The sequence below is a fragment of the Primorskyibacter flagellatus genome (assembly GCF_014638275.1).
Taxonomy (GTDB): Bacteria; Pseudomonadota; Alphaproteobacteria; order Rhodobacterales; family Rhodobacteraceae; genus Pseudooceanicola; species Pseudooceanicola flagellatus_A.
Window position 1 is genome coordinate 1 of the sequence record NZ_BMFJ01000002.1, and the last position, 56512, is coordinate 56512.

Annotated in this window: 52 protein-coding genes and 4 pseudogenes (1 of these 56 cut by a window edge); 17 read left to right on the forward strand and 39 right to left on the reverse strand. The window is 65.4% G+C overall.

Annotation, left to right across the window (positions count from 1 at the left end; translation table 11 throughout):
• Window positions 1-80: 80 nt before the first annotated feature.
• Window positions 81-455, reverse strand: coding sequence for a DNA (cytosine-5-)-methyltransferase (dcm, locus tag IEV87_RS14230; RefSeq protein WP_188478467.1), 375 nt, complete (start codon window positions 453-455; stop codon window positions 81-83).
• A gap of 795 nt (window positions 456-1250) precedes the next feature.
• On the opposite strand from dcm, the gene IEV87_RS14235 reads away from it, so the two are divergent.
• From IEV87_RS14235 to IEV87_RS14275, 9 genes are all read left to right on the forward strand, one after another.
• Complete coding sequence (locus IEV87_RS14235; RefSeq protein ID WP_188478468.1) at window positions 1251-1454, forward strand: helix-turn-helix transcriptional regulator; 204 nt, start codon at window positions 1251-1253, stop codon at window positions 1452-1454.
• A gap of 157 nt (window positions 1455-1611) precedes the next feature.
• Window positions 1612-2502, forward strand: a complete 891-nt coding sequence (locus IEV87_RS14240) for a WYL domain-containing protein (RefSeq protein WP_188478469.1) — start codon at window positions 1612-1614, stop codon at window positions 2500-2502.
• 2 nt (window positions 2503-2504) lie between these two features.
• Window positions 2505-2963 (forward strand): BREX-3 system P-loop-containing protein BrxF, encoded by a 459-nt coding sequence (gene brxF / locus IEV87_RS14245; protein ID WP_188478470.1) that lies wholly within the window; start codon window positions 2505-2507, stop codon window positions 2961-2963.
• Window positions 2964-2977: 14 nt separating this feature from the next.
• On the forward strand, window positions 2978-6709 hold the full coding sequence (locus IEV87_RS14250) for a DUF6079 family protein (RefSeq protein ID WP_229737642.1): 3732 nt from the start codon (window positions 2978-2980) through the stop codon (window positions 6707-6709).
• Window positions 6710-6743: 34 nt separating this feature from the next.
• The gene (locus IEV87_RS14255) at window positions 6744-7166 is read left to right on the forward strand and encodes a hypothetical protein (RefSeq protein WP_188478471.1); all 423 of its coding nucleotides are present in this window, start codon (window positions 6744-6746) and stop codon (window positions 7164-7166) included.
• A gap of 47 nt (window positions 7167-7213) precedes the next feature.
• Window positions 7214-9979 (forward strand): DNA methylase, encoded by a 2766-nt coding sequence (locus IEV87_RS14260; protein WP_188478472.1) that lies wholly within the window; start codon window positions 7214-7216, stop codon window positions 9977-9979.
• The gene (locus IEV87_RS14265; protein WP_188478473.1) at window positions 9976-12789 is read left to right on the forward strand and encodes a DEAD/DEAH box helicase; all 2814 of its coding nucleotides are present in this window, start codon (window positions 9976-9978) and stop codon (window positions 12787-12789) included. Before IEV87_RS14260 ends, IEV87_RS14265 begins: the two co-directional genes overlap by 4 nt.
• Window positions 12786-14783 carry a BREX-3 system phosphatase PglZ gene (gene pglZ, locus IEV87_RS14270; RefSeq protein ID WP_188478474.1) on the forward strand — a complete coding sequence of 666 codons (1998 nt, stop codon included), beginning with the start codon at window positions 12786-12788 and terminating at the stop codon, window positions 14781-14783. Before IEV87_RS14265 ends, pglZ begins: the two co-directional genes overlap by 4 nt.
• Window positions 14780-15496 (forward strand): hypothetical protein, encoded by a 717-nt coding sequence (locus IEV87_RS14275; protein ID WP_188478475.1) that lies wholly within the window; start codon window positions 14780-14782, stop codon window positions 15494-15496. The genes pglZ and IEV87_RS14275 overlap by 4 nt, the downstream gene beginning before the upstream one ends.
• Before the next feature lie 11 nt (window positions 15497-15507).
• Here the strand turns inward: IEV87_RS14275 and IEV87_RS14280 are convergent, their stop codons facing one another.
• The 9 genes and pseudogenes from IEV87_RS14280 to IEV87_RS14320 form a co-directional block, all read right to left on the reverse strand.
• On the reverse strand, window positions 15508-16584 hold the full coding sequence (locus IEV87_RS14280) for a DUF2793 domain-containing protein (protein ID WP_188478476.1): 1077 nt from the start codon (window positions 16582-16584) through the stop codon (window positions 15508-15510).
• A gap of 10 nt (window positions 16585-16594) precedes the next feature.
• Complete coding sequence (locus IEV87_RS14285; protein WP_188478477.1) at window positions 16595-20560, reverse strand: baseplate multidomain protein megatron; 3966 nt, start codon at window positions 20558-20560, stop codon at window positions 16595-16597.
• Window positions 20561-20569: 9 nt separating this feature from the next.
• A complete protein-coding gene (locus tag IEV87_RS14290) occupies window positions 20570-21016 on the reverse strand; it encodes an NlpC/P60 family protein (RefSeq protein WP_188478478.1) in 447 nt (148 codons plus the stop codon).
• Window positions 21013-21897 carry a DUF2163 domain-containing protein gene (locus IEV87_RS14295; RefSeq protein WP_188478479.1) on the reverse strand — a complete coding sequence of 295 codons (885 nt, stop codon included), beginning with the start codon at window positions 21895-21897 and terminating at the stop codon, window positions 21013-21015. Before IEV87_RS14295 ends, IEV87_RS14290 begins: the two co-directional genes overlap by 4 nt.
• 126 nt (window positions 21898-22023) lie before the next feature.
• Complete coding sequence (locus tag IEV87_RS14300) at window positions 22024-22254, reverse strand: hypothetical protein (protein ID WP_188478480.1); 231 nt, start codon at window positions 22252-22254, stop codon at window positions 22024-22026.
• Window positions 22255-22325: 71 nt separating this feature from the next.
• Window positions 22326-22556, reverse strand: a complete 231-nt coding sequence (locus tag IEV87_RS14305) for a hypothetical protein (protein ID WP_188478481.1) — start codon at window positions 22554-22556, stop codon at window positions 22326-22328.
• 5 nt (window positions 22557-22561) lie between these two features.
• Window positions 22562-23218, reverse strand: coding sequence for a lysozyme (locus IEV87_RS14310; RefSeq protein ID WP_188478482.1), 657 nt, complete (start codon window positions 23216-23218; stop codon window positions 22562-22564).
• A 128-nt stretch (window positions 23219-23346) separates the two neighbouring features.
• Complete coding sequence (locus IEV87_RS14315; RefSeq protein ID WP_188478483.1) at window positions 23347-23697, reverse strand: hypothetical protein; 351 nt, start codon at window positions 23695-23697, stop codon at window positions 23347-23349.
• Window positions 23694-24319 (reverse strand): annotated as a pseudogene (locus tag IEV87_RS14320) (phage distal tail protein, Rcc01695 family). The gene IEV87_RS14315 and the pseudogene IEV87_RS14320 overlap by 4 nt, the downstream one beginning before the upstream one ends.
• Window positions 24320-24501: 182 nt before the next feature.
• Between IEV87_RS14320 and IEV87_RS14325 the strand changes: the two are divergent.
• On the forward strand, window positions 24502-25098 hold the full coding sequence (locus IEV87_RS14325; protein ID WP_188478484.1) for a LysE family translocator: 597 nt from the start codon (window positions 24502-24504) through the stop codon (window positions 25096-25098).
• A 7-nt stretch (window positions 25099-25105) separates the two neighbouring features.
• On the opposite strand, the gene IEV87_RS14330 is transcribed toward IEV87_RS14325, so the two are convergent.
• Window positions 25106-27523: a phage tail tape measure C-terminal domain-containing protein gene (locus IEV87_RS14330; protein ID WP_188478485.1), complete on the reverse strand. Its 2418-nt coding sequence runs from the start codon at window positions 27521-27523 to the stop codon at window positions 25106-25108.
• A gap of 70 nt (window positions 27524-27593) precedes the next feature.
• On the opposite strand from IEV87_RS14330, the gene IEV87_RS14335 reads away from it, so the two are divergent.
• Both IEV87_RS14335 and IEV87_RS14340 read left to right on the forward strand, forming a co-directional pair.
• Window positions 27594-27806 (forward strand): AbrB/MazE/SpoVT family DNA-binding domain-containing protein, encoded by a 213-nt coding sequence (locus IEV87_RS14335; RefSeq protein WP_036179405.1) that lies wholly within the window; start codon window positions 27594-27596, stop codon window positions 27804-27806.
• Window positions 27806-28186, forward strand: a complete 381-nt coding sequence (locus tag IEV87_RS14340) for a type II toxin-antitoxin system VapC family toxin (RefSeq protein WP_188478486.1) — start codon at window positions 27806-27808, stop codon at window positions 28184-28186. Before IEV87_RS14335 ends, IEV87_RS14340 begins: the two co-directional genes overlap by 1 nt.
• On the opposite strand, the gene IEV87_RS14345 is transcribed toward IEV87_RS14340, so the two are convergent.
• The 13 genes from IEV87_RS14345 to IEV87_RS14405 all read right to left on the reverse strand — a co-directional run bounded on the left by IEV87_RS14345 (window position 28176) and on the right by IEV87_RS14405 (window position 39109).
• Window positions 28176-28349 carry a DUF7697 family protein gene (locus IEV87_RS14345; protein WP_229737643.1) on the reverse strand — a complete coding sequence of 58 codons (174 nt, stop codon included), beginning with the start codon at window positions 28347-28349 and terminating at the stop codon, window positions 28176-28178. The two genes, IEV87_RS14340 and IEV87_RS14345, sit on opposite strands and share 11 nt — an antisense overlap.
• Before the next feature lie 68 nt (window positions 28350-28417).
• The gene (locus IEV87_RS14350) at window positions 28418-28855 is read right to left on the reverse strand and encodes a hypothetical protein (protein WP_188478487.1); all 438 of its coding nucleotides are present in this window, start codon (window positions 28853-28855) and stop codon (window positions 28418-28420) included.
• Between the two features lie 2 nt (window positions 28856-28857).
• Entirely contained in the window at window positions 28858-29799 is a 942-nt protein-coding gene (locus IEV87_RS14355) for a phage tail tube protein (protein ID WP_188478488.1), read from the reverse strand.
• A gap of 24 nt (window positions 29800-29823) precedes the next feature.
• Complete coding sequence (locus tag IEV87_RS14360) at window positions 29824-30243, reverse strand: acyl-CoA transferase (protein ID WP_188478489.1); 420 nt, start codon at window positions 30241-30243, stop codon at window positions 29824-29826.
• 10 nt (window positions 30244-30253) lie between these two features.
• On the reverse strand, window positions 30254-31225 hold the full coding sequence (locus IEV87_RS14365; protein ID WP_188478490.1) for a GIY-YIG nuclease family protein: 972 nt from the start codon (window positions 31223-31225) through the stop codon (window positions 30254-30256).
• Between the two features lie 88 nt (window positions 31226-31313).
• Window positions 31314-31940 carry a DUF6441 family protein gene (locus IEV87_RS14370; RefSeq protein ID WP_188478491.1) on the reverse strand — a complete coding sequence of 209 codons (627 nt, stop codon included), beginning with the start codon at window positions 31938-31940 and terminating at the stop codon, window positions 31314-31316.
• 5 nt (window positions 31941-31945) lie between these two features.
• Window positions 31946-32257 carry a head-tail joining protein gene (locus tag IEV87_RS14375; RefSeq protein ID WP_188478492.1) on the reverse strand — a complete coding sequence of 104 codons (312 nt, stop codon included), beginning with the start codon at window positions 32255-32257 and terminating at the stop codon, window positions 31946-31948.
• Window positions 32257-32592: a DUF2190 family protein gene (locus IEV87_RS14380; RefSeq protein WP_188478493.1), complete on the reverse strand. Its 336-nt coding sequence runs from the start codon at window positions 32590-32592 to the stop codon at window positions 32257-32259. Before IEV87_RS14380 ends, IEV87_RS14375 begins: the two co-directional genes overlap by 1 nt.
• A gap of 77 nt (window positions 32593-32669) precedes the next feature.
• Window positions 32670-33590, reverse strand: a complete 921-nt coding sequence (locus IEV87_RS22895; protein ID WP_229737644.1) for a phage major capsid protein — start codon at window positions 33588-33590, stop codon at window positions 32670-32672.
• Window positions 33591-34727: 1137 nt separating this feature from the next.
• The gene (locus tag IEV87_RS14390) at window positions 34728-36257 is read right to left on the reverse strand and encodes a phage portal protein (RefSeq protein WP_188478494.1); all 1530 of its coding nucleotides are present in this window, start codon (window positions 36255-36257) and stop codon (window positions 34728-34730) included.
• Complete coding sequence (locus tag IEV87_RS14395) at window positions 36257-36463, reverse strand: phage head-tail joining protein (protein ID WP_101498967.1); 207 nt, start codon at window positions 36461-36463, stop codon at window positions 36257-36259. The genes IEV87_RS14390 and IEV87_RS14395 overlap by 1 nt, the downstream gene beginning before the upstream one ends.
• Before the next feature lie 86 nt (window positions 36464-36549).
• Window positions 36550-38565, reverse strand: a complete 2016-nt coding sequence (locus IEV87_RS14400; protein WP_188478495.1) for a phage terminase large subunit family protein — start codon at window positions 38563-38565, stop codon at window positions 36550-36552.
• Window positions 38513-39109 carry a hypothetical protein gene (locus IEV87_RS14405; RefSeq protein WP_188478496.1) on the reverse strand — a complete coding sequence of 199 codons (597 nt, stop codon included), beginning with the start codon at window positions 39107-39109 and terminating at the stop codon, window positions 38513-38515. The genes IEV87_RS14400 and IEV87_RS14405 overlap by 53 nt, the downstream gene beginning before the upstream one ends.
• Window positions 39110-39221: 112 nt before the next feature.
• Here IEV87_RS14405 and IEV87_RS14410 point away from each other — a divergent pair.
• Window positions 39222-39488, forward strand: a pseudogene (locus tag IEV87_RS14410) (hypothetical protein); the annotation flags it as partial.
• Between the two features lie 100 nt (window positions 39489-39588).
• A pseudogene (locus IEV87_RS14415) lies at window positions 39589-40110 on the forward strand (DUF3489 domain-containing protein); the annotation flags it as partial.
• 62 nt (window positions 40111-40172) lie between these two features.
• Here IEV87_RS14415 and IEV87_RS14420 read toward each other — a convergent pair.
• From IEV87_RS14420 to IEV87_RS14490, 15 genes and pseudogenes are all read right to left on the reverse strand, one after another.
• Entirely contained in the window at window positions 40173-40397 is a 225-nt protein-coding gene (locus tag IEV87_RS14420; protein WP_188478498.1) for a DUF7220 family protein, read from the reverse strand.
• A complete protein-coding gene (locus IEV87_RS14425) occupies window positions 40394-41383 on the reverse strand; it encodes a DNA cytosine methyltransferase (protein WP_188478499.1) in 990 nt (329 codons plus the stop codon). The genes IEV87_RS14420 and IEV87_RS14425 overlap by 4 nt, the downstream gene beginning before the upstream one ends.
• Window positions 41383-42699 (reverse strand): site-specific DNA-methyltransferase, encoded by a 1317-nt coding sequence (locus IEV87_RS14430; protein WP_188478500.1) that lies wholly within the window; start codon window positions 42697-42699, stop codon window positions 41383-41385. The genes IEV87_RS14425 and IEV87_RS14430 overlap by 1 nt, the downstream gene beginning before the upstream one ends.
• A gap of 443 nt (window positions 42700-43142) precedes the next feature.
• On the reverse strand, window positions 43143-43571 hold the full coding sequence (locus IEV87_RS14435) for a DUF6362 family protein (protein ID WP_036719356.1): 429 nt from the start codon (window positions 43569-43571) through the stop codon (window positions 43143-43145).
• 190 nt (window positions 43572-43761) lie between these two features.
• Window positions 43762-44298: a crossover junction endodeoxyribonuclease RuvC gene (locus tag IEV87_RS14440; protein WP_373284059.1), complete on the reverse strand. Its 537-nt coding sequence runs from the start codon at window positions 44296-44298 to the stop codon at window positions 43762-43764.
• Between the two features lie 466 nt (window positions 44299-44764).
• Window positions 44765-47056 (reverse strand): AAA family ATPase, encoded by a 2292-nt coding sequence (locus tag IEV87_RS14445; RefSeq protein ID WP_188478501.1) that lies wholly within the window; start codon window positions 47054-47056, stop codon window positions 44765-44767.
• Window positions 47053-47811, reverse strand: a complete 759-nt coding sequence (locus IEV87_RS14450) for a PD-(D/E)XK nuclease family protein (RefSeq protein ID WP_188478502.1) — start codon at window positions 47809-47811, stop codon at window positions 47053-47055. The genes IEV87_RS14445 and IEV87_RS14450 overlap by 4 nt, the downstream gene beginning before the upstream one ends.
• Window positions 47811-48011, reverse strand: coding sequence for a DUF6511 domain-containing protein (locus IEV87_RS14455; RefSeq protein ID WP_188478503.1), 201 nt, complete (start codon window positions 48009-48011; stop codon window positions 47811-47813). Before IEV87_RS14455 ends, IEV87_RS14450 begins: the two co-directional genes overlap by 1 nt.
• Window positions 48012-48235: 224 nt before the next feature.
• Window positions 48236-49903 (reverse strand): DEAD/DEAH box helicase, encoded by a 1668-nt coding sequence (locus IEV87_RS14460; RefSeq protein WP_188478504.1) that lies wholly within the window; start codon window positions 49901-49903, stop codon window positions 48236-48238.
• Between the two features lie 7 nt (window positions 49904-49910).
• Window positions 49911-50516: a hypothetical protein gene (locus tag IEV87_RS14465; RefSeq protein WP_188478505.1), complete on the reverse strand. Its 606-nt coding sequence runs from the start codon at window positions 50514-50516 to the stop codon at window positions 49911-49913.
• Window positions 50517-50529: 13 nt separating this feature from the next.
• Window positions 50530-51420: pseudogene (locus IEV87_RS14470) on the reverse strand (ATP-binding protein).
• Complete coding sequence (locus IEV87_RS14475) at window positions 51417-51905, reverse strand: hypothetical protein (RefSeq protein ID WP_188478506.1); 489 nt, start codon at window positions 51903-51905, stop codon at window positions 51417-51419. The pseudogene IEV87_RS14470 and the gene IEV87_RS14475 overlap by 4 nt, the downstream one beginning before the upstream one ends.
• Window positions 51906-51932: 27 nt before the next feature.
• A complete protein-coding gene (locus IEV87_RS14480; RefSeq protein ID WP_229737645.1) occupies window positions 51933-52298 on the reverse strand; it encodes a hypothetical protein in 366 nt (121 codons plus the stop codon).
• Window positions 52295-52501 (reverse strand): helix-turn-helix transcriptional regulator, encoded by a 207-nt coding sequence (locus IEV87_RS14485; protein WP_007425318.1) that lies wholly within the window; start codon window positions 52499-52501, stop codon window positions 52295-52297. The genes IEV87_RS14480 and IEV87_RS14485 overlap by 4 nt, the downstream gene beginning before the upstream one ends.
• A gap of 201 nt (window positions 52502-52702) precedes the next feature.
• Entirely contained in the window at window positions 52703-53386 is a 684-nt protein-coding gene (locus IEV87_RS14490; RefSeq protein WP_188478507.1) for a hypothetical protein, read from the reverse strand.
• 109 nt (window positions 53387-53495) lie between these two features.
• Here IEV87_RS14490 and IEV87_RS14495 point away from each other — a divergent pair, with 109 nt between their 5' ends.
• From IEV87_RS14495 to IEV87_RS14505, 3 genes are all read left to right on the forward strand, one after another.
• Complete coding sequence (locus IEV87_RS14495; RefSeq protein WP_188478508.1) at window positions 53496-54173, forward strand: XRE family transcriptional regulator; 678 nt, start codon at window positions 53496-53498, stop codon at window positions 54171-54173.
• A 1-nt stretch (window position 54174) separates the two neighbouring features.
• Window positions 54175-54906 (forward strand): hypothetical protein, encoded by a 732-nt coding sequence (locus tag IEV87_RS14500; RefSeq protein ID WP_188478509.1) that lies wholly within the window; start codon window positions 54175-54177, stop codon window positions 54904-54906.
• A 167-nt stretch (window positions 54907-55073) separates the two neighbouring features.
• Window positions 55074-56512 carry the start of a hypothetical protein gene (locus IEV87_RS14505; RefSeq protein WP_188478510.1) on the forward strand. The gene runs 2326 nt beyond the window's last position, so the window shows 1439 of its 3765 coding nt (coding positions 1-1439); it begins with the start codon at window positions 55074-55076; its stop codon lies beyond the right edge, outside the window.

Sequence of the window (56512 nt, forward strand, 5' to 3'; positions counted from 1 at the left end):
GGCTATCGCCCTCCGGTTCCCGAAACCATCGTCCCGATGGACCGAAAGCCGGTCATGCACTAACACTACAACTGGACCACTCAGGTGGGGCTGATCAAGATGAAATTGAGTGGCCGCTTGACGCGCAAAATGTCGTGCACCTTGAAGAAGAGATTACCCTGATTTGTGTCTTTAAAGCCCAGCTGGTCTCCTGCTTTAGAGAACGGTTGGCAAGGAAAGCCTGCAGTAAGTACGTGGTGATCGGGCACATTGAGGGCTATGATTTCGTCGCTGCTCAACTCATTGAGGTCACCCCAAGCATCGACACCGAAATTGACCTTATAGAGGGCCTTCAGTTTAGGCTCCCTCTCTGCAGCGAACACACCACGCCCGTCCAACTCCTCGAGCGCGACGTGAAAGCCACCCAGCCCAGCGAAGAGGTCGACAAAATGAAATGCCTCTTCACTGGTTCCCATATTTTTGCCTCCTCCGTCTCTGCCTGATTGGGCGAGATTTCTCATGATTTGCTCAATTATTTACATAGCCCCACTTCATGTGGTATGTCCAACGGTCTGTTGATCACTACGCGGACTTTGCTGTGCCTCCCGGAATCTCTCTTCCACGAGGAACTAGAGTCTGGCCCAATCCGCCCTTTCTTCTGGTGCGGTGGAATACAAAATAACTCCGAAACTTGATCGCTTCGGCCTGGTCAGCAAGAAGCGAAGGTTCGATTTCTGTTCCTTCTCGCCGAACGCCACCTGCGTCGAAGTGCTCAGGTCTCGGCTCCAGAAAATGCTTCTTTTTCAACGCCCTATAAGAAATTCACCAAATGGCAGAAGTCATGAGGTTCAGAGAAAAGCTCGCCGAGAGAACGGATTTTGTGCCGATTGCTGGCACGTTGGTGTTCAGCCGGTTCTGCAAACCCCTTTGAAAACGCGGAAAAATCCGGCCGCAGCCGGATCGAGAGAACGCTTTCGCGGGGGCAAGTGGCGGAGGGAATGAGTCATCGAAAATCTCGGCTCGGAGTCCCGCAGTCATGCGCTGGCAGAACTGCACGAGATCGCTCGTCTCCAAGCGATTATTGATCGTTTTCTCTCGGTTGCGTCCATTCGGAACTTCCCAAAACCGGGGCGCTGATCCCCGCTCGAATTCCCCGCTGTCGCCAAACCAGACGCAATGCGCGGACTTGCGCAACTAACTGACTTGCCTCGCATTTTTTTCACGCCTTCGTTCGAACGCAACCAAACCGAGTTGCTCGAATGGAGGACGACATGAAACGGAACTGCATGACTCAAAAGGAACTCGCCGATCGCTGGACCATCTCGCATCGCACCCTGGAGCGGTGGCGGTGGGCTGGTGAAGGCCCGGCATACATGAAGCTCGGCGGACGCGTCGTGTACCGCGTCAGCGACGTCGAGGCGTTCGAACAAGAGGTCATTCACTCCACGGCTGACCAGCGGATCGCCGCGTCCTGACGCCATTCCCGACCTCTCGAATGCGCGTAACGCTCCAACGCTCTGATTTACGACGCATTTCGATTGCGCCACCTTCCCGGCTCGGCTAGCCTCAGATCAGGCCCAGTAAATGGGCGCGCATAGTTAACGTGCGCATCGCCCGAGCCGGGAGAGCGTGATGGAGAACGACAGGTCGGAACTTCGCTGGGGCGTCGAGCAGCGCCTCGAGTTCATAGAGTTCCGCCTGTTCTGGGAGGGGCATGTGAACCGCAGCGATTTGATGGACCAGTTCGGGGTCTCGGTGAACCAAGCGTCCACCGACCTGAACCGCTACATCGGCTTCGCCCCGGACAACATGGTCTACGACAAGAGCGCGCGGACCTATGTCCGCGGCTCAGGCTTCAAGCCGCACTTCCTCGAGCCCGACGCCAGCCGCTATCTCGCCCAGCTGCGCTCGGTCGCGGACGGGATCCTCGACCGCGAGGACTCCTGGATCGCCGATCTCCCGCCCTATGCGGCCGCCCCGACGCCGTTGCGCGGCGTCAATCCGGTGACGCTCCGCTCTGTGGTCGGCGCCATCCGTCGGTCAGAGGCGATCGAGGTGAAGTACCAGTCCCTGTCCAGCCCGGACCCGCGCTGGCGCTGGATCGAGCCCCACGCCACCGCCTTCGACGGCTTCCGCTGGCACACGCGGGCGTTCTGCCTGATCGACAACGCGTTCAAGGACTTCCTGCTCTCACGGATCCTCGACATCCGCGGATCGCGGGAGAGCGAAACGTCGGCCGACGAAGATCGCGACTGGCACTCCGAAGTCACTCTGGAAGTCGGCCCCCACCCCGACCTCGCCGACACGCAGGCGAAAGTCATCGCGCTCGACTACGGGATGCGGGCCGGCAAGGCGAAGATCAAAGTCCGGAAGGCGTTGCTGTACTACGCGCTCAGGCGTCTCGGGCTTGATACGGACCCAGCCGCCAGGAAGCCGCAGGATCAGCAGATCGTTCTTCTGAATGCAGCTGAACTGGGTGAAGGCACTGTCCCGACTGCGGGCGCGATGGCGCAGGAGGGTTGAGGATGATCGACAGGCTCGACCGCGTCGTCGAAGACATTTCGACAGTGCACAGCAAGTTGGTCCTGCTGATCGGGGAGCCAGGAGCCGGAAAGAGCAAGCTGCTCTGTCAGCTTGCAGAGCGAAGAGCGGCTCCTATCCTAAACGTTGGAGCGGCCCTCGGTCGCGAATTGCTTACGGTGCCGCGTGCGCGACGGCATCTTCACGTTGCCGAAATATTCAGACGCCTTGCGGATGATCTTTCGAGCCAAAGGATTCTGACAGTCGACAACATCGAGCTGCTCTTCGACCGGACGCTAAAGCTCAGTCCGCTCGACCTGCTCAGGCGACAAGCTCAGTCACGTCGGATCATCGCTGTGTGGCCTGGAGGAATGCGGGACAATCGCCTCACGTATGCCGAGACGGGACACCCAGAACATCAGGACTACGCCATCGACGGCCTGGTCCCATTCATTGTGCATTGAAAGGGGGACGAGGGATGTCGATGCGTTATGGCGATCTCATTCAGTTCGAGCCGATTGAATCGGTTATCCAGCTTCTGGACGCCAATCGCCCAGATGAGGCCAAGAAGCTGGTTTCGACCTACGTGATTTCTGACGATATGGCTGAGCGGATTGCCAAGCTCATGATCCCTCAGCTTTCGTTCGACGAGGGCGTGGACCACAAGGGCGTACTGGTCGTCGGCAACTACGGGACAGGTAAGTCGCACCTGATGTCCGTTCTTTCGCTGGTGGCGGAGGATGCAGACTACGTCCAGATGATCCATCACCCAAAGGTGGCTGAGGCCGCTAAAGCGATCGCGGGGAAGTTCAAAGTCCATCGGATCGAGATCTCAAGCCAGATGTCGTTGCGTGACATCATCACGCAGCAGCTGGAGGTCTTTCTCGAGAAGGAAGGCGTAATCTATTCCTTCCCGCCGGCCGACAAGGTGATCAACAACAAGGCCGCCTTCGAAGAGATGATGGCGGCGTTTGCCGAGGTGCACCCGAACCACGGCGTTCTGCTGGTGGTGGATGAGTTCCTCGAATACTTGCGTTCGCGCAAAGATCACGACCTTGTTCTCGATCTGTCGTTCCTGCGCGAGATTGGTGAGGTCACCAAGCACCTCCGCTTCCGCTTCGTCGCAGGCGTTCAAGAGGCCATCTTCGACAGCAGCCGCTTCCAGCATGTTGCGGATAGTCTTCGTCGAGTGAAGGATCGGTTCACGCAGGTGCTACTTGCTCGGCAAGACGTCAGCTTCGTCGTGGCCGAACGGCTCCTGAAGAAGACGTCGGATCAGCAAAACAAGATCCGCGCGTACCTCACGCCGTTCGCCAAGTTCTACGGATCCATGAACGAGCGCATGGACGAGTACGTTCGGCTGTTTCCGGTCCATCCTGACTACATCGGAACATTCGAGAGACTTGTCTTCACCGAGAAGCGCGGCGCCCTCGTCACACTCCGAGACCAGATTCAAGCTGTGCTCGAGCAGGAAGTTCCCGAGGATCGGCCAGGCCTTATTGGCTACGACAAGTTCTGGGATACGGTAACGTCAAACTCGGTTCTACGAGCTGATGCGAACATCGGACCCGTGCTCAAGGTATCGGAAGTCCTGTCAGAACGGGTGAAGAAGGCGTTCACGCGTCCTGCCTATAAGGCAATGGCCTTGAGGATCATTGATGGTCTCTCAGTCCATCGCTTGACCACAGGCGGTGACATCTACGTGCCCGTCGGCCCAACGGCTGAAGAACTTCGAGACACGTTGTGCTTGTTCCAGCCTGGCATTGAAGACATGGGAGGTGATCCGTCCGATGATCTGTTGACCGCCGTGCAGACCACGCTCCGGGAGACGCTGAAAACGGTCAACGGGCAGTTCATCTCGAAGGCGCCGGACACTGAGCAGTACTATCTCGATCTGAAAAAGGACGTCGATTACGACGCTCAGATCGAGAAGCGCGCCGAAGCGCTGTCAGAGGACTCGCTTGATCGTGCCTACTTCGGTGCGATCCGCCAGCTCATGGAGCGGACAGACGAGTCCAGCTATGTGACCGGTCACCAGATCTGGCAGTATCAGATCGAGTGGCAGGAGCGCCGGGTCGAGCGTATCGGTTACCTCTTTTTCGGCGCGCCGAATGATCGACCAACGGCTCAGCCAGAACGCGACTTCTACCTCTACTTCATTCAGCCGTTCGATCCGCCCCGCTTCCGTGATGACCACAAAGCGGATGAAGTCTTCTTCCGGCTGAAGGAGCCCGACGACAGCATAAGGCGCCTTCTCAGGTTCTATGCAGCTGCGCAGGAACTGGCGTCGACCGCGAGCGGAGGCGCGAAGTCGGTGTATCTCGACAAGGCTCGAGATGCCTTGCGCGACATGAGCAAATGGCTTCAGGAGAAACAGCTCGAAGCATTCGAGGTCACCTACCAAGGCAAGTCGAAGTCGCTGCGCGACTGGACGAAAGGCATCTCCCTTCGAGAGAAGGCGCGCTTGGGGCCAGACGAGCGCATCAACTTCCGGGATGTGGTTAACGTCATTGCTGGGGTCGCTCTGAATAGCCGCTTCGCCGATATGGCACCCGAGTATCCGACCTTCTCTGCGTTGATCACCGAGGCCAACAGAAAGCAGCTGGTCGGAAACGCGCTTCGTGCGCTGGCCGGAGGCACGAGAACGAAGGACGCGGTGGTCATCCTCGACGGCCTCGAAATGCTCGACGGGGATCGCATCGATCCGACCCAGTCTCGATATGTCCAGGATGTGCTCGCTCGCCTCAAGTCCAAGGGGCATGGGCAAGTACTGAACCGCGGCGAACTCCTGAGTGGCGATGCCGACGTCGAGTACTTTGCGCCGGTCAAATTTCGCATGGAACCCGACCTGCTGGTCACCGTGCTTGGCGGGCTCGTCTATTCGGGCGATATCGTGCTCGCGATCACAGGCGATAAGATCGACTCCAGTAAGATCACCCTGCTGGCCGAGCGCCCGCTCGACGAGCTGCGGCATTTCAAGCACGTCGAAGCGCCAAAAGAAATTAACGTCGCGGTCCTTCGGTCACTGTTCCAGCTCCTGGAACTTCCGCCTGGCCTCGCGCAGAAGGCGACGCAGGGATCCGATGAGCCCGTCATGGCGCTGCAGGAGGAAGTCAACAAGCTGACAAAGCGCGTCCTCGGCGCGACGACCGACATGGCAAACCGCCTCAGCTTCTGGGGTCAGCCCCTGCTCCGCGAGGAGGAGATCCGTGACTGGCGCACGAAGCTCGACGCGCTCAAGGCATTCTCCGAGAGCCTGGCGCCCTACAACACCGTCGGGAAGCTGAAGAACCTGCGCATCGGGTCCGACGACATCGCGGCGCAGAAGAAAAACCTCGAGGTGCTGAACTCGGCTGAGGGCCTGATGACCCTGATCGGCGAACTGGGCAGCACCGCGAGCTATCTCGGCCAAGCGGAGATGGTGCTGCCCGCCGACCATGCGTGGGTGAAGCAGGCGCAATGCACACGCAAGCAGGTGCTCGACAAGCTCGCCGCCGAACGCACGGACCGGAACGCGGCCGAGTACCGTCAGACGCTCAACCAGCTGAAGAAGGACTACGTGAAGGCCTACGTCGCGCTGCATAGCAAGGCGCGCCTCGGCGTCTCGGAGGACAAGACCAAGAACGCCATGCGGAAGGATCCGCGCCTGGTCGCGATGCGGGCGCTGGCCGGCATTTCGCTGATGCCGACCAGTCAGCTCACGAGCTTCGAAGAGAAACTCGACAAGCTGAAGAGCTGCGCCTCGCTCGTCGACTCCGAACTCTCGGCGTCAACGGTCTGCCCGCACTGCAACTTCCGCCCCGCGAACGAACAAGGCGACCTGCTCCCGGCGGCGAATGTCCTCAAGCAGCTTGACGACGAGCTCGACCGGCTGCTCGAAGGCTGGGTGCTGACGCTCGTCGACAACCTCGAGGATCCGATCATCCAGTCGAACTTCGAACTGCTGAAGGACACGTCGCGCAGGATCGTGACCGGCTTCGCCGAGACAAAGACCCTGCCCGAGATGGTGACGCCCGAGTTCATAGCTGCCGTTCAGGAAGCGCTGTCGGGACTGGAAAAAATCAGCGTAGCCCAAGATGACATCAGGAAGGCACTGCTCCAGGGCGGATCGCCGGCAACGCCCGAGGATCTGCGCAAGCGGTTCGAGGCGTTCCTGACAGACCGCTGCAAGGGCAAGGACACGACCAAGCTGCGCTTCGTGGTCGAGTGAAGTTTGGCTCAGTACAACGACGAGGAAACCCAATATGACAGTAAAAAATGCCAAACACTTGTGGTTCGAAGCTGGCGATATGTCTGGAGGTTCTCGGAACCAAGTGGAGTTCTCCGATGGTCTTGTGGAATTTTTTGATGACGATTCCAGAAGTTCTGGCCAGGTATTCGTTGCTTACGACAGCAAAACTAAAGCGTATTGCCCGCTCGCAAATCGAGGTAAGGACTATGGTCAATGGTCCAATATTTGGAGACTCGGATTAATTACGGAAGATAAGGGAGGTCAGTCCTACCCAGGAAAGATAATCCATCTTGAGAAAAAGATCATAGGAAAGCGTTTCGTATACGTGATTGAAGTTCTTGAACCTAATTCTGCTGAACACAAGTCACTTTTGGCAAACTCCAGCCAGACAGGAGTAACCGGAGGGGCGGAAGGAAGGACCTTCGGTTACTGGTAGGACCCCTACCGCAACCGATCGGTGCGACCTTCAATTGGGAGTAAATAATGACGGACCTCTTCGAAGAACACAAGACTAACGACGCCAGATCCGTCGAGTGCTTAGGCATTAAGTTCGACAGCAACGCAGATCGGCGCAATTACTTCATTGGCTTGTTACGCGAAAAGCTCAAAGATCCAGCCTTTCGAAGTCAACCAGGATTCCCTGTGGCATCGGACGACGCCATTCTGGAGATGTCCGATCCGCCCTATTACACCGCCTGTCCAAACCCCTGGCTGACGGACTTCGTTGATCTTAAAGGGCAACGTTACGACCCGAACTCCGAGTACTCGCGCGAGCCGATGGCGGTCGACGTGTCATTTGGAAAGTCGGACCCTCTCTACCAAGCTCACGCGTACCACACCAAAGTCCCACATTTGGCAATTGTGCCATCAATACTTCATTTTACTCGGCCCGGCGAACTAGTGCTCGACGGCTTTTCCGGGTCTGGCATGACTGGTATCGCAGCGCAGTGGTGTGGAGTCGCTCCCCCTTCGTTTCGTCACGAAATTGAAGAGGCTTGGAAGAAGGAGGGTAGAGCCAAACCTGAGTGGGGCTTTCGTCGAGCTATCCTTAATGATCTGTCTCCGGCTGCCACATACATATCTGCAAATCAAAATATTCCATTCAGGGTTTCTGATTTTCAAGTTGCTGCGCGAAAGCTTCTTGCGCAGCTAAAAGAAGAAATTGGGTGGATGTACGAAACACTCCATACTGATGGAAAGACAAGGGGTGAGATTGAGTACACTGTATGGGGTGAAATATTCAGCTGCCCCGAATGCGTTTCAGAAATTGATTTTATTCAAGAAGCCTTTGATGAAGATCAAAAGGTTAGGAGCGAGTTCCATTGCCCAAAATGCGGGGCCAACCTTAATAAGGACAGACTTGAGCGTGTTTTCGAGGCGAGGATCGATCCTGCAACTGGTCAGTCATGGGAAAGGATCAAGTTCCGACCCGCGCTCATCAGGTATTCCATTGGAAAGTCAAAATTCGACAAGAAACCAGACGCAGATGACCTGCGAAACCTCGACAAAATTTCGGAACTTCCGCTTCCATCAGGCATTCCGACCGATCGCTTTCCAATCGAAGATATGTACCATGGCTCTCGTATCGCGCCGAAGGGCTTTACGAACGTGCACCACTTTTTCTTGCCGCGTGCTCAACACGCTCTGGCAAGGATGTGGCAACTGGCCAGTGGTTATGCCGACGCCCGACTGCGCCACATTCTAATCTATTATGTCGAGCAGGCGATCTGGACATCTTCAATATTGAATCGCTTTCAGCCGCAAGGCTTCAAGCAAGTGAATAAATATCTTCCAGGGGTATATTATGTTCCCTCAAAGCATTGCGAGGTATCTCCCTGGTATGCGATTGGCTCTCGTGGGGATAGGATCGCGAGAATATTCTCGAAATTTCAGGCAAAAGCCGACCATGCAATTATTACGACGGGCAGCGCGGACAACTTGGGGATTCCAGATAACAGTATTGACTATATTTTTACGGACCCCCCATTTGGGGAAAATATCTTCTATGCAGATTTGAATTTCCTTGTTGAGTCCTGGCATCGCGTCAAGACTGCGTCGAGAGAAGAGGCAATCGTTGACAAGCACAAAGGGAAGAAGCTCCTCGAGTATCAGAGACTCATGCAGGGGTGTTTCTCTGAATATTTCCGGGCGCTTAAACCTGGGCGCTGGATGACGGTCGTGTTCTCCAATAGTAAGGCGGCTGTATGGAATGCCATTCAAGTCGCTCTACAGCAAGCGGGTTTTGTCGTTGCCGAGGTAAACGCTCTTGACAAGGTATTGGGCAGCTATCGGCAGGTCACGTCCACCACTGCTGTGAAGCAAGACTTGGTCATCTCAGCTTACAAACCTAACGGTGGCTTGGAGAAGCGCCTTTCGGAACGCGGGGCGGCGCCCGAGTCGGCATGGGACTTCGTCCAGACCCATCTGCGCCAGCTGCCTGTCACCAAGGCTAAGAGCGGCGTTCTTGAGATGGTCGTGGAGCGCGATCCGCGCCGTATCTACGACCGGATGGTCGCCTGGTTCGTACGCCACGACTTCCCCGTGCCGCTTTCGACCGAGGAGTTCCTCGACGGGCTGCGCAATCGCTACCCGGAGCGCGACGGTATGGTGTTCTTGCCCGAGCAGGTCGCGGAGTACGACCGCAAGCGAGCCCAGGCCGCGCAGGCGCCGCAAATGGAGCTGTTCGTCTCGGACGAACGCTCGGCCATCGACTGGCTAACGGACTTCCTACGCAAGCGCCCGTCGACCTATCAGGAGGTGCATCCGGAATTCACAACGCAGGTCGGCGCGGGATGGCGGAAGCACGAGGAGAAACCGGAACTCTCTGCGCTGCTTGCCGACAACTTCCTCCGCTACGATGGCAATGGGGACGTGCCCAGCCAGATCCACAGCTACCTGTCCACGAACTTCAGGGATCTGCGCGGGCTGGAGAAGGACGACGCGCGTCTGAAGGCAAAGGCGAAGGACCGCTGGTTCGTGCCTGATCCGAGCAAGGCGAAGGACCTGGAGCAGAAGCGCGAGCGAGCACTGCTGAAGGAATTCGAGAGCTACAAGTCCGCCCCCGGTCGGAAGCTCAAGGAGTTCCGGCTCGAAGTGCTGCGCGCAGGCTTCAAGACCGCGTGGGGCGCGAAGGACTACAAGACCATCATCGGCATCGCCCAGAAGATCCCCGAGGATGCGTTGCAAGAGGACGAGAAGCTGCTGCTCTGGTACGACCAGGCGCTCACCCGCATGGAGGCTGATGCGTGACGCATGCGGACGGCGGACATGGCATTGGCGCGTGGTGCTGGCATGAGAGGCATGCCGCACCCTGCCGTGTCGTTGACCGGGAGGAGATCTGGGGCGAGACCGCCTATCGGGTCTGGCTGCCCGGCAAGGACGCCGTCGTCCGCGCCCGAGCGCGTGATCTGAGCCCGCTCGACGCCGTCCAGCCGACGGTCGAGCACATCCTGCACACTGCCGCGGCGGCGAAGTTGCTGGACGCGCTGGAGGACAACCTCCTGCTGGCGCCGATCCAGTCGAGCGTCGTGCCGCTGCCCCACCAGCTCTACGCGCTCAACCGCGCCATGAGCCGGGACCGGATCCGTTATCTGCTCGCGGACGAGGTGGGACTTGGCAAGACGATCGAGGCCGGTCTCATTCTGCGCGAGCTCAAGCTGCGCGGCATGGCCAAGCGGATCCTCGTCGTGGCGCCGAAGGGGCTGGTCCGGCAATGGCAGGCCGAGATGCGTCTTCATTTCGGAGAGAACTTCCAGTTCATCGAGCCCACGGAACTCTCCGCCTTTCGCCAATGGCGCAGCGACGAGGAAAACCTCTGGCGGCTGCATGATCAGGTGATCTGCTCGCTTGACTCGGTGAAGCCGCTCGAAGGGCGTCGCGGTTGGAGCCTCGAGCAGCTAAGCACCTACAACCGCGAGCGTTTCGAGGACCTGATTTCGGCATCCTGGGATCTGGTCATCATCGACGAGGCGCACCGCATGGGTGGGAGCACGGACCAGGTCGCGCGCTACAAGCTGGGCGCCGCGCTGGCGGAGGCGGCGCCATACCTGCTTCTGCTGTCCGCGACACCCCACCAGGGCAAGACCGACCAGTTCCATCGGTTGATGCAGCTGCTCGACCGGGATTCCTTCCCCGACGAGAGCAGCGTGTCGAATGAGCGGGTTCGCCCCTTCGTCGTGCGGACGGAAAAACGCGTCTCCATCGACGCCGAATGCAAACCGCTGTTCAAGCCGCGCATGACCCGGCTGCATCCGGTGGCGTGGCAGGACCGCCATGCAAGCCAGCAAAAGCTATACGAAGCCGTCACCGACTATGTCCGCCACGGCTACAACCAGGCCATGGCCGCGAAGCAGCGCCACATCGGCTTCCTTATGATCCTGATGCAACGGCTTGTCACATCCAGCACGGCCGCCATCCGGACGACCCTCGAAAAACGCCAAACCTTGCTGGACCAGCCGCGACTTCAGCCATCCTTGTTCGAGACAGCCGACGTTGACGAGTGGGCTGAGCTGGACGGGCAGACCCAGGTGGATCTCGCCATCCAGACCAAGGGGTGGGAGATGGAAAAGGCCGAGGTCGAATCGCTGCTCGACCTGGCCCGCGCCACGGAGGCACAGGGGACGGACGCCAAGGCTGAGGCGCTCCTCGAGCTGATCTACAAGCTTCAGCAGGAAGAGAACGATCCTGAGCTGAAGGTGCTGATCTTCACCGAGTTCGTGCCTACGCAGGCAATGCTTGCGGATTTCCTCGAAAGCCGCGGCTTTTCGGTCGCCACATTGAACGGGAGCATGGATCTAGAAGCCCGAACCCGGGCGCAGCAATCGTTCTCTCGCGATATCCGCATTCTGATCTCGACGGACGCTGGTGGCGAGGGTTTGAACCTCCAATTCTGCCACGTCATCGTGAACTTCGACATGCCGTGGAACCCTATGCGGGTCGAACAGCGCATCGGCCGCGTCGACCGTATCGGGCAGCCGCACGTGGTGCGCGCAATCAACTTCGTCCTGGAGGACACGGTCGAGCATCGCGTGCGCGAGGTTCTGGAGACGAAGCTCGCGGTCATCGCCGAAGAGTTCGGCGTAGATAAGGCCGCCGACGTAATGGACTCGGTCGAAGCAGAGCCGCTGTTCGATGAGCTCTTTGTCCAGGGGCTCCAAAACCCGGACGCCATCGAAAGCGAATGCGACGCGGTTGTGTCGCAGCTTCGGTCGACCATCGCGGAAAGCCGCAAGAGCAGCGAGCTCTTGTCGGATGAGCACCAGCTTGTTGCGGACGATGCCCGCAAGTGGAGAGACCACCCGGCACAGTTCTGGCTGGAGCGGGCGATCACGACCGGACTACCCGCGCGCGGCGGAGACGCCGTCAAAGAAGCCAATTTTTGGCGGGTACGTTGGCTGGACGGCAGCGAGTCGGCCAAGGTTTGCTTCGACACGAGGACAGCCGAGGAGCGGCCCGATGTGGAATGGGTGACGCTTGAGGATCCCCGGGCTCGGGCAGTGATCAGCGATCTGCCGCGCTGCGTTTCGGGTCAACCGCTTCCTACCGTCCGGATTGCCGGCCTTCCGGAGAGTGTCCGGGGCGTATGGTCGCTGTGGGAGATCAGCCTGTCCGCCGATGATTTCAGCCGACGGCGCTTCTTGTCCGTCTTCGTGAACGACGAAGGGCGAACCTTCCTGCCGACAGCGAAGCGGATCTGGGATCTTCTTCTGACGGAACGGGTCGAGAGTGTCGCAGCCGTCGCCGCCGCAGATGCAAACGGCTGCTTTGACCGCTCAAAGAATGCCACTCTCACCCAAGGCGAACGCATCTTTGGGGACATGGTGGAGGAGCACAGGGCCCGTATCCAAGAAGAGCGCGAACGCGCCAAGTACGCCTACGATGCGCGGCATCAGGCCATTGGCCGGGTCGGGCTCCAGACAGTCCGGGACTACCGTCGCAAGCGTCTGCGTGCCGACCATGACGCCCGCATGGCGCAGCTGGATGCCGCGGAAGCATACACGCCCGATCTGAACGCCGTTCTCATATTGCGTGTCGGCGAACCGGGACCGGCTGCATCATGAGTGCCTGGACCGATCGCATCCTGCAGGAGTTTCCTGCCGATCTTTCCCGCTTCTGGATCGCCTGCGATCCGGATGATCTCCTGTTGGATGAGCGCATCTTGCACGGTCTTCGGGAACGAGGTTTCGAAGTACTGCCCTTCGAGGACCCTGTCGCCTTTAGAACAGAGTACGAAGAGCGCTACCGGGCGGCTTGGGATCGCGGCGAGGAAGGAACGTCGAAGGCGCTCGTCCTTCAACTGCGTGGGACTGATCTGAACACGCTGCCATGGGACTATGTCCGCATGGGACGCAAGGTCAGCCTGAGCCTGGCCGACCTGTTTCCGAGGTTGAGCTATGGCGTAATCCGGCAAGTGGACTCGGAGCACCACGAAGCCCTCTTTCTGGCGCACAACAAGCACACCACTCAGCCGCTCGGGGAAGGCGCGACCAAGGACTTCATCCTGACCCACATCTTCCGCATCAGCCCTTACCTGCTCGGTGGGTCGGAGGACTTCTGGCGAGAGGTTTTGCGGCTCCATTACCGCGGGGCTGGGCTGCCCGATCTGCTCGCAAAGCATGTTGCGGCGATCTTGAATGACACGCCCCTTGGAGATCTGCCCATCGCAGAGCTGCTGTCGTCCAAGAATTACATGGTGCGCGCCGTGCAGGATGCTTGGGGCCGTTTCCTTGCGCAGTATGGGATTCAGAGCGATCGCACTTCGAACGACGACAGCGCAGAAGCATTGCCAGAGGGTTCAGTACCGTTCGAACATCCTGATGTGAGGCTCATCACCGATACGATGTTCCTTGAAGGCACCCTTCAGCCAGTCGCTACATCAAGTTCCGCGGCTGACCTGCCCGACTGGGTCAGGGTCGGTGTTGTGGCTGATCGTCAATCCTTTGGAACCCTCGTATCTGAAGGTGCCAAGAAGATAGCCGCCGACCTGCCGACAGTAGAAGCGACGCACCGTGACTGGGTGGAAACAGCTCGCCGGCTGGGAGAGGTCATTTCCCGACTCAACGGTCTGAGCACTGCGCTCGCCGAGCCCATACAGCCCCAGGTGCGCGCTTTGCAGCGCGAGGCGGATGAGAGGCTGAAGGACTGGATAGTCCGACATTATGCGGATCTGTCGTCTCTTCCGGCTGCGAAAGGGCCGGTAATGGTCCATCACGTTCCCCGTTATCTCGCTCTGCGGCGAAGCGCCGGTGAGGATCGGGTGGCGCTTCTTGTATTCGATGGCCTTGCAATGGATCAGTGGGTTCAGATCCGAGAGCATCTCGCCGACAGCATTCCCAGCTTCTCCTCTGATGACGGCGGGTGCTTCGCTTGGCTGCCCACACTCACGTCTGTCTCACGCCAAGCTCTATTCTCCGGCCTCAAGCCCCGCGAGTTCGCCAACTCAATCGAGGTGACATCAAAAGAGCCTTCCCTCTGGGCGCGCTTCTGGCAAGATCACGGCCTTCGCCCATCGGAAATCTATTTCCAGAAAGGCTTGAAGAATACGGGTCAGCTGATCGAGCTTGAGGAAGTGATATCAAGACCGTCGACGAAGGTCGTCGGCCTGGTCGTAGACATGATCGATGAAATCGTCCACGGGGCCATGTTGGGAAAGCGTGGAATTGCCGGGCAGATCAAGGCATGGTGCGAAACTGGTTTCGTCGAAAAGCTTGTGCGGCTCTTCGCCGATCACGGGTATCAAATATACCTTACAGCGGACCACGGGAACGTTGACGCCGAAGGGATCGGACGCCTCAACCAAGGCGCAGTCTCCGAGGTCCGGGGCGAACGGGTACGAACCTATCGCAGCGAAAGCTTAGCAGCGTCTGTTCCTCCCGAGATTGACGCGTTTCGGTTCGATAGTGCTGGACTACCGCCCGACTTCCTCCCGGTATATGCCGACACGCGCGGTGCGTTCGTTCCGAAAGGAGATCAGATTGTTGCACACGGTGGGGCTTCCGTCGAAGAATTGATCGTTCCGTTCGTAAAAATTACAATCACGAGAACGGCAACATGAAATCTCTATCCCCTCAGATTGGCTTTGACCGCTTCATTCAACTTGAGTGGGCAAGGGTAGCGCTGCGCGTCAGAGCGGGCATGGCGAGTATTGAGGAGCTGACAGAGCTCCTCGACGCTTCTCACTCAGGGCCCGCCGCCAAGAAGAAGACCCGCACTGTGCTTAATCGCCTGTGGCTGGAACCGCTCCCGGAATTGGTCAGTTTCGCGGATCGGGGCGTTCGGATTTACCGGGATGCGCCTGAGTCTTCCGTTTCCGCTCTCACTTGGGGCATGGCACTGGCGTGCTATCCATTCTTTGGACAGGTTGCGGAAATTGTTGGCCGATTGACGGCACTGCAGGGCGAATGCACCTCGGCCGAAGTGCATAGACGTATGGCGGAGGTCTATGGGGAGCGAGAGGGAACGCGCCGCATGACCAATATGGTTTTGCAATCACAAGCAGATTGGGGCGCCATCGACAGACCGAATAAGGGGAAGCAGATTGTTCGAAAGTCGCCCATTGATCTCGAAGGATCACCAGTGGTTTCGTGGCTAGTTGAGGCCTGTCTCCGCCACGCAGGTCGAGCCCTATCCGTCGCGACCATTGAGGCCAACCCTCTGCTTTTTCCATTCCGGCTGGGAGGATCTCTTTCGTATATTTTGTCCGGATGCGAAACGCTAGACATTCGCGTTGACAGCGCAGGCAACCAAGTCATTACGATTTCAGGCTGAACTAAAGCCGCTCAGCCGATCTTGCAGCCCCAGAAGGACGTGTGATCGGCGGCGAAGTAGCCGTCCGCGACCCGGAAATATCCCTGCAGCTCCACGGTATCGCCCGCGGTGAGCGGCACCATGGTCTGCAGCCAGATTGCGGTGGCGAGCGAGACGTGGGTGGCGGAGATTTCGCCGAGGGAGCCGCGGATTTCCGTTGTGCCGTTCAGCACCAGCCGCCCGCGCATGCGGGCCGTGGCGCTGGCGTTGATCTTATAGAGCAGCGTCGCGCCGAAGAGGTAGGTGCCGTCCACGGGCGCCACGAAGTGATTGTTCGCGGCGTCGAAGGCTCCCTGATCGTTGTAGTCGGTGTTGTTCAGGCCGATCTTCGTCCATGTCCCGACCCCGACGTAATTGTCATAGTTGGTCCAGGCCTTGAAGCGGGGCAGCCGGGGCTGATCGACGATGCCGGTGGCGTTGTCGACGCTGAGCCCGTCAAAGAAGGTGCTGCCGTCGGCAGAGACTGCCAGTCGGAAGCGGTCGGAGCCGAAGAGCCCCACCAGCGCCTTGGTCACGAAGCCGGTCTGAAGCGTGAGGCCGAGATCGTCGCCGGCAGCCTCCTTGTTCATGGTGTAGAAGAGATCGCCCGTCCCGCCCTCGGCCATGGTCTTCGCCGTCCAGAGCGCGGCGTTCAGCTTGGCCGAGAACGGGTTAGACGCATCCGCCGTCGTGCCGAGCCCAAACAGCGCCATGTTCTGCAGCGCCGTGGGCGTGGTGCCGACCCAGCCGGACCCGTCGTATACCATGAGCAGGCCCTCGTCCTCGACCCACGCCCGCCAACCGGTGCGCGGCGGCAGGCGGAGCCAGGCGCCATCGGTCCACAGCGCCACGTTCAGGTCCCACCCCGCCCAGTCGCCCGTCGCGCCCGAGCCGACGATGTAACGGTCACCATCGGCAGGGCTGCCGGGCGGGGCCGTCAGGTCCCGGTCGAGGACGGAGAGCTGCACGAGCCCGTCGAGGATCCGCAGCGCCTCGTTGTGGGTGACGTGCTTCTGGGCCTGCGCCGCGAGGATGTAGGGCAGCAGGAGGTGGGTCGTGGCGTCGGACATGGGATGGCCTTCAGAGTATCAGCGTGGCGGTCTTGGGCGCGCCCCGCCCCACGAGGGCGGAGAGCTGGTAGATGCGGATGCCGAGCGTGTCGCCGGGGCCGAGCGGCGCGCCCCAGTCGGCGGTCTGCTGTGCGGCGCCGTAGACCGCGCTGGTGGTGGCCGTGCTCAGCACCCGCTTCACGGTCGCCCCGTCTAGGATCTCGACCTCGTAGGCCTCCAGCTCCTCCGCCAGCGGCACCTCGAGCCCGCCCCAGCTGTCGGCCGCGAGCGCGCGGGACCGGCGCGCCCAGCGGATGGTCAGGTCCCCGACAGTGCGCGGCCGGCGCCACGGCTGCTCGACATGCGCGACGGAGAACGGCCGCAGCCCGACGCCCACCGGCGTGAAGGCCTGCGCCACATAGGTCTCGTCGCTGACCGGCCGGCTAGCCGGGCCGATGCGCCAGTTCCACGGGATGCCGAGATCGGCCTCGGCGATCGGTAGCGACGCCAGCGCGGTGTCCAGCAACACGACCCGCGCGCCCGTAGGCGCCGGATTGCCCATGGCAACCTCGGTGCCGCGCTGGCCGCGCAGGAGCCGGGTGACCCGATACCGGCCGGGGGCGATCAGTTCGGCTGCACCCGCCTGCACGATCTCCCAGACGCCGGGCGCACTCTCGATGGCGAGCGCATTGGCGCTGCCGAACAGCGTCAGGTCGGTGACGCTTTCCAGCGTGCCGGTCAACAGGTCGACGACCAGCGTATTGCCGAGATCGAAGCGCGAGGTGGGGCCCGCGTAGAAGTCCGAGACCAGCATCCCGATCCGGGCGCGACTGCCGAACGTGGTCAGCAGCTCGAAGCCATCGGTCGCGGGGCTGCGGAACACCGCCATCTCGCCGGGCCAGGGTACGGCATGCGCCGCGACCAGCGGCCGGTGCGCGGGCTGGTCCTCGGTCAGCTGCGGCAGGTCCATCAGCACCGCGTCCGGCGCGCCGAACACGACCGCCCGCGTCAGCGACGCCGCGCGGGGATCGCCGGGCGGTAGATCGTAGGTCGCCCGGTCCTGCCGGACCGCCTCGATGCCGCGCGCCTCGGCGTCGGCGATGGAGACGAGCCGCAGATCGACCAGCCGCCCGTCATGCGCGAGCCGGATTGGGTCGGCCGGATCGAGCGCGAGCCGCGAGGGCGGCAATCGGAATGCCGCCGTCTCGCGCCCCACCCATGCCTCCATCAGCGCGCGGCGGCAGCGGCGCTCAGCCTCTTCGGGCGGCACCGCCATCGGGAAGCTCTCGGACGCGATCCGGGTCGTGTCCACGGTGATGCGCCGCGCCTCGACGAGGGCGGCGTCGTAATCCTCATCCGCCCGCGCAACCTGCCATTTCAGCGCCTGCGGCAGTTCGGTCTCCTGGCCGCGCGTCAGTTCCAGCACGTCGCCTTCGCGGGTGGACACCAGATCGTCGGGCGCGAGGGTGGCGACGGGCTCCCGGCCCCGCATGATGAAGCGGATCGCGCCCTCGGTCTCGACGGCGTCGAAGCCGATATGCCGCGACAACGTGGTGATCGAGGCGCGCGGGCACTCCAGTACCGTGATGGAGTAACCCTCGACGGAGCCCCAAAGCCCGGTGATATCGATCCGGGACTCGGGCAGCCCGGCGCGCAGGCAGAGATGCCGGACCAGTGCGGCCAGCGACACCGCGCCGAGCCGCCCGGTCAGCCAGTGGCCGAGCCGCCAGTTCGCCCCGTCCGTCCAGACGTCGGTCAGCGCCGGAAAGAATGGGTACGGCCGCGCGTCCCAGGTCCATGCGGCGCATTCGGTGACGTGCACCATGCGGCCGCCATAGACCGAGGACACCGGGTTGTTCGCCGGGGTGCCCCACCAGAGGTACGTCGCCTCGAGATAGGCCCGCTGGATGGCATCATCTCGCCAGCCCCGCGAAAAATGCGGCGTGAAGCTCTCCGAGGACTTGGGATCGAAGAAGACGTTGGGCTGGTTCGTGCCCCGGTCGATGGCCGGACAGCCCAACTCGGTGAACCAGATCGGCTTGGACTCCGGCGCCCATGCCGTCGGCGCGCCGCTCTCGACGCCTCCGGGACGGTCGTAGTGCGGGTTCGACCACCAGGCGCGCAGATCCTTGTAGCGGAACACCCATGGCTTGGCCGCCGTGCCATCTGTGATCGCGGTGCGGACCTGCGCGGAGCGATCCGTCGCGCTGGCGTAGAACCAGTCGAAGCCTTCGCCGCCCGCGATATTCCCCTGCAGGTAGGCCCGGTCGTAGATCGCGGGCCAGCCCTCGGCCGCATCCGCGTGCTCGAACCCGTCGCGCCAGTCGGAGAGCGGCATGTAGTTGTCGATGCCGACGAAATCGATCTCCGGGTCGGCCCAGAGCGGATCGAGGTGGAAGAACACGTCGCCGCTGCCGTCGCCCGGCTGGTGCCCGAAATACTCCGACCAGTCGGCGGCGTAGCCGATCTTGGTCCCGGCCCCGAGGATCGACCGCACATCCGCGAGGAGGTCCCGGCAGGCCTGCACCGCCGGATAGGTGGCCGCGCCCGAGCGGATCGTGGTCCGCCCCGGCATCTCGGTGCCGATCAGGAAGGCGTCCACCCCGCCCGCCGCCGCACAGAGATGGGCGTAGTGCAGCACCATGCGGCACAGGCCCCAGTCGCCGGGCGCGCCTGTCCAGCTGACGCTCTCGCCTGAGACGCTGAAGCTCTCGGGCGTTGCGGTGCCAAACAGTGCGGACACCTGCGTCGCGGCCGTGGCGGTCTTGTCCACCGTCCCCGCGAACCCTGCCGCGGGAGAACAGGTGATCCGCCCGCGCCAGGGGAATGCGGGCTGGCCGGTCTCGGCGGCGTTGTCGGAATACGGGTTCGGCAGCGTGTTGCCGGGCGGCACGTCCATCAGGATGAAGGGATAGAAGGTCACGCGCAAACCTCGCGCCTTCATCTCCTGGATCGCCTGCACCACGGCGAAGTCGGAAGGCGTGCCGCCATAGACCGGGCGGTCCTGATCGTCGCGGCTGACGAGGAAGGCATTGGCGCGGCTGACGCCGTTCACCGACCAGCTGGCGGGCGTGGTCGACTTGGCCGACACCTCGACGCCAGGTCGAACCTTGCAGGATCCCGCGCGCAGGTCGTCGCCGAACCAGGCCACGACGAGGCTGACGCTCTCCACTGCCGGAGCCATGGCCTGCAGCCGGTCGAGCGCTTCGACCATGTCGGTGGAGTCGGCCAGCGCATTCAGGTTCTCGGGCACCGTCGCGCCGCCATCGGTCTTGCGGATCGCCTGCGTGGCATAGGTGAACTCGCCCGAGGCCGGGATCATGGTAACAGCGCGCGTCAGCCCCTCGGCCGTGTCGGGATCGGCGAGCGGGCGGAACACCTCGAAAGAGAGCTGCGGCAGGCGGTTGCCATAGGTCGAGAGCGCCAGCTCCTCGAAGACCACATAGGCCGTTCCGCGATAGGCGGGCGTGCTGACGGCACCCATCCTCGCGGCGATGAACCGATCGGCAGATTGTGCTTCATCGCCGGGATACCAGCGCCAGGTGACGCCGGAGAGGTCCATCGGCTTGCCGTCGGCCCAGATGCGCCCGATGCCGGTGATCGGGCCCTCGCAGAGCGCCACGGCGAAGCTGGCATAGTAGAGATACTCGGTGGTCTTGACCTTGCCGCCTCCGCCGCCCTTGCCACCGCCCTGCGTGGTGGTCTTCGTCTCCTCACGGAAATCCGTCGCCCAGATGATGTTGCCGCCCATCCGCATCCGTCCGTAGAGCCGCGGGATGACCGCGCCTTCGGTGGCGGAGGTGATGCGCAGCGTGTCGAGACGCGCGCCCTCGATGCGCTGCGTCGGCGCCAGCGACGAGATGATCCAGCTGTCGACGACCGAGCCGATGGTCGAGCCGATGAAGCCACCGATGGTCGCGGCGCTGACGCCGAGGATCGCACCGCCGATCGAACCGCCAATGGCGGCGCCGGCCGCGCCGAGAACGAGGGTGGCCATATTCGGGTCTCAGCGTTGTGGGAAGAGGAAGGCGAAGGCGATGCGCCGCCCCCAGGGGAGGGTGAGCGGCTCTTCGATTACGCCGAGCCGCTCGTAGGCGTGGAGGAAGGAGCCGGGACCGGTCAGGATCCCGACATGCTTGGCGATGGCTCGGGGCTTCATGCGGAAGAGGACCAGCGCGCCGGGTCCGGCCGCCGCCGGTTCCACCTCGGTCATCATGCGCCGCGCGCCCTCGGCCAGCACCTCGCGCGGGCCGGTCTCGCTCCAGTCGCGGCTGTAGGGCGGGATCGGGAAGGGCTCCGGCCCCGCCACCTCGCGCCAGACGCCCCGGGCCAGCCCTAGGCAGTCGCAGCCAACGCCGCGCAGGCTGGCCTGGTCGTGGTACGGCGTGCCGAGCCAGGACCGAGCGATGGTGACGACGCGTACGGGGTCGGCCAATGCAAGGAGTTGCGTCACAGCACGCCTCCCTCGTGGCCGCCATCCTTGGTGGCGTAGCGCAGCACGGCATCCTGACCGGGGATGTGCGGGAAGCCGCGGAAGTTGGCGATGTTCGCGAACTTGGCCCCGCAGGTCTCCATGCGCTTGTCGCAGCCCGCGCGGATGGTGAAGGCGTCGCCCTCGGCGATCGCGCGCACCGGCGCTTCGAGCAGCGTCAGAACGGCGATGCCGTCGGTCACGTCATGGCCGAGCACCTCGGTGCGCCGCCCCGCGTTCGCGCCGCTCGTCCAGTCCAACGTCCCGAAGGTGAACCAGCCGGAGACGAACCCGCCGAGCCCCGAGGCGGTGAACGCCCGGTCGCGCAGGAGATCAATGACGGCGCCTGTGCCTTTGTACGTCGGGTCCTCCAGATCGACACCGCAGCGCGCGTCGCCGAGCGCGGCATCGCAGGTCGCCTGAAACGTCCGCCCCACCGTCTGGCCCAGCACATGGGCGAGCGAGCGGACTTCGGCGACGAAGGCCAGACGCCCGCGCCGGATCTGACCGATGGCGCCGCGCCGCATCAGCACGCGCTGGCCCGTGTCGGCCCAGTTCACCCGCCAGACCTCGACCTCGGCGTTGTCCCAGCGGCCGTCGAGGATGTCGGTCTCGGTGATCCGGTCCGAGGTCAGCACGCCCTCGGCATCCTGTGCATCGACGGACAGGTCCGAGCCCGATCGCACCTCAGAGGCGGTCAGCCCGCTTTCCGGCTCGAAGTCGGTCCCGTCGAATATGAGCGTCCGGTCGTGATCGGTGAAGCCGAAGGTGACGCCATCGGCGCGGGTGATCCGCCAGCACCAGGCGAGCGTGGTCGTACCCTCGTCGAGATGGGCCTGCAGCGCGGGCGAGAGGGATTTCATCGGCAGGTTCCCATCATGCGGTCATCGAGATCGGCGATCCAGCCCGCCCATGCAGGCGGCACTTCCGCGACGGACTCCGCAGGCGGTCGGGCGAGCCGCGCCTCGGCGTAGGAGGCGCAGCCGGCGTCACCACCGCCCATCGTTGCGGCGCAGCCGGTCAGCAGGATTGCCAGCGCCGCGGCCGTCACGAACCGCGCCGCGCCCGCGCTCGACACGCAGGTTCTTGTTTTCCATCGCATCGCGTTCCGCCTCCCGTTTGCCTTCGCGCTTCCCTTCCGTGCGCCCCCAGACCCGGCCAAGGACGACACCTCCGACCGCGCCGATAGCCGCGACCAGCCAGATGAGGAGTTCAGCCATCGTCCCGCTCCTCGCGTGCGGCGACGACGAAGACGCCGAGGCAGCCGCCCAAAATCATCCCTGCGAGGAACTCAAGCATCGCCGCGGAACCCGCGCTCGATCCGGTCGCGCAGGCCGATCAGGCCCAGACCGAGGAACATGAGCCCCGCGGGCGAGGCGTCGGCTGAGCCAGCGAGCAGCGCGACGAGGCGGGACAGTTCCCCGAACGGCCCGGTCGCGGGCAGTGCGAGGGAGGCGATGCCCGTGAGCATGGCGAGGCATCCCGCCCACCAGGTGAGCGAGTTGGGGCGAACGTAGCGCATGGGGCTCAGGCCCTCCGGATCAGGGTGGAGAAGAAAGCGGCCAGCCGGGCGAACCAGTCGGTCGGCGCGGTGGGTGAAGGGGCGAGTACCGGAGGCGTCCGCGACGGCTCGCGAGCCAAGGCCAGCGCCTCATCCTCGGTCAGGCGGCGGATCGGCCGCGAGAAGTCCACGCGACCCGTGCGATCCACGGACCAGACCGGGATCGTGCCGCCGGGATAGCGGCCATGGCGAAACAGGTCGCGCTCGGCTTCCCGGCGGGGAATGATCGAGGCCGGTCGCCGCCAGTTCAGAAACGCGTCGGCGGCTGCAACGCGATTGCCGGCGTTAAGGTGTCGGGTCAGCGCAGCCTTCGCGATGCCGCCCGTGTTGTAGTGGAACGAGACCAGCGCATCGAACTCGTGCGGCGCCAGCGGCACTTTCACGGCGTGCAGGACGGCGGCCTCGTAACGCGCAAGGTCGGTGCGGAAGACACGGAAGGCATCGCGGATCCCAGCATCGAGGTCCGCGGGCATGCCGCGCGGCATGGTGGCCGGATCGGGCCGCCCGGCCGCGGCCGTGTGGCCGATGCCGAAGGTCCAGACCTGTTTCACATCAAGATAGGGCCCGGGCACGAGTCCTTCGTGCCGGACGAGGGCCAGCAGGCCCCGGTCGGTCATGTGCATGGGATTACCGGAGAAGCGAGAGGAGCAGGATCAGTGCCGCGACGGCGAGGCCGGTGCGCAGACGGTGGGCGAAGGCCGCTCTTGGGTCGGCCGGGTCACAGCGGAGAGCGCGCGCGAAACGAATGAGCTCATTCATCGCCGTCGCCCCGCTTGGCACTACGCAGGCGGGCCAGCAGCACTTCGATGAAGGCCGGGCCGAAGACGCCCACGAGATAGGCGGCCGATCCTGCAGCGCCTCCCGCCGGGATGGCCTCGGGCGGCAGGCTGAGCCAGGCGGTGATCACGGCCATCGACAGGCTGCCCATCCCGGCGGCGATCAGGCCGCCGAGCAGGATGTGCCGCAGCGCGTCGCGCAGCCGCATCTTCGTGGTCAGCGCGTTCGTCGCGCCACCGAGTGCCCCCCAGGCGGCCAGGATCACGGCCGTCGAAGCCGCGAGCTCGCGCAGCACGGCGGCCACAAAGCTGCCGGTGTCGTTCATCGCCGGATCTCCAGCAGCGGAATGGAGTAATCGAGCCGAGCCGCTCGAGGTCGAGCGTCACGTCGAGCGCGTCGGTGTCGAAACGGACCGGTACGTCGAATTCGAAGCCCGCGGTGATGGCGACGCCAGCGCCCGGTGCGGCGCTGAAGGTGACGACGCCGGTGGCGGTGTCGACCGACCAGCCGGAGGGCTGCTCGACGCCCGCCAGCGCGATGCGCACGCTGCCGTTCACCGGCTTGGCGATGGGGCGCGTCCAGGATTGCGCGGCGGAGGCGTAGCGCTTCACCAGCTGGAAGGCGGTCGTCGCACCGTCGCCGGTGCCGATCGTCTGGTCGGTCGGCGACGGCGTGCCCGAAGGCAGGCAGGACTTGTGGTCGCCCCAGTCCTTGAATCGGAAGCCATGGAGGCGGCCGTTCCGCGCCTCGAAGAAGGCAACCACCGCCGCCAGATCGTCAGCGCGGCGGACGCCATAGGCGACGTCGTAGCGGCGGCGCGAATTGGCCCAGCTGGCGTTCCGCTCCTCGTCGCCCGAGGCGAGCTCGACGATCTGGGTGCGCCGCTCGGGCCCGCCCCGCGCGCCGCGGCTGATGTCGTCCGGAAACCGGACCTCATGGAAGGCCATCAGTTTTTCTCGTGTGGAAGGGAATTACAGGGCCCGCGCCATTCGTGCCCGCCAACTGCAATGGCTCATCTCTCGCCGAACTGAACCGGTGACGGAGAGAAGCCCGACTTGCGCATGAAACGGGTCGCGTCACGGGGATTTCGGAGGGAAAACCTCCACGAATTCAATGGAGGCCCCGCCGCATGCTCGAGCTTACCCTTGCGCTCGTTCTCTTTCTTTTCCCGCTCGCCTACAGTCCCGGGCCAGGCAACATGTTCTTCGCGGCCATCGGCGGGCGGTTCGGGTTGCGGGCCTCGGTCCCGGCAACGATCGGGTATCATCTGGCGACCTTCGTCGTAGCGGCCGCGATCGGCTTCGGCTTTGCCGGTGTCGCCCGCATGAGCACCGAAGTCTTCGACCTCATGCGTTATCTCGGGTCGGCGTATATTTTCTGGCTTGCGCTGAAATTCCTGCGCGCGGGCGCCACGGACGACGACAAGGTTGCGCGGCGCGCAACGGTCATGGACGGCGCAGTTCTTCTGCTGCTCAATCCGAAAGCGTATCTGATCATCGCATTGATGTTCACTCAGTTCCTACCGGTCGACGCCACTTCCGACGCCGGGCTCGTTCTCTGGATCACGAGCGTTTTCACATTGAACAACTTCGTTGCTTTCACCGTCTGGACGATCGCAGGCGATATGCTGATGCGACGGTTCAGGAGCGAAAGGAGCGCGCGCCCATTGAATATTGCCTCCGGGGTGATGCTTGCGGCCGTGGCGCTGTGGATCCTTTTCCAATGATGGGCGCTCAGAGCCCCCTGCGTCCAAGCGAGACCGCGCGGGCGATGTCGGCTGCGACCTGCGTGCGCGACTGCCGGAAACTTTCGGCGTCGCGGGCCATGATGGTGACGTTGACCCCGCCTCCCGCGCCGTAGCTCTGCGCCTCGCGCCGCGACAGCACCCGCTCGCCCCGCTGGAGGATCGCCGGGACTTCATCGTGGCGAAGTCCGGCCATGCCACCGCCATGCATCCGGGGCGCAGCGGCGAAGGCCATCGCCGGGACCATGCGCGAGGGCCCCGCGGACCCCACCATCCCGCCGGCATGAAGGACGTTGGCGAAGATTCCGCCCGCGCCGGAGAACACGCCCGAGAGCGCATTGGCGATCGGCCCGAGGATGAACCGCCGCGCCGCCAGCTGCGCGAGATCGGCCAGGAGCGACGTGACCAGGTCGCGGAAGTTCAGCTTGCCGGTCCGCACGAACTGGCCAACGGCGTTCTCGGCCGACTGAAAAGCCCCGACGAGGCTCTGGCCGATATCGCCGCCGATCTCGCGGACCTTGCTGGCGTAGTCCGAAAGCGCCGCCGTGACCGCCTGCCAGCCGGTGACGGCAGCCTCGGTCGCGGGCTCCGCTGCAGCGGCGGCAGCTCCGGCCGCCGCGCCTGCACCTGTTGCGGCGCGCCCAGCATCGTCGAGCGCCGTCTCCAGCCGCTCCGCCGCGCCGGTGGCCTCGGTCAGCGCATCGGCTCCGTCCTCATCGGTGCCCCGAACGGCATCGCGCAGGGCCTGCCAGCTTTCGAGGGGCGCACGTGCCCCCTCGGCCAGATCACGGGCCGCGCCGCGATAAAGGTTCGCTGACTCGAGCGCGCGGTTTGCCGCCTCGGTCAGGCCGAGATCGGGCGCGGTGAGCGGATTGTCATCGAAGGCCCGATCGAAGGCCGCCTGTGCTGCGGTGGTCGCGGCCGTCGCCGCGCCCTCAAAGCGGTTCTCGATCTCGCCGAGGTCGAGGTCGGGCACCAGCGAGATGCGGCGTTCCGACCCGAGCGCTTCGAGGCCAGCGTTGATGCCGCCGATAAAGCCGTTGATGCGCGAAACCACGCCGTTCAGCATCGCCTCGACCCCGTCGACCAGGCTGTTCGCGGCCTGGAACGCCAGATCGCCGATGGCGGCGGGCAGTAGGCCCCAGATCGCCTTGATCGCCTCGTAGGCCCCTTCGAACGTGTTCGCGGCGGTGTTGCCAAAACCCACCACGCTCTCGATGGCGCTCTGCATGCCCGAGGCGGCGTCGGCCTTCAGGTCGAAGAACATCGCCGTGGCCGCGACCCCGGCCGCAGCGGCGCCCATGCGGATCCGCTCCCAGACCTCGACGGCGACATCTTTCAGGAGCGACATCGCCTCGCCGAAACCGCCCGCGCCGGAGACGAGGCGTGTGAACTGGTAGACGAGCTCGCCCGCACCGACGATCAGCGCGCCGATGCCGGTGCGGATCAGCGCGCCGCGCAGGACGACCAGTGCCGTGGCGAGGCCACGGACCGAAAGCGCGGCGGCGGCCATTCCGGCGACCCAGCGACCCGCGAGGAAGGTCGCGAAGGTCACGACATAGGTGGTCAGGCGGCCGATGTTGTCGAAGAGACCGCGGATCGCGATACCGAGTGGCCCGGTGCGGCTGGCGACTGCCGCCATGGCGTTGGCGACGGCTTCCAGTGCAGGGGCCGCAGCGACCGCCAGCTGGTTCGCCAGCCCGCGCCAGATCAGCCCAAGCCGGGAGATGGCGTCGTTCGTGCGCTCGATCTGGTCGGCATCCTGCTCGGAGACGACGACACCGAAGGCGAGGACGTCCTCGGTCGCTTGGCGCAGCGTCGCGGTGTCGATCCGGCTCATGGCGATGGAGCCTTCCTCGCCGAAGAGCTGGCCCGCGACGGCCGCGCGCTCGGCGGCGGGCACGAAGTTCTCGATCGCCGCGTTGATCGCGCCCACACGCTGATCCAGCGGCAGCGCGATTAGATCGTTGGCCGAAAGCCCGAGCCGGTCGAGCGCATCGGCAGCCGGGCCTGTCCCGGCAGCCGCCTGGCTGAGACGGCGCGTCAGGTCCTTCGTCGCCTGCTCGATGCCGGACATCGACACGCCCGCCAGCTCGCCCGCGCGCTCCAGCGTCTGGATCGAGGCGACGGTAGTGCCGAGCGACTGAGCGAGCTTGGCCTGCGCATCGACCGTCTGCAGCCCGGAGCGGATCATCGCCACGCCTGCGGCGGCAGTAGCCGCCACTGCGGCTGCCGCCGCGACCCGGACCCGCCGCGAGAAGGCCGCGAGCCGAGCGTTGGCCGCCTCCATCTCCCGGCTGAGCCGCCCGAAGCCACGCGACCCGGCCTCACCGACACCTTCCAGCTCCGCGCGCACCTGCCGTCCGCCCACGGCCGCGAGGCGGACGCTGACGCGTTTCTCGGCCATCGGTCAGACTCCTTGCTTTCGCCGTATAAGCGTCTTACGTTTATGCCATCGATCAAGTGAAGGTATGACCATGGCCGAGACCGCGACCCTGTCCTCGAAGTTCCAGATCTCGATTCCCAAGGCGATCCGGGCCGCCCAGCACTGGGAGGCCGGGCTGACCTTTGCCTTCATCCCGAAAGGCACGGGCGTCCTGCTAGTGCCGGTGCCCAAGCGGGAGGCGCTGAAGGGGCTCGCGCGCGGCGCGTCCGCCACCGATTATCGCGACCGGACGGATCGGTTCTGATGATCCTCGTCGACACGTCGGCGTGGATCGAGTGGCTCATCGGCTCGCCGACCGGCGAGAAGCTGTCTGAACATCTGCCCGAACAGGCCGAGTGGCTCGTACCGACCATGGTCCAGCTCGAGTTGGCGAAATGGCTCACGCGAGAGGTCGGCGAGGACAAAGCCGATCAGGTCATCGCCTTCACGCAGGTCTGCCATGTGGTGCCGTTCGACACCGAGATCGCGCTGGCAGCGGCGGAGGCGTGCCGGGAGCACAAGCTCGCTACTGCCGACGCGATCATCTTCGCAACCGCCCGCGCACAGGGCGCGACGCTGCTGACCTGCGACGCACATTTCCAGGGGCTGCCCGGCGTCACCCTGATCGAGAAGATCAAGGCCTGAAACCCGGGGCGCCATTTGCCGCCAGCTCCTCGTTCAGCTTCCGCACCATCACCGCCTCGATGACGGGCAGCAGTTCGGCCATGGCGAGCGGCGGCACGCCGAGCGCGTCGCCGAGCGCCAGCGCCGCCGACATGTCCCAGCCGATCACCGCGCCGGGCAGCACGCGGAGCTGGCCGCCAAGGCGGCTGACCAGGTCCCAGACCTGCCAACCCTCCGGAGTTTCCGGACGGTTCAGCCGCGCCGGGCAGTCCGGGCAGGCTTGCGTGCAGGCTTGGCAGTAGCGCTCGCCCCCGCCGAAGGACCATTCGGCGAGAGCGCGGAGGCGTTTTTTTCCTGTTCCAGGAGCAGGCCTTTCGAGACGTAGGTCAACTGGAACGCCTCGAAGATCGGCCAGATGTCCAAGAGCGCGTCGATGGCTTCAGGGTTCGGCTCGATTACGTTGCCATCAGCATCCCCGATGCCCTCCCAGGCGAGCACCGCGCGGCGCGCCAGCGCCTTGGCGAAGGCGACGGCGCGCTCCTCGTCTGAAGCCATCTCGGGCACCGCCTCCACTACGGGGTCGCTGCGCGTCGCCACCATCAGCGCCGTGGTGAGCGGGCGCAGCTGCACCCGGACGCCGGGCGCGAGGTCATGCCAGCGTGGCGCGTTCGTCAGATCGAGCGTCAGCATCCTCAATACACCTCGATGTCGTTGATCAGGGTTGCGGTGCACATCCGGCCGACCACGCTGTCGCGCGCCGCCTGCCAGTCGAAGGTCGCCTGCACGCCCTGCGGCCCGGAAATCTCGATCCGTGGGCGCGGCAGGTAGACGGCGTGCACCGTGAAGGTGAAGCTCTCGCCGGACGGCAGGACGTAGGCGAATTCCATCTCGCAGGCCTCGCCGTTGATGGCCTGCGTCACCAGCGTCTGGTCGGCGAACCGCACCTCAATCCGGCCGGTCAGCGCCGCGATGGACGGGTCCGCCCCGTCGATGCGCCCGTCCGAGCGGATGGTCTCGATCCGGTCGAGGTTGTTGGCATAGGTGATCTCGGCCGAGACCACGTTGCCGAGGGCGGACCCGTTGCGCGTGATCGCCCCGTTGAAATGGCCGAAGCGCTTCAGCTCCAGCGCGGCGGGCGTCCCGGCGCTCGTGGTCGTCCCGAACGTCTCGCCTTGCGCCACCAGCCGCGCCGTGGCGGTCAAGAGCCCAGAGCGCTGCATCTGCCAGGTGATCTGGTCGAGTACGCATCCGGAATACATCGCGTAGCGCGGGACCTCCGGCATGCCGGTCTCGATCGACATGCCGGGCAGCGTCCAGGATCCCGACTGGAACTCGTGGGTGTAGGGAGCTTCCGCGCCAGTGGTCGTAGGTGTCCCGAACGCCGCCTTCAGCCAGAAGCCGAGGGCCTCGGCGTCGAGCGGCACGACGACATCGCCATCGGCCGTCACCGCGTCCTTGATCGGCGCCAGTGGATCGCGGCCGTAACCGAGCAGCTCGGAGTTGAGGAGCGGCTGCTCCGCGCCAAGCGAGGTGCTGGCGAAGGGCATACGGGTGAAGCCGCCCACGGGCGGCGTTCCATAGGTCGTCTCGAACGCAAGCGCCATCAGCGCCCGCGCCCCCTGGGCTCGTGCCATGGTGTTCTCCTCGGGTTGTCGGGATCAGCCGAGCGGATCGGCCGTGGAATAGTGCAGCAGCACCGGGATCACTGCGACCTTCAGGCTCGCCGCGCCCTCGACCGGCAGATCAACCGGGCGCGGCGCTTCCGCCTCGACCCAGTCGCAGAGCCCGCCCAGCGTGCGGTCGGCGGCGAGCACCGCGCCGATGCTGGCGGTCAGCGTGTCGAATGCGGCGTCTCGAGTTGCGCTCTGCACGACCGCCTCTATCTCGGCGCGGTGCTGGTAGTGATAGCGCAGGGGCGACAGCGTGACCTCAGGCTCTCCCGGCTCGCCGTCGCGCAGGATCAGCAGCCCCTCGGCAGGCACGCGCTCGGGCAGCACCTCGCCGCGCAGGGCGGTCGCGGGCAGCGCCGAGAGCCGTGCGTGCAGCGCGGCGAGGATGATTTCGCGTGGGGTGGGCATTGATGCCTCGCTATGTCCGTTTTGTCGCAACCCGAAGATCAAGACCGGAAGCGGGCGACAAGGAATTGAACAGGGATTCCGCCTTATTCAGGTCCATTACGAAGAACTCCTTGCCCAACGATGTCGCACCAAACTCCTCAATCGCGCGCGATTTGAAGGCGGTTTCGGCATCACCTGCGGTTGCCCGACTTGGAAATTTGGCGGTTCGGATAATCTTCCACCCAATGGTCGATGTCTGGGGAAAACTGAGATTCAAAGCCTTTAGGCGGTTCTTGATGTTTCCGCTTATCCCGATCTTTACCAAGCCTACGCCTCTGGGAACTGGTCGTCCCGCCAGAAGGTCAGCCCCATCGGGAAAGCGTGCCAAATACAATTCATGCGGCTTATCCTGTGTTTCATAAGACCGGTCACCAAAAGCCCCAAAGATGCCCTTCGAAGGCTTCAGGAACGAGGCAATGGAACCCACCGGGGCTTCATCTTCGGCAACTTGGAGAGGCGGCTCGCCATAGACACTGGTTTCAACGAACGGAACCTTTTCCATAAGCCAGCGAGCTTCTTCCGGAACCAGCCAAGTTCCGAAACGAGCAATGTACCGGCCATTGCTCGGGTCATAACTCTTTGGGAAGACCTGTTTGACGTCGAGTGTGTGTGATGTCCGCCAGGCGCGTCGCACCGGCATGGCATTCCGCCACTTGTCCTGGCGCCCGAGACGGATGTTTCGTTCCTTCGCCGCTTCGGACATCTTGTCCCAAGAATCGATTGCGGTTCTCTCCACCTCCAGCACACCCAGCAGATGGTGAACGATCTTGCTATCGGTCTCAGGGCTCGCCGCGCCATAGATGCAGACCAGTTGGCGTTCGTCGATCATTGAGAACAAACGGTCTCGGTCCTTTGGATCAGTAAAGCCGAGAATTCCTTCCTCTTCGGGCGCGAAGCCCCAAAAGCCAGTCAGCCAGACCGAAGACCCTGCATCCAATCCCATTTCTCGTCTCCACCGAAGCCAATATCCCAATCTATCTCAAGGGCATATCGGATCGCGGGCTTCGCGTCGATGTTGGTTTGGGCGCTGACTATCTCGCTTCCACCCAGTTCGCCACGATCAGTCCCGGCACGCTGTCCAACGCACGGTCGGCATCCCGTGCCAGGTCCAGCCGCTTCGGCAGCTTGACCTGCGGCACCAGCAGGAAAATCGGCGCGGTGACCTTGCCGCGCCCTGTCTTCGAGCGCGACACCACCGCCTGACCCTTCGTGTTCAGCCGCCCCTCCGCCACCAGCAGGCTCGGACCGGTGCGGCGATAGACGAAGCGCAGGCGCAGCCCGCGACGTCGCTCCCATTCGCCGGGCGTGATTCGGCCGCCGCGCAGGGATTTGCCTGCGGCGGGCAGCGGGATCGCCAGCCAGAAGCCAGCTTTCGAGCGGATCAGCGGGCCGGTGTCGTGCGCGCCGACGATGACAGGGGCCTTCGACCAGACCAGCGCGGCCGCATCGAGGCTTTCGCCCGACCTCGGGAAGTTCTGGCTCCGGATCGAGTTGGCCAGCCGTGTGCCGAGCCCCGCGCCGGTGATCTGCAACCGCCAGGCCGACTTCAACCCGGTTCCAGCCTCGCGCATGGCGGCGGTCACGGCGCGCTCGCCCGCCGCGACCTCGGCCGCCATCATCGCGACGATGTCGGGATCGATGTTGAGCTTGAGCTTCATCGCGGTCACGCCGGGCGCAGGTCGACGGTCCAGACCAGCCGCTCGCGGTCGCGGACGGGCTCGCCCTGGATGAGGAAGGCGTCACCGTCGATCTCGATGCGGTCGCCGGGACGCGGGTTCGCCACCTCGGCGACACGCAGGTCGATCCGGGTGGTCTCGGACCAGAGCCGCGCATCGCCGAAGTCGGTGACCGCATCGGCACGCCGGGCGACGACGCGCATCAGCACGGGCGCGCCGCCGTCGGCGATGTAGACCGCGTCCCGGCCGATGTTGGGATCGGCGAAGAGTGCGCCGACTGCGGCGACGAAGGCGCTCATCAGAAGGCCGCGTTCAGGCGGACCTGGCCAATGGTGTCGCCCGCGCCGCTCGCCACCGCCTCGACGGCCACGCCGATGAGCGTGTTGTCGGTCGCGACCGTGGTGCAGCGCTTGTTGGTGTCGTCCCAATAGACCTTGGCGCCGACGGTCCAGGCCTGCGAGCCGACCTTGGTGATGTCGAAGACGCCGACGAGCGCTGCCTCGACGGGCTCGGCAAGGGCGGCGGCGCCAGCCGCAATGCCGAAGATGGAGCCGACGAGCAGGCCATCGCCGGAGGCGACGGCATAGGGCGCGTTCAGGGTGATGGTGTTGCCAGGCTGGACGTAGTTTTTCATGATGGGGATCCTTGTGGAAAGACCAAGGGCGGCCCGTCAGGACCGCCCGCGTGTCAGGGTTCAGCATGGGGTGCAGGTTACGCGCCCGGGTTCTTGTAGAGGCCGCGCCAGTCGATGGCCTTGGCGCCGAAGTCGAGGCGGCACTTGATCTCGACCCCGTCGACGTCGAAGCCGTTGCGGGTCTCGATGTAGGCGCCCTGCTGACCCTCGAGATAGGCGTATTCGATGGTGTCGATCTGGTTCGGGCTTGCCGCCAGATACCAGGCGGTTTCGCTGGCGGCGTCGAGCCGGGGCTCGCTGATCGGCGCGAGCGTGCGGATCGACTGCGGCACCACGCTGGAGGTCGCGGCGGGCACCAGGTTCTGGGCGACCAGCTGCTCGGCCTTCAGCTCCAGCGAGGCGGGGACGATCAGGAAGGCGGGTCGGACGTTCAGCACCGTCTTCTTGTCGAGACCGGTCTGTTTGGCCATCGCCGCTCGCGCCGCACCGACGCTGTCGACATCGAGCGCCGCGCCGGTTCCCGCGAGGTTCTTGTGCGTGGTGTGGAAGAGCGCGTTGCCGTCGGCCATCGCCGGGTTGGCGGTGATGATGCCCCAGACGACGTCCGACTCGAGCTGAGCGATGGAGTTGCCATACATCGCCGGGATCCGGGTGAAGGCGTCGAGATCGTCGTTGATCAGGGTCTGGCGGGTGATGGCGACCACCCGGCCATAGGTCTTGACCTTGTAGCTCTCCTTGCTCTCGCCGAGCGTGCCGCGCTTGAACTCGCCGCTCTCGCCGACCTCCAGCAGCTGCGGCGCTTCGCCGAGCTGGACCCGATGCATGGCCTTGAAGTCGGTGGCGAGCACCTGGCGGCAGAACAGCATGAAGGTGCGGGGATAGGCCTCGTAGGCCTGCCGAAGGGTCTTGTTGGTCACGGCCGACAGGATCTCGGGGAAGTCCGAGGTCGAGTGCAGGGCCCGCGTCGCGCGACAGACCCCGCGTGTTGACCCCGGCATTGCCGAGGCTTTCGCGGGCCAGTTCCAGCAGCGTCATGCCGCGATACTGGCGCGCGGCGTCTTCCAGTTGGAACAGCGTCGGGCTGTAGCGGTGCAGCAGCGCATTCGCGACCGCATCGCGGCGGGTGATGCGCTCGTCCCGGCCGCCGAGCGGGACAGAGACATGGCCGAAGGTGCGGGTCTCGTCCGACTTCGCGGCGACCTGGTCGAGGATCAGGCGGCGGGACTCGTCCACGCTGACGCCGCGCTTGACCAGATCCTCGGCGAAGCCACGCTCGAGGTTCAGGCGGCCCGCCAGATCGTAGATGGTGGAGACGCGGTCGCGCTCGGCCTCGCGGGCGCGGGTGGCGACCGCTTCGCTGTCGGGCGCAGCAGGGGCATCGGTTTTCTGAAGCTTCGGCTGGGTGCGGGTTTCCACCGCGGCGACCTTCGGGTCGGGCGCAGCCGCTTTCGGCTCAGTCATGGGGGTGTCGTCGGTTTCGACCGGCTCGGTCGGCTGGTGGGTGGCTGGGGTTGCGGCGTCGCTCGCCGGGGTTTCGGTCTTGTCCGTCATCGGGGATGCTCCTTGCGGTGTGGGGGCGTCCCGGCGGTGGAGGACGCAGTCGTGAAGGGGATGCTGGGCGCGGAAGCCCGCGGCGGGGTCGGCGCCGACCGCGACGGCGGAGACCTCGAACGGCGTCCAGTCCACCGCGCGCCAGAGTTCGCGCGCGGCCTCGGGTTTCGAGACCTCGAAGCGGTGGACCTGGTAGCCGATCGAGACCGCGCGGATGTGCCCGGCCTGGATGTCGCGCCAGATCGGCTCGACATCGGCACGCTCGCTGATCCGCACCAGCGCGATGCCGCGGCCGTTCTCGATCCGGGCGGAACCGGGGACGACAGAGCCGATCACCGCGTCGAGCGTGTCGAGCTCGTGCACCTTCAGGAACGGCGCGCCCGCGTTCAGCCGGTCGAGCCGGACATGGGCCGGGTCGAGGCTCAGTTCCTCATCGTAGGGCTCGCCGAAGAAGGTGGCGCGGCGGACGCGGGCCCCGGCCGACCAGACCACCTCTACGGTGCGGCTGTCGGCATCGGCGGTGTTCGGCGCAAGCTCCGCCGACCGGCGCATGGCCGGCAGTTCGATCATCGTGTCCATGAAGGTCAGTCCTGTTGGTCGGCCTGTGCCGGATCGATATCCGCGTCGGCGGTGGGGTCGTCGGCCGCCGGATCGCTGCTCTGTGCGCTGCCGGACTTGGTGACGCGCCGCGGGTCGCTGTCGAGCACAAGGCCGAGCGCGTCGAGCTTGGCGTTGGTCGCGGCGATCTCGGCCAGCACCGCGTCGGGGTTGCGTCCCTGCCGGGCGATCACCTCGGCCAGCGTCATGGTGCCGGAGCGGATCGACAGCAGGTTCGCCATCGCATCCTTCTGCGGATCGACCGCCTCGAACTTCGGAGGCGACCACTCGACCGGCACGGTCGGCGACGGGATCTGCCCCGCCGCCCATGCGGCCTCGGTGAACCAGCGCCAGACCGGCGCGCAAAACATCGGGATGAACAGCTGCCATTGAACGGCGTCGATCTGGCGGCGGAACTCCACGAGCCCCGCCCGGATCGAGGAATAGTTCACCTGGCTGAGATCGCCGGTCAGCAGCTCGTAAGGCACGCGGAACCCAGCCGAGATCGTGTGCAGGCTGGCCCGCTTGTATTCGCCGTAGCCGCCGGTGGCCGAGGGCTGGTTGAAGCGGATGTCCTTGCCGCCACGGGCATAGGCGATCAGCCCCGGCTCGAACTGCTCGACCCGGTTGCCATCCGCGTCCACCACGGAGGGAGCGATGCCCTGCTGCGCCTCGTCGTCGCCGAAGACGATGGCGGTCACGCAGGCCTCGGTCTTCTTGCGGACCAGTTCCGCCACCTCGTAGTCGTCGAGATCGCGCAAGGATCGGATCACCGGCGCGCCCCAGGGAACGCCGCGCGCCTGCGTGCGCTGCTTTTCATAGACATGAGCGATCTCGGTCGCTGGCACCGGGCGGCTCTGCAGTCCGTTCTGCAAGGCGCCATAGGCATCGCCCGGGTGCTCGGCATGGAGCCAGTAGGTCCGGCGCTTGCCGACCGGGTCGAACTCGATCCCCTGCACCAGCCGTCCCGCGCCGAGGGCGCCGGATTTCGTGGCGTCGAGGAAGTCGGCCTCCAGCACCTGCAATTGCAGCGGCACCGGCAGACCATCCGAGGATCGCCGCAGACGGCGGCGCACCAGCACCTCGCCAGCCTCCACCATCTCGCGGCAGATCAACGTCTGCAGACCGTAGAAGTCGAGCTGGCCATCGGCGTCGCAGTCCGCCGTCCAGCGTTCGAAGAGCGCGTCGACCTTCCTATCCAGCGCGTCGTCGCCGCTCGCGGCGCGGGGCATGATGCCTGCGCCGATGATGTTATTCACCAGCACCGCCACGGCCTTGGCCGCATGCGGGTTGTTGCGCACCAGATCGCGCATCCGATCACGCAAGAGCGCCCCGGCCACGCCGATTTCAGTGTCGGCCGAGGATCCCGGCGCGCGCCAGCCCTCGGTCCGCCTTCCGCGCGCGGCGCCGTCGTAGCCCCGCGTCAGGGTCTCGAAGGCCTGACGGGCCATCACGCGACGCGCCGCCATGCGCGGGGCCACCGATGCGATGGCGTGATCGAACCAGGTCGCCGACATCACCGGTCCCCGCGCGAGAAGCCCGCAAGCCCTGCCACCGGCAATGGCCGCGTCGTGCCCGCGATGGCGCGCTCGATGGTGCGGATGCGCGCCAGCAGGTCCTCGGCCGAGCCGTAGTCGACCGACTTGCCGTCATAGCTCACCCGCGTCGTGCCGCTGGCATAGGCCCGGCGCAGCGCCGAGAGCTCGGTTTCCGTCCAGTTCATGCCCTTCGCTCCCGCTCAGTGCGTTCGTTCCCTTGCGACGCTCCACTGGAGCTTCGCATTCGCTGCGCGGACCGGTCCTCACCATGTCAGAACCATCCTCCGCGGCGCCCGAGCCAGTCGGAGCGGCGCTTGCCCTGCGGGGCCTGTCCCGGCCGGTTGATCTGCCCGGCGGAATCGGTGTCGGTGGGGGCGGCCCCGAGCTGATCCTCGAGGTCGCGCCATTTCTCGTCCGGCCAGCGATCCGCGCCCGCGATCCAGGCGGCGGCGCGGGCATAGACCCGGCAGTCCAGCGCCTCGTTGCGCTCGCGCAGCTTCTGCCATTCCAGCCGGGCGAAGCCGCGCTTGGTGCGGACCGTCACCAGCTGCTCGGCCACGAACTGCTTCAGCCATTCGTTCTCGACCCAGTGTGGCAGATGTACCGAGCCGGGCGGGAACGCCGCCCCGTCGGCCATGTCCTCCTCGGTCGGGCGTGCCAGCCGCAGGAAGCGGTAGGTCTCGGCCTTGAAGGTCGAGACCGCCACGGTCCAGAGTCGGGCCCCGCGCCGCAGACGTTTGCCTCCCTCGGTCGCATCGACAAACGTCGGCCCCGCCACCGGGCTCGCGCGGTTGAACCCCTCGACACCCTTGACCGGCGACACCTGCGCGAAGCCTTGCGCCCGCGACCAGGAATAGACCGCCGGGGCCTCGTAGCCGGTGTCGATGGCCAGCCGCGCGATCCTGAGATGCGCGCCGCGTTCGTGCGGCCAGCTTCGATCCAGCAACGCCGTCAGTTCCGACCAGGCGTCATGCCGATCCGGGCCGCCCTCGATCACGACGTGATCGACGAGCCACGACTCAAGTCCGCGCCCCCACGCCCAGACATCAACCTCGATGCGGTCCTTCTGGACGTCGGCCCCGGCGGTCAGGAACAACCCGCCCGCTGGCACCGTGCCGGACGTCCAGCGCTCGCGCCGGTCGTAGAGCCGCTGCCAGTCGGGCGCTTCCCCGGTCTCGACCCATGTCTCGCCGAGGATCGTGTTGCGGAACGCCTTGATCGCCTCGTCGGACCCCTGAGCCGCGTCCCATGCCCGCACGATCCGCTCCCAGCTCAGCCAACCGATCGGCGAATAGAGCGCCGAGAGGTGATACCCGACCGTGGTCGGATCGGCGGCCGTGGTGGTCGGCCGCCACTCACCCCCCTCCAGCATCGCCGTCTTGTGGTGTTCCGCGATGGGCGTCTCGCAGCCCTCGCAGTGATACTCCGCCGTCTCCGGGCGGCCCTTCTGCCAGCGCAGCCGGTCGAACTTCAGCCACTGCATCGCGCCGCAATGCGGGCACGGCACGAAGAACCGCCGCTGGTCGCTGGCATCGTATTCCCGCTCGATGCGCGACAGCCCCCGGATGGTGGGCGTCGAGACCAGCAGCACCTTGCGACGGTGGGCGAAGGTCAGCGACCGGGCCTCGGCAAGCGTGAGCGGGTCGCCTTCCTCGTCGGCCGAGGCCGGATAGGCATCGACTTCGTCGAGGAAGATGTATCGCGCCGGGGTCGAGCGCAGCCCGACCGCCGAGTTAGCGCCCGTCATGATCAGAATGCCGCCCGCGAACTCCTTCGACAGCATCGTGTTGCCCGCGTCCCGCGAGCGGGCCGGTTTGACGCGGTCCCGCAGCTCGGGGCTCTCGTCGATCAGCGGATCGATCCGCTGTCGCGAGTTGCGCTTGGCCAGCTCCACCGTCGGCTGGACCGCCAGCATCGGCCCCGGCGCCTGGTGGATGGCGAACCCGATCCAGTTATTGCCGGCTTCCGTCGCGCCGACCTGCGCCGCCTTCATGAACACGACCCTTTGCGTGGGATCGCCCGGCGACAGCCGGTCCATGATCTCGCGCATGTAGGGCGTCCGCACTGTGCGGTATCGCCCCGGTTCGGCCGAGGCGCGGCCCGAGAGCATCCGGTGCCGGTCCGCCCATTCCGAGACGGTCAGGTCCGGGTCGGGCCGCAGCCCGTTGCCCCAGGCGCGCAGGATCTCGCCCGCGCCGTCGAAGTCCGTCAGGCCACCAAGATCATCGCCACGCTCATCGGAAGTCGGGCCGGACCTCGGCGAGTTCGTCGAGGTGGGCGCGTACATGTTTCTCCAGCACCTTCTGCATCGCGGCTGGCTCCACGGAGATCTGCTGGCCCGTCGCGTCGCGGCACGAGGCCGAGAGCTCGGCCGCCATCAGCGCCGCCGCGCGTGCAGGCCAGGTCACCCATGTGTCCCGTTCCTCCCGCGCCAGGCGGAACACCAGCGCCAGCGCGCGGGCCCGTTCGATCAGCTCTCCCTTCAGCTTCTGGAGCCGGATGCGCCGCTCCTGCGCCTTCAGCACCTCGTTCCCCGTCTTCGCCTGCAGGAAGGTCGTGCCGCCGCCGACGGCGGGAACTGCCAGCCCCTGTTCGCGCAGCGTGTCGCCGACGGCGGCCACCGCCGCTCCGGGAACAGGCTTCAGCTTAGGCGCGGGCGGCTTGCGGGTCTTGGACGGGTCGGTCGTCTCGGCGCGCCGCGCGTCGCTGGCGGCCGCGTTGATGCTGCCGTCGGGATAGAGGACGAGCCGCTCGGCCGTCTTCGCCTTCTGGATCGAGCCCCGCGACAGCCCGACATGGGCGGCGTACTGGCGCTCGCTCATGCCCTGCATCGCCAGCTCCGATTGTCATTCAAAGTCAGGCGCTTATCGAGTTGATAAGCCTCCACGACAGAGCGAACGTCGATCCTACAAGGACAACGCAACTCACCATGGAGCCACCGCGATGACCACCCGCCTGAACCCGATCACCACCCCGCGCCACGAACTCCGCGCCGAGAAGGCACGGCGCAACAAGGAAGCCGCGCTGAGCGCCTTCATCGGCAAGAAGGCGGAGATCGACGAGATGCTCGCCCGCCTGCAGGCGCTCAGCGACGACCATTTCAACTGCCACCCCGACGAGGCGGGCTGGGCGATGGTCGGCACCCTCGAACACTACGCCAGCCTCCTGAAGCGCATCACCGACAGCGCCTTCGGCGAGGGCGAGCACGCCGCTGATCTCCGGCACTGCCGGAACTCCCGCCGCGTGCCCTGCGCGGCTTGGGGTCGTAGAAGGCGCCGCGTGTCGCGGGCCCGAATACGGAGACGACCCCATGACCAAGCTTTCTGACACCCAAGCCATCATCCTCAGCGCCGCCGCACAGCGCGAGGACCGCATCGCCCTGCCGCTGCCCGAGAGCCTGCGCGGCGGCGCCGCTGCCAAGGTGGTCGGCGCGATGCTCGCCAAGGGCTACCTCGAAGAGGTCGACGCCGACCTGCGCAAGGGCGAACCCGTCTGGCGCGAGACCGGCGACGGCCACGGCGTCACGCTGGTCGCCACAGACGCAGGCCTCGCCGCCATCGGCATCGAGCCCGAGGACGCGAAGCCCGCGCCGGACACCCCCACCGAACCGAAGGCTGCGCCCAAGACGCGCACACCGCGCGAGGGCACGAAACAGGCCACGCTGATCGCCATGCTGCGCGCGCCGGACGGCGCGACCATCGAGGAGATCGTCGCGGCCTTGGACTGGAGACCGCACACGGTGAGAGGCGCGCTTGCTGGCGCGCTGAAGAAGAAGCTGGGCCTGACGATCACCTCCGAGAAGGTCGACGGAAGGGGGCATGTCTACGCCATCCGTGACTTACGCTCTGCAGCGAAACGAACATGTACCGCCGCCCAACGCCGGGCGGCGGTTCTTCATTCTGCGCTCCGCATCCGGATCGCCTCGAACAGCCGCCTCAGCAGGTAGCCGCGCACCAGCGAGACACCGACGAAGGCGAGGCCGATCGTCAGATGCTCCGGGAGCCCCGTCTCGATCCCGAACCACGGGAATACGACGATCTGCGTGGCGATGGCCAGAACGTAGCCGACGACAACGTTTGCCGCGGCCTCGACCATCGACATGGTCCGGCTCTGCTTCATCGCAGGCTCTCCATGAAGGCCGTCACGAACTCCGCCGCGAGCGGCGGAACGATCGCATTGCCGTAGCCCCGCAGCAGCCCCATGCGACCGGATATCCCATCAGCCAGCGGGAATGTTCCGGGCTCAACGGGCCGCCAGCGGTCATCGCGGCAGAGGAGCCAGTCCGGATCTCGCCAGACGCCGTCCGTCGCCTTGGCCCCGGCAGGGTCGGCGCCATCGACCAGTCCACCAGCTTCACCGTCCTGCGGCTCGCATCGGTGTTGCCGGCCGCATTGTATCGCTTCGTGGCGGGCGAGCCCGCCATCGCCGTCGGCCAACCCGCCAGCCAGACCTGTCGGCCGAGCAGCGCATTGATCGGCACCGACCGGCATTCCGATCCGTCCTTGTGATCCCTCGCCGAGGCCGTCGCCCAACCCGCGAGTGACTGCGTCCAAGGCGACGGCGCCGAAGAACAGGCGCTGGCGGATGTGCGGCGCGCCGATGCCCGCAGCCGGCAGATCGGCCGCCGCGACGGCGTAAGATGCCGCTTCCAGGTCAGCCGCCAGAGCGTCGAACCACGCCCAGCCAGTCGGGCCCTCAACTGCCGCGCGAGACTTTCTGCCAACCGGTCCGAGCACTGCCGCGCTCGCGACCTGCTCGCCGAAGACGAGCTCCGGGCGGCAGGCTGCGACGAGCCGCAGGAATGCCGGGGCGAGATGGCGGTCATCGTCCTGTCCCTTGCGCTGCCCGGCCTGGCTGAAGGGCTGGCAGGGCGGCGAGCCGGTCCAAACCGGCAGGCTCTCGGCCACGCCCGCGAGGCGCAGTGCGTAGGGCCAGCCGCCGATTCCGGCGAAGAAATGGCATTGCGCGAAGCCGCGCAGGTCGGCGGGCTCGACGTCGAGGATGGAACGCTCGTCCACATCGCCATCTGGCAGCAGCCGGGCCGCGATCAACTCCCGCAGCCATGCACAGGCCGCGGGGTCGGCATCGTTGTAGTAGACGGCCATCAGGCGGAATCGGCCTTGTCGCCCAGCCGCTCCGCCTTCACCTGAGCGAAGGTCCGGCCGTCGCCGTCGAGGATTGCGTCCTTGCCGGTCTCGGCCTGCCAGCGCTCCACGGCGACATCGATGTAGGCTGGGCTGATCTCCATCGCGAAGACGCGGCGGCCATTGGCCTCGCCCGCCATGATCTGAGAACCCGAGCCGGAGAACGGCTCGTAGCAGAGGCCGCCCCGCACCACATGCTGGCGCATCGGGATGCCAAACGCGTCGAGCGGCTTCGGCGTCGGGTGGTCGGGCCGCTCGTCCTTGGCGAAGGACGACATCTCCCAGGTCGAGGGCAGCGTCTGCTCGGCCACCTTCGGCGGGCGGTTCGGGCGGCGCCAGCCCATGAAGCAGGGTTCGTGCTTCCAGAGGTAGTGCGATCGGGTCAGGACGCCCCGGTCCTTCACCCAGATGATCTGCTGATGGACGAAGGCGCCCGCCTTTTCCCAGCAGGCTTCCAGCATCGCCTGTCGGCGGGAAGCGTGCCAGCAGTACCAGGCCGCATCCTCGGTGATCGCCTCGGCGACTGCCGCGGCGATGAAGCCGTCGTACAGCTCGGCCCCCTGCGAACTGTCGTCCCAGGTGGTGCCGTACGATGCCGACCAGTCCTTGTTTCGCGTCGGGTGGTTGGAGCCGTCGTAGTCGACGAGATACGGCGGATCGGTCGCGAACAGGATCGCACGCTCGCCATTCATCAGGCGGCGCACATCGGCAGCGCTGGTGCTGTCGCCGCAGAGCAGGCGATGGTCACCGAGGATCCACAGATCGCCGGTGCGCGACGCCGGATTGCGGGGCGGTTCGGGGATGGTCACCGGCGGCACGGAGCCCCCGGCGCCACCTTCTTCACCGTCGTCTTCCGCGACGTAGGCCAGCAGCTTGTCCAGTTCGCCATCGGAAAACCCGACCAGCGACAGGTCGAAGTCTTCGGCAAGCAGATTGTTCAGTTCGGCCGACAGCAGCGCCTCGTCCCAGGTGCCGAGTTCCGTCAGCTTGTTGTCCGCGATCCGGTACGCCCGCCGCTGCGCCTCGGTCAGGTGCCCGAGCACGATGACCGGCGCCTCGGTCAGCCCGAGCTGCGCCGCGGCCAGCACGCGCCCATGCCCGGCGATCAGCTCCCCGTCCTCGCCGACGAGGCAGGGCACGGTCCAGCCGAACTCGGCCATGCTGGCCGCGATCTTCGCGACCTGGTCCGGCCCGTGCGCCTTCGCGTTCTTCGCGTAGGGCTGGAGGCGCGACAGCGGCCACGTCTCGATACGCTCGGGGGCGAAGCTCAGCGTCATGGTCGGGTGGTTTCCGATGTGTTGGTGGATGCTGGCCGGATTCCGGACACCGGATGCCGCGCTGGACTCCATGCGGGGTCCAGCGGCGTCCGGGGTATCCGGCCCAAGGGCCAGCGTTCATTGGGGTTAGTACGGGAGGCGAGTGGATCCGGATTCTGGCTGGCTTCCCAAAAATCCGGCCCTGGCGCTGGCGAAGTCCCGCGCTTCGCCCGCCAGCATACGAATATCGCGCAGAAGGAACCGCGAAGTCGTCTGAGGGGGGGGCGGGGGCGGACAGCGGCCCGCAAGGAAAGGATCAGCGCCTTTCCTTTATTAGCGCGCCCCGCCAACGAAAGGATGGTTTCGTTCGGGGCTGCGCCGCGCGCGCCTCTCCCGAGTATATCCACTTTCTAGCCCGGGAGAGGCGTTTTTGTCTGCGCGAAAAACCTCTACACGAGACTTTCCTACAGGCTGCGCGCCAGCTTGATGATCTCGAGGATCGGCAGTTTTCGGTTGAAGGGCTGCCTGTTGAGGTTCAGCGCGATCAGCGACAGCCCGTAGCGCCAGTGCTGATGCGCAGCGGCGTGGCAGAGACCGACGTGCCAGCAGATGTTCTTCCAGCGCTCGTCATGCGCCTTCATCCAGACGATCTTGCCGTCGATGGGCTCGAGGCAGTTCGTCCAGGTCAGCGTCTCCTCCATCCGCGCGATGTCCCGCGGCGAGGGCGAGACGCGCATGGGCTTCGGCTCCTGGCCCACCTTGTCGGCGAAACCGTGGACGATCTCCGGCCATGTGCTGAAGTATCCGTTGCGCCGGGGCTCCGGCAGACGGCGCAGGATCATCCCCGCCTCGGAGAGCCGCGCCTCCACGTCGGCTGGTGTCCAATGTGTCATTTCCTCACCTCTCGTTGTGTTGGGCGCGCGCCGTAGAGACGCTCGCCGAGTTGCCGCACCAGCTCCCGCTCAGGCCAAGTAAGTCTCTGGTCGTCAAGGGAAACTGCGAACACGCGTTGCTCCTTCCAGCCGTCGCGCTTGACCTGTTCGGGGTTGCGGCGCTCGCCGCCATAGCCACGGGGAAACCGCCTCATTGCAGGCCCCCCTTGGTCTCCAGCGCCCAGAGCAGGATCGCGATGGCGTCGGCCTCGTTGTCGTCGGCGGGGCTGAAGCCGCGGGCGCGGGCCGCGGCGATCATCGCCTCCTTGGGCGCGTTGCCCTTGCCCGTGGCATGGCGCTTGATCGTGCCGACCGGGACGCCCTCGTAGGGAATGCCGCGCAGTTCGGCCCATGCGGTCAGCGTGGCCATCAGCCCACCATAGACATGGGCGGCGTCGGTGCCGGCGTGACGGCGGACCTCCTCGAACCAGATCGCGGCGACGGGCCCGGACAGCCGGTCGATCTCGGTCAGCCAGTTGGTGAAGCGGAGATACCGCATGCCGCCACCGTCGAAGCGGCCCGGGCGGAAGGACACCGTGCCGGAGGTGATCAGCCCGTCGATGCCATGCAGCGCCCAGCCCGTGGTGGTGCCGAGGTCGAGCGCCAGCATCGCGCGGTTGGCCCGGACGGCGGGTGGCAGATCGGGGATTGCCTCGCGGCGGTGTGTGGCGAGAGTCATGTCAGCCATGGGTGGTCTCCTCTTCTGGTTGGCTGCTCGGGTGGAAGACGACGGCGGTCTGGTGCTTGGCGGTACGGGGCCGCCGTCGTCGGATCGGGTGTTTTGGGCGGGGTTGAGCCACGCGCGCAAACCCCTGGGGGTGGGCGTGGGAGAACCCGCCTGCGGCGTTCTCCCCCACCCCCGTAGGGGGTGGTTTCACCCCCGAAACTGGAAAACTGCATCAACACACTGATAGGAATAGGGAATTCCAGTATCGGGAGGGTGCTTTCGCCTGACTCGCCCGAAACTGGTTGCAGCGTAGCGGTTGCGGCATCAGCGCAATCCTGCGGGGGCAGTTTCGGAAGCGGGCCGAAACTGGCCAGGTCGGACGCGTGCGAGCTTCTGCGTGAGGGTGGCGGGGCAGTTTCGGCAAGGCCCCGCATCTGGTTCAAACTGGCCCCTGCGTAATTCTGCGCGAAGCGATCTGCGGGGGCGATCATGGCCGTTCCCCCTCTGGGTAGACCCAGACCTGAGGGTTTTCGACCTCGAGCAGCGCTCCGGTCTGCGGCGATTTGTAGTGGGTGGGCAGCACCGCGATGCTGGCGGCTGTGACCTCGCCGGTCGCCGGATCGACATCTTCGCCGTCCGTGGGCATGACCATTCCCTCGACGCAGAGGTATCCGAAGCGCGATCGCGAAGGCCCGAGCCCATAGGGGGCGACGTCGCGGATGAACTTGATGGCGCCCTTGGTGGCCTGCACCGCGATCCGGTCGCGGATCGTGTCCTTGCCGCCCAGACCGCCCTTGTTCTCGAAGGCCTCAGCGAACTGGTTGATGGTGTAGAGCCGTCCCTCGGCCGCCTCCTCGATCAGGATCGAGAGGATCACGTCCCGCTTGCGATCGCGCTCGGCGTCATGCTTCGCACCGACTTCAGGGCGCACGAGACGCTCGTTCATGGGGTTCAGTTCGGCCCATTTGCCGTTGACCTTGTCCACGAGCTTGGCGGGCAGCGCGGGGCCATTGCGCAGCTCGATCTCGAGGCGGCGCTGGGTCGAATCCTCCTCCGGCCGGTGCAGGATCAGGCCGGTGGTGTAGAAGCCCCTGAGCGCGCTGGCGCCCGAGAGGGCGAGGAACTGATCTTCCTTCACCTGGTGCTTCGAGAGCTTCTTGGTGTGGTGGACCAGGATGACGCCGCAGTCGGGATTGACGTGGTCGCGCAGTACCTCGACCCGGTCCTTCAGGAAGAACATCATCGCGGCGTTGTCGTTCTCGCCGCCGCCGTCCGGCCCGCCGTCGAAGAGGTTCCGGATCGGGTCGATGCAGAGGATGTCGAGTGGGGCGTCGGGGAACGCGGCCCTGATCGCCTCGGCCACGCGCGCGCTGCCCTCGGCATCGAGCAGCATCCGCAGCTTCGGCGTGACGATCAGGTTGTCGCGCGCGGCCGCGATCAGCTCGGGCGGCAGGCCGATCTGCTGCATGCGTTCGCGCAGGTAGTGGTACTGGATCTCGGCCTGCAGGTAGAAGATCCGCAGCGGCCGTGGCGGAGTGAAGCCGAGGAAGGGCACGCCCGCCGCCATGTGCACGAGCAAGGCGATCAGAAGGTCGCTCTTGCCGACCTTGGGCGCGCCGCCCAGCACCAGAAGCCCGCCCGGCGTCAACACGCGCGGGCCGATGATGTCGTCGGGCATCGGGCTCGTGTCGTCGAGAAGCGCGCCCAGCGTGAAGGTGGGCAGGTCAGTTTGCGCGGGCGCCGCACTGTCGAGGCGGATCAGCGGCGGCCCGTGCCGTTTGATGTGCAGCTCCCACAGCCGGTTCGTCTCGCGCTTCAGCCGGTCGAGCGGCCAGGCGGGGCGCAGCATCGCAGCGTTGTAGCCGCAGATCGCCGTCCAGCCCTCGTCCATCGAGATCCGGCCCTCGTGGACCAGCCGCAGGAAATAGCCGATGGCGGCAGAGGCGCCCTCGAAGCGGGACCACTCGTCCGTGCCGCCCTCAAGCACCAGCGTCACCAGCACGTCGCCGATGGCGGGTTTCTCGCGGGACTCGGCCGTCGCCATGCCGACGCCGGGCATGGGCGGCATGTCGGCGACGCGCTCGGCCATCTCGGCGAGATCGACCTCGAGTTCGGTCGCCTCGCGGATCTGCACCAGCCGCGTGAGCCCTCCCTTGTGATAGACGGTGCCGGGCACCCGGATCGGCTGGTGGGCCGAGCGGAAATGCGTGTCGCCGCCCACCTTCAGCGCGATCTCGCCGCGAAGCTGGCAGAGCCGGGCGAGATCGGCCCCCTCCGCGGGCTCGGTCAGCTTCCACCAGATATGGAGCTTGGTCGCGCCCTCGGGCGTGCGCCCGCCGCTCTCGACGATCAGGGTCGGTCGCCCGAGGTGGTGGACGAGGTGATCGAGCTTGGCCGGGATGTCGCCCGAGTCGAGGTCGACCACGAGGCTCTGCATCTGCAGGACGTCCGCGGCGCGGGCCTGACCCGTTTCCGCGACCGTGCCGGGGATGACATAAACTGCCGCGCCCTCGCGCGCGGCCCAGCCCGCGAAGGTGGCGAGCTTCTCGGGCGCGGTGGCGTCCGCGTCGATCCAGATGTTGTGCGGGCGCCCTTCCTTGCCCTGACCCTTGTCGACGAAACCGCGGACCGGGATTAGGCCCTCGCAATAGCCGAAGACCACGTCGACGAAGCGAGCGATCTGGCCTGCATCCGGTTCGACGGCGAAGGGATCGTCCAAGGGCGCCGCGTCGTTGAAATCGCGCCAGGGGTTGAAGTGGATGATGTTGTCGTCGCTCATGCCGACAGACCCCAGCAGCGCTCGGCCCACGGGCAGAACCGGCATTCGAAGAAGTCGCGATTGGCCGCGATGCGCGGGAGCAGCTCGCCGGCATCGGTCGCCCGCAGGATCCGCACGCCGCGGTCGGACATGCGCTGCGCGAGGTCGGCATCGAAGGGCACGAGCTCGTGGTGTAGCTCGGCCGTGTCTTTGTTAATCGCGGTGAAGAGTGCGGGGTTCGCGCTGATGCCCGGCACCGTCGCTTCCATGTAGGCTTGGTAGAGCGCGATCTGCGCGGCATAGACCGGCTTCGCGACGGTCACGCCCTTGGCCACCGTCTCGCGCCAGTTCTTCGCGTTCATCGTCTTGCATTCCCATAGCGCCGGGATGCGCAGCCCCAGCGTCGCCGGGGCCTCGGCGACGATCCCGTCGACATGACCGCGGATGCGCCCGGCCGCGACCGAGAAGCCGAACTGGCCGCCGTCGCGCTTCTGGGTCACCAGATCGATCCCGGTCGCCCGCAGCCAGCGGATGGCAAGATCCTCGAGCTGATGACCGATCGCGAAGATCCGGAGCGAGCGGCCGGAGAAGTCCTGGCCCTCGTCCTTCGGCGCACCCGCGAACTCGAACTGCAGCGCGCGCTCGCAGGCATGGCCGAGCCGGGACGCCCCGAGATAGTCGCGCGGCGGCGTGGTAGCACGTTCAGCCTCGAGCGCGGCGTCCACGGCCGCATTAATCCGGTCGGCGATGCCGGGGCGCTTGTTGTAGTCTAGCATCAGAACGGGATCTCCGACTGGCTGGCGATCTCGGCCATCTCGGCGCGGAAGGCTTCGATGGCGGTGACGATCAGCCGATGCATGTCGCTCTGCGTCAGCTGTCCCAGCGGCCGGTCCCAGCCGATCCGCTCCATCTCGGGGGCGAGCGCGTGCATGACGGCGAGCAGCGCCTGGGTTTCCTCTTCGGTGAAATCGACCATGCTCAGTCCTCTCTTTGCTTTGCGGGTGAAGGCCGCCTGGCAGCCCATGGAACAGAACCAGCGGCGGGTTCGGTGAGGCCGCGGCCGGTGGGGATCGAACCAGCCGAAGCCGCGGGTGCGCGCAGAGCAGACCGCGCAGAGCACCGGGCGCGGATGCCAGAGGCAATCAAAGCCCGGTCGATCCGCAGCCGCTGCGGACGGGGATGGGATTTGCGCGACATGGCTCACGCCGCCCTCCGCTCGGGCGCGGCCGACATGACGAGACGCCGGATGTCGCGCCGGTTGAACTGGAAGGTGATCAGCACCGAGGCGCGGTAGCGGGACAGCCCGTAATCCTGCCGCTGCGCGGGCGAGAGGTATTGCAGCTGCTTCTCGGTCGGCGTCTGCGTCAGCCAGCGCTTCGACTTGAAGGCGCTCTCATCGCTCTCGTGTTCGTTCAGCCAATCGTCGGCCTGCGCGAGGCAGACCGTCCGATCCCCCACGCCGAGAAGGCAGGTCGGCTGTCCCTTGGCGCCGCCCACGGCATGCCAGCGGCCTTCGAGGAAGAACACGCCGCCCCAGGCGCTGAAGCCGCTGGCCATCAGCGCAGCATCGTCGCCGAAGAGATCCTCCCAGACGAAACTCGACCGCCTCAGCAGGTCGATCTCGGACATCACGACGCTCTCAAGCGGCGCTGTCACGGACCCGCCGGGGAACTCGTATCCGCAGATCGGGCACTGCCGTGACGCGAGCGGGATCTCCGCCTCGCATTCCGGACAGGTCTTTGTGGGAGCTTCGCCCGGTGCCGGATCGCGGCCATCGAGATCGACGTCCTGCTCCAGCGTGCCATGCGTCAGGCTCGAGATCCCGAAATCCAGCACGATGCAGTCGGTCTTGACGATGCCGGGATGCTCGGCCGGATCGACGGTGCGCAGACCGCGCCCGACCATCTGGATCATGGTCGATTTGTAGGAACTCGGTCGCAGCAGCACGACGCAGGAGGTCGGCGGGTGGTCCCAGCCCTCGGTCAGCACTGCGACATTGACGACGATCTGGCTTTCCCCGGAGGCGTACGCTTCCAGCACCATCTTCCGTTCTGCGGAGCCCATGTCGCCAAGGACGACGGCGGCCGGGTTTCCGGCCTCGTTGAAGGCGGTCGCCACGTCCATGGCGTGCGCGACCGTCGAGCAGAAGACCACGGTTTGGCGGTCGCCCGCCTTTTCCTCCCAGTGCCGCACCACTTCCTCGGTGATGGGCGCGCGGTTCATGATCGCTGCGACCGCGCCCATGTCGTAATCGTCGGCGGTCTTGCGGACGGCGCGCAGCTGGTCCTGCACGCCCACATCGATCACGAAGGTGCGCGGCGGCACGAGGTGACCGGACGCGATCAGCTCGCCCAACCGGACCTGGTCGGCGACGTTGTCGAAGACCTCGCGCAGCCCCTTCCTGTCGCCCCGGTTCGGCGTCGCCGTGACGCCGAAGATGCGCGCGTCGGGATTGGCGTCGCGCACCCGGTCGATGATCCGACGATAGCTCTCGGCCACCGCGTGATGCGCCTCGTCGATCACCAGCAGATCGAGCTTCGGCATGGCCTGCAGATTGGCGGCGCGCGAAAGCGTCGGCGCCATGGCGAAGGTGACCTGTCCGTTCCAAGACTTGGTCGCGGCATCGACGACGGAGGTCTCCGTGTCGGGATTCACTCGTGCGAACTTCGCCCGGTTCTGACTGGTCAGCTCGTCACGATGCGCGAGCACGCAAGCCTTGGCGCTGTCCCCGGTCATCCTTCCGGTGACCGCCGAGAGCATGATCGTCTTGCCCGCGCCTGTGGGCGCCACGCCCAGCGTGTTGTCGCGGGTCGAGAGCGCAGCGAGGCTGCGCTCCACGAAGAGTTTCTGGCGGGGGCGGAGGAGCATCGCGCCCTCACTGCGCCCATGCGGGACGGCCCGGCACCGGTGCAGCCGCGGGCTGCTGGACCGGCGCCTGCTGGGGCGCTGTCTGCGCGGGCGGCTGATAGCCGTGCTGCGCCGCCAGACCCATGACCTGCGCATAGTCGCGATGGTCGGGGGTAACAGCGGCGCGGATCTCGTTCTTCTCCTCGCCCATGGCGTCGCTGCCGACGTCGATCCGGGCGATGAACTCGATCCCGTCGAGATCGGCGAAGCCCCCGATCCGCCGCGCCGCCTGCGCCTGCGGGGACTGGTCCTTGTCCGAGATCCCGCGCGCCGAGTTCAGCATGCCGCGCACGAGGCTGCGGCCCATGTTGGCCCAGTCCGGACCCTTGGGGCTGTAGAGACCGATCAGCGTGAAAATCTTGCGCCGAGCGTATTGGCCCTCGGTCACGGTAAATTCGCCGTTGAGATACACCGCGCCGGTCGAGCCGCGGGTGGCATAGCCCCCGGTCCAGCCCTGCGACGGGTCGTCGAAACCGCCGGGGCGGATCGTCAGCCGCACCTTGGCCAGCGTGCCCTTGGGGATGAGGTTCGTGTTGGACTGCGCATCGTTGAAGTCGTTCCAGAGACCGGACATGGCTCGGGTCCTTTCAGTTGGTGGGATAAGAATCGGTGTCGGTCGCCGTCGGACCGGGCGGTGGGGGCAGCTGCGGCGGCGAATAGGTCAGCCGCCGTTCCGCAGGGATCAGCGGGCCGCGGATCTTCTCCATCAACCGGCCGAGATGAGGCTCTTCGACCAGGTCGAGGCGGCCGGAGCGGTCCTTGGCCGGGTAGCCCCACGGGTTCAGCGTCTGGCAGACGAAAGCCCGCTGAGGCCGGTTCAGCTCGTCCGGAAGGCTGGCCATGGTGATGACCTGATCGACGATGCCAGGCAGCTCGAGCCCGGTCTTCGAGCCGTCGATCTGCGGGACGAAGACCTTGCGATTGAAGTCGTCGAGCTTCTCGTCGAGGATCCCGACGAACCAGACGTTCTTACCGCGCGTGTGCTGGAGGTGGGTCAGCCAGCCGATCATCTCGCGCCCGTGAAGCCCGTAGGCGCCGCGGACATCGGGTTTCCCGGTCTTTTCCGAGTGCGCCTCCGGTTGCCCGCGGCACCATTGGAAGCAGAGCCGCCCGGCCACGGTGATCGAGTCGATGAAAACGGTGTCGTATTTGGCGAGGACGCGCGGATCGCCGAACCGGCCGCACACCTCGTCGAAATGCGCCTAGCTGTAGGGCTGTTCGGGCCGGAGCGCCGGGTTCGGGCCGCCGATGAAGACCGCGAAGTCCCGACACTCCTTCCAGGTGCGCGGCCGGACCACGTCGATGTGAAGCCCCTCGATGGCGAGGTCGCCCGCCTCGAGGTCGAAGAACAGCGTGGTCGAGGCTTCCAGCGTCCAGAGCAGGCTGGTCTTGCCGATCCCGGAGGGGCCAAAGATCACGCCCTTGATGCCCCGCGTCTCTGCCAGTCGCTGATCGGCGGTGATGATGGGGAGGCTCACGCGTGGTCCCCCTGCGGCAGGATCGCGATCTTCAGCGCGCCGGTCTTCACGGTTCGGGCGGGCTCGAAGCCCTGCCGGATCGCCTCAGGCCAGGCGACATAGGCGCGCTCGGGCACCTTGAAGCTGATCTCAACGTATTCGGACGGGTCGTCGCCGGCGGCACGGATCCGCTCGACCATGGCGGCGAGCTGGGCCTGGTCCCATTCGACGCGCTTCGGCAGATCGGCGACCACGGTGAATTCGCCATCGGCAAGGCGGACGGTGCCGGTATCCTTGCCGCAGGCGCGGCGGGCTTCGGCGGCGCGGGTGGCGTAACGGACCTCAAGCGCAGTCGAGAAGCGCGCGGTGACGGCCTTCATCTGCTTGGCGGCAGCATCGATCTCACGCTGCATGGCGGCCAGAAGCTCAACCGGAAGCTGGGCGATCTCGCCAGCGGGCAGGTTGATCAGATCGTCGATGTTGGGGATGTTCTGCGGGAATGGCATTGGGGCCTCCATAATTGGGGATGGGGGTCAGGCGGCCTCGAGGAGGCGCATCGAGAGGGCAGCGCCGGCGGGTCCGGGCTTCGGACGGGCGACGGCGATGTAGGCGAAGTGGTCGGGGCCGAGCCGGGCCTGCACGAGGTGGACGAGCCGCTGCTCGGCGGCGCGCAGCGCAGCGGCGGCGACACCGCGCAGGGTGCGCTGGCGCTCGGGCGTGAGGTTCGAGACGGCCCCGGTGGCGTCGACGGCGAGGAACCCGCGGTGATAGACCAGCGCCTCGCCCGGGGCGGCCTGCGCGATCCAGGCGGAAAGCCCCATCTCGTCGAGCGCGGGACCGGCGGCGCCGAAGATCGACACGACGCGGCTGCCGTGGATGGCGGAGCGGCGTTCCATCATGCCGCCCCCCGCGCGCTGTCAGCGGTATGCGTGAGCTGGTCCTTCTCGAAGGCCAGGATGTCCTCGAGCCGGTAGACCACCCGGCCGCCGAGTTTCATGTAGGCGGGGCCTTCCCCGGCCCATCGCCAGCGCTCGAGCGTGCGGTGCGAGATCGTCCAGCGCCGCGCGAGCTCCTTTTGTGTGAGACAGGTCTTCTGCTGCATCGTCGTCTCCCGGTGTCGTTTGTCGGGAGCACGATGCGAAATCCCGCGAGGGGATGTCGTCAGGATCGGAGTGGGATTGTCAGGAGCATTTCAATCCAAGGTAGAACGGCCCTGTGGGGGATCGCCATCCCCCTCTCATCCCCCGGCGCATCCCACCGCAGGGGATGGGGTGGGCACGCGGATGGGAGGGATGACGCGGGCTCAGAGCCCGAGCAGGCGATAGGCGCCGCGGCCGTCCGACTCGATCAGCAGGCGCCAGTTCTTCTTCGACTTGAAGACGTCCGACATCTTGAGGCTACGCGACCCCGCGGCGGCGAGGATCGCCTTTCCGCTCTGCCAAGGCTCGCCCCGCCCGGCAGCCTCGTGCATCGCGCGCACGACCTGCGCCTGAATCGCGCCCAGCCGGAAGTGCTGACCGTTGCAGCGGACATCCTGGTAGTCGGCGGAGGCATGGAACGCGCCGGGTCGTGGGCCGGCAGCCGCTCCGGCAAATCCCGTCTCGGCCTCGAAGCGGTCACGCTCGTCCCGCCTGAGGAAAAGATCGCGCTGCCGCACGGTGATGAGCTCTCGCTCCCCTGTCAGGCAGGCATAGTCGGCCTTGTGCGAGCGGAAGCGGCTGAGCTTCACCTCGCCATGCCGGAACAGCTGGAAGACGTCATGGGCGTGGAGATCCAGGAGCCCGTTGAACGGGCCCCGCTCGAACGGCACGGAGAATCGCTCTCCCTCTGGTGTCTCCTCGTAGTCGCCGAGCTCGACGGCCAGGTTGAACACCCGGATCGATAGCCGCAGCTGGTCGTTCTCGGCCAGGTAGACGAGGTCCGCCTCGGACATGGACCAGCGCTCGAGGATCTCCGGCAGGGTGAAATACGACTTCTCGATCTCCATCCGGACCCCCGATTCCCATGTGCGATTGTTTATGTTTTGTTCTAATCGCTTGACGGGTCCGCATCAATCCTGTTTTATCCTATTTCATCCACATACCCTTGGGGAAAACATGACCGAGCAGCACACCCTGGCCGAACGCCTGCGGGCCCGCGCCCAACAGCTCGGCCTGACGCCTGCCCATGTCGCCGAGATGGCCGGCGTGAACCGCTCCTTCGTCTACGACATCCTGCGCGGCCGCTCCGCCCGCCCGGGAATCGACCGGCTGACAGAGGTCGCCCGCGTGCTGAAGGTGGACCGCGACTGGCTGATCCACGGCATCGGCGAGGTGGAGGGCACGCCCCCCTTCGTGGACAATCCCGACGATGCCTTCGTGGCCATCGCGCACGCCACGCCGCGCCCGGCGATGGGCGGCGGCGCGGTGGTGACCGAAGATGGCGATACGCCCGGCCGCGTCTATCACTTCCGCCAATCGTGGATCCGCCACAAGCTTAAGGCCAGCCCGTCGCAGCTGCGCATCATGCACGTCGAGGGCGATAGCATGGCGCCGACGCTCGTGAGCGGCGACGCGGTCCTGGTCGACATGACCCGTCGCGCGCCGAACCCGCCCGGAATCTTCGTGCTGGACGACGGGATGGGGCTGGTCGCCAAGCGGCTCGAGCACATCCCGAACAGCGACCCGCCCGCGGTCCGCGTCATCTCCGACAACAAGCACTACCCCGAATACGAACGAACGGCCGACGAGATCCACATTGTTGGCCGCATCCGTTGGTTCGCGCGGGAGATCTGAGGTGATCGCGCTGCGGGAGATGGACGATGCCGATCCGGCGCTGGCGTTCTCGCCGCTGGTACGCGGGATGGAGAAGACCTTCGCTTGGATCGGCGAGCATGGCGGCGTCCCCCTGACGCCGTCCAAGGGGTTCAAGCGGGTGTTCGTGCACTGGGCCGCGGCCGCGTTCCACTGGCCCGGTCACACCGAGGCGGACCTCTTCGCCGTCAACAAGGTGCTGAACGAGCCCGACTTCGCCCCGCTCATGGTCCTGCACGACCTGATGATCGCGATGAAGCTTGGCCGACACTACAAGGGAGAGTTCCGCCTGACCAAGGCAGGCCAGGCGCTGGTCGGCCATCCCGGTCGGATCTTCGGCGCGGTCGTCCCGTTCTTTCTGTTTCAGATCAACCACGGCAGCATGTCGCGCTTCGACGACGCGCCGATCCTTGGCAACTGGGACGTGTTCCTGAACGTGCTGAACGTCGAGACAGAAGACGGTGCCACCGGCGCCCATCTCCGACGCGTGTTCTTCGGCGAGCCTAAAACTGGACCGTTCCCGCGCTACGACGAGGTGATGGGACAGCTCTACATTCAGGTGCTGCGCCCGCTCTGCTGGGCGGGGCTGCTGCAGCAGGAGCGCGGAACGCCCGGCTATCGCTTCGAAGAGGCGGTGTTCATGAAGACGCCGCTGTGGCAGGCCGCGCTGAGGCTGGAGACGGATGGGATGGTCCGAGAGGCGACGCGGCATTGAGGCACATATGGTCCAGTTCGTCTGTCCATCGGGCTACAGCGCGCTGGTGCTGCGGTTTCCACAGAGGCGACCAACATATTTCGAACAGTTCGCGCTTTCGGCTAAGCCTGCCCAATGCTTTATACAATCTTGGCAGTTCGTAGGTCGTCGCAAAAGGAAGTTCTTTCATGCCAATCTTTGACATTCCGAGCAACCGCCTGGTCGATCTATCGGATGCTGATCTTCGCGAACTGATCGCTCGGTTATGCGAGGCCGAACGCGAACGGCAAGGCGGTCATCGGAATGAGGTTCGTTGGGGAGGAAGCCAGACGGCTGCCGATGGCGGTCTCGACGTCGTGGTCGAGCCTACCGGTCCGTTCATTGCGGCTGGCCCTCTCGCGCGACGAGACGTTGGGATTCAGGTGAAAGCCGCCGATCTCACTCCCGGCGCCATCGTCACCGAGATGCGTCCCGGAGGGAATCTACGCCCCGCGATCTCGGCAATTGCAGCTCGAGGTGGCTCCTATCTCATCGCGAGCGCCGGGGCGAACTGCTCAGAGGCCATGCTCAAACGCCGCGTCGATGCCATGCGTGAAGCTGTCGCCGATGACCCGAATGGGACAAGACTGGAGCTGGCACTCCTGGACCGCAATGCCATCAGTCGATGGGTCAGTACACATCCCTCAGTGGCTGCTTGGCTACGCAGGCGCCTGGACCTTCCTATCCTCGCGGGCTGGCAGCCGTTTGGACGCTGGTCATCGACTCCGGAAGGAGAAGTTGACGATTTGATCTGCGAGGAAGGGCTTGTTTTTCATATTGAGCGCCGCGCTCCCATCCGAAATCTGCCTGAAGCGCTCGACGAGATAAGAAAACTGGTTCGTGATGGCACGGGTGCTGTGCGCATCGCCGGCCTTTCCGGAATTGGCAAGAGTCGGATAGCCCAAGCACTCTTCGAGCCGATAGGGTCCGTTTCGGCCTTGCCAGTTTCTCATGCGGTCTACACAGACTTGGGCCATTCTCCCAATCCTACACCAACTGGAATGCTGGAAGCACTGATTGAACGCAGCGCTCCAGCAGTTCTTGTTGTGGACAATTGCCCGCCCGACACTCACCAAGCACTAGCGCGGAAATTGGCAGAACGCCCTGGAGCCGTCCGGCTGGTCACGGTCGAGTATGACGTCCGCAATGATCGCCCGGAAGAAACAGACGTCATTCGCGTCGAGGCCGAGGGCTCCGACATTGTCGAAGCCCTACTTCGCCGTCGGCGCACCGATCTTTCCACGGGAGATGCCCGACGACTGGCCGAACTTGCGCAAGGTAACGCTCGGCTTGGCTTCGCATTGGCTCAGGCAATCCCCCAGACTGGAAGCCTCACCGCATTCGATGACGCGACGCTTTTTGATCGTTTGTTCTGGCAACGCGAGGAACGAAACGAGGAGCTGGCTCGAGCCGCTGAGGTTCTATCTTTGGTCTACTCCTTTGAAGTGGACGGAGATGAGCAACCGGATGAACTCCTCTTCCTCGGTTCTCTTGCCGAGTTGTCGCGTGGGGCAATGCATCGGCACGCCAGTACCCTCCTCGACAGGGGCCTTGCGCAAGCAAGAAGCAGATGGCGTGCAGTACTGCC

Coding starts and splice junctions, on each gene's coding strand:
- IEV87_RS14295 (WP_188478479.1), bottom strand. CDS start 21,897: ATGAAATCCCTCTCGCCCGCGCTGCAGGCCCATCTCGACGAGGGTACG.
- IEV87_RS14435 (WP_036719356.1), bottom strand. CDS start 43,571: ATGACACATTGGACACCAGCCGACGTGGAGGCGCGGCTCTCCGAGGCG.
- IEV87_RS14250 (WP_229737642.1), top strand. CDS start 2,978: ATGTCGATGCGTTATGGCGATCTCATTCAGTTCGAGCCGATTGAATCG.
- IEV87_RS14420 (WP_188478498.1), bottom strand. CDS start 40,397: ATGAAGCAGAGCCGGACCATGTCGATGGTCGAGGCCGCGGCAAACGTT.
- IEV87_RS14315 (WP_188478483.1), bottom strand. CDS start 23,697: ATGAACGACACCGGCAGCTTTGTGGCCGCCGTGCTGCGCGAGCTCGCG.
- IEV87_RS14395 (WP_101498967.1), bottom strand. CDS start 36,463: ATGAACTGGACGGAAACCGAGCTCTCGGCGCTGCGCCGGGCCTATGCC.
- IEV87_RS14490 (WP_188478507.1), bottom strand. CDS start 53,386: ATGGAGATCGAGAAGTCGTATTTCACCCTGCCGGAGATCCTCGAGCGC.
- IEV87_RS14380 (WP_188478493.1), bottom strand. CDS start 32,592: ATGAAAAACTACGTCCAGCCTGGCAACACCATCACCCTGAACGCGCCC.
- IEV87_RS14405 (WP_188478496.1), bottom strand. CDS start 39,109: ATGCAGGGCATGAGCGAGCGCCAGTACGCCGCCCATGTCGGGCTGTCG.
- IEV87_RS14355 (WP_188478488.1), bottom strand. CDS start 29,799: ATGGCACGAGCCCAGGGGGCGCGGGCGCTGATGGCGCTTGCGTTCGAG.
- IEV87_RS14330 (WP_188478485.1), bottom strand. CDS start 27,523: ATGGCCGAGAAACGCGTCAGCGTCCGCCTCGCGGCCGTGGGCGGACGG.
- IEV87_RS14340 (WP_188478486.1), top strand. CDS start 27,806: ATGATCCTCGTCGACACGTCGGCGTGGATCGAGTGGCTCATCGGCTCG.
- IEV87_RS14275 (WP_188478475.1), top strand. CDS start 14,780: ATGAAATCTCTATCCCCTCAGATTGGCTTTGACCGCTTCATTCAACTT.
- pglZ (WP_188478474.1), top strand. CDS start 12,786: ATGAGTGCCTGGACCGATCGCATCCTGCAGGAGTTTCCTGCCGATCTT.
- IEV87_RS14235 (WP_188478468.1), top strand. CDS start 1,251: ATGAAACGGAACTGCATGACTCAAAAGGAACTCGCCGATCGCTGGACC.
- IEV87_RS14455 (WP_188478503.1), bottom strand. CDS start 48,011: ATGGTCGATTTCACCGAAGAGGAAACCCAGGCGCTGCTCGCCGTCATG.
- IEV87_RS14475 (WP_188478506.1), bottom strand. CDS start 51,905: ATGCCATTCCCGCAGAACATCCCCAACATCGACGATCTGATCAACCTG.
- IEV87_RS14445 (WP_188478501.1), bottom strand. CDS start 47,056: ATGAGCGACGACAACATCATCCACTTCAACCCCTGGCGCGATTTCAAC.
- IEV87_RS14240 (WP_188478469.1), top strand. CDS start 1,612: ATGGAGAACGACAGGTCGGAACTTCGCTGGGGCGTCGAGCAGCGCCTC.
- IEV87_RS14285 (WP_188478477.1), bottom strand. CDS start 20,560: ATGGCCACCCTCGTTCTCGGCGCGGCCGGCGCCGCCATTGGCGGTTCG.
- IEV87_RS14460 (WP_188478504.1), bottom strand. CDS start 49,903: ATGCTCCTCCGCCCCCGCCAGAAACTCTTCGTGGAGCGCAGCCTCGCT.
- IEV87_RS22895 (WP_229737644.1), bottom strand. CDS start 33,590: ATGCCGGGGTCAACACGCGGGGTCTGTCGCGCGACGCGGGCCCTGCAC.
- dcm (WP_188478467.1), bottom strand. CDS start 455: ATGGGAACCAGTGAAGAGGCATTTCATTTTGTCGACCTCTTCGCTGGG.
- IEV87_RS14300 (WP_188478480.1), bottom strand. CDS start 22,254: ATGGCTGAACTCCTCATCTGGCTGGTCGCGGCTATCGGCGCGGTCGGA.
- IEV87_RS14310 (WP_188478482.1), bottom strand. CDS start 23,218: ATGCACATGACCGACCGGGGCCTGCTGGCCCTCGTCCGGCACGAAGGA.
- IEV87_RS14375 (WP_188478492.1), bottom strand. CDS start 32,257: ATGAGCGCCTTCGTCGCCGCAGTCGGCGCACTCTTCGCCGATCCCAAC.
- IEV87_RS14305 (WP_188478481.1), bottom strand. CDS start 22,556: ATGCGCTACGTTCGCCCCAACTCGCTCACCTGGTGGGCGGGATGCCTC.
- IEV87_RS14440 (WP_373284059.1), bottom strand. CDS start 44,298: ATGGCTGACATGACTCTCGCCACACACCGCCGCGAGGCAATCCCCGAT.
- IEV87_RS14495 (WP_188478508.1), top strand. CDS start 53,496: ATGACCGAGCAGCACACCCTGGCCGAACGCCTGCGGGCCCGCGCCCAA.
- IEV87_RS14450 (WP_188478502.1), bottom strand. CDS start 47,811: ATGCTAGACTACAACAAGCGCCCCGGCATCGCCGACCGGATTAATGCG.
- IEV87_RS14425 (WP_188478499.1), bottom strand. CDS start 41,383: ATGGCCGTCTACTACAACGATGCCGACCCCGCGGCCTGTGCATGGCTG.
- IEV87_RS14365 (WP_188478490.1), bottom strand. CDS start 31,225: ATGGGATTGGATGCAGGGTCTTCGGTCTGGCTGACTGGCTTTTGGGGC.
- IEV87_RS14485 (WP_007425318.1), bottom strand. CDS start 52,501: ATGCAGCAGAAGACCTGTCTCACACAAAAGGAGCTCGCGCGGCGCTGG.
- IEV87_RS14430 (WP_188478500.1), bottom strand. CDS start 42,699: ATGACGCTGAGCTTCGCCCCCGAGCGTATCGAGACGTGGCCGCTGTCG.
- IEV87_RS14335 (WP_036179405.1), top strand. CDS start 27,594: ATGGCCGAGACCGCGACCCTGTCCTCGAAGTTCCAGATCTCGATTCCC.
- IEV87_RS14280 (WP_188478476.1), bottom strand. CDS start 16,584: ATGTCCGACGCCACGACCCACCTCCTGCTGCCCTACATCCTCGCGGCG.
- IEV87_RS14350 (WP_188478487.1), bottom strand. CDS start 28,855: ATGCTGACGCTCGATCTGACGAACGCGCCACGCTGGCATGACCTCGCG.
- IEV87_RS14370 (WP_188478491.1), bottom strand. CDS start 31,940: ATGAAGCTCAAGCTCAACATCGATCCCGACATCGTCGCGATGATGGCG.
- brxF (WP_188478470.1), top strand. CDS start 2,505: ATGATCGACAGGCTCGACCGCGTCGTCGAAGACATTTCGACAGTGCAC.
- IEV87_RS14390 (WP_188478494.1), bottom strand. CDS start 36,257: ATGTCGGCGACCTGGTTCGATCACGCCATCGCATCGGTGGCCCCGCGC.
- IEV87_RS14325 (WP_188478484.1), top strand. CDS start 24,502: ATGCTCGAGCTTACCCTTGCGCTCGTTCTCTTTCTTTTCCCGCTCGCC.
- IEV87_RS14360 (WP_188478489.1), bottom strand. CDS start 30,243: ATGCCCACCCCACGCGAAATCATCCTCGCCGCGCTGCACGCACGGCTC.
- IEV87_RS14480 (WP_229737645.1), bottom strand. CDS start 52,298: ATGATGGAACGCCGCTCCGCCATCCACGGCAGCCGCGTCGTGTCGATC.
- IEV87_RS14255 (WP_188478471.1), top strand. CDS start 6,744: ATGACAGTAAAAAATGCCAAACACTTGTGGTTCGAAGCTGGCGATATG.
- IEV87_RS14400 (WP_188478495.1), bottom strand. CDS start 38,565: ATGTACGCGCCCACCTCGACGAACTCGCCGAGGTCCGGCCCGACTTCC.
- IEV87_RS14260 (WP_188478472.1), top strand. CDS start 7,214: ATGACGGACCTCTTCGAAGAACACAAGACTAACGACGCCAGATCCGTC.
- IEV87_RS14465 (WP_188478505.1), bottom strand. CDS start 50,516: ATGTCCGGTCTCTGGAACGACTTCAACGATGCGCAGTCCAACACGAAC.